Consider the following 57,671-nt stretch of genomic DNA (forward strand, 5'->3'; position numbering starts at 1 on the left):
AGGAATGACTGGATTATTTGCAAATGGAGTTAGCAATGTAAATACATTAGTAAATAAAATCAATAATACAGAAGATTCAAAAGCAAGAGGTGCCTTATTAAAAGAGCTTGATAAAGAACTTTCAAATATGGACAAAAAAGAACTTCCAGCAGCTCAAGAAATTGTTAACAATAAATTAAAATTTTCAAAAACACTTGAAAAATAATGCTGAATTATTTATATAAAAATTACCTAGCTATTAAAAATAGCTGGGTAATTTATATTTTTTAAAGATATTAATTAGATATCTTATTTTCCATAAACCAAATAAACGAAAACATCAATCCTGGTGTTTTCGCTTTACTTTCATCATAAATAAACTCTTTATACTCATTGATAGGAAGATACATAGTCTCTATTTGTTCATCATGGATTCCTCCGCCATTATGCACTTTCATGTTATCATTTATTTGGGCATAGTATAAGTTTTGTTTTCCTCCACTTATTCCAACATTTGTATAAAAAGAAGTGATTTTTTCTATGTTTTCTAACGGAACATTATAACCACACTCCTCATCAATCTCTTCTTTTACAATCATTTCCAAAGATATATCTTTATCAATAATCCCAGCACAAAGTTCATAAGTACACAAGTTTGATTTATCATTTAAATAAACAGGAGCTCTAAATTGTTTTACTAATAGAAAAGCATTTTTATCTATGTTATAAAGTAAAACAGCAACAGAATCGAAGCTTTTAACTGCTTCCCAAGTTTTATCTATTCCATTTTGATTATATGTTAACTTTACAGGATGCACAAATTTTGTATCTTCTAAAATAGATGTTTTAAAATTTTTAATTATATTATTCATTTATTAGCCTTTAATCAATTATTTTATACAAAATTTATTTAAAAAAAGTAAATATATAGTAAAATAAATTGAATAATAATTTTTTAAGGCTAGAAATGCAACTAAAATACATAGGACCAAAACCAATAATTTCAGAACATGGAGTAAGTTTCAAAGATGGGAAAGAAGACAAATATGTGTATATTCAAACTGCGATAGAAATTTTAAATGCAATCAATCATGAATATGTACAAGGCGTAATTTATAAATATGATGCTCAAATTACAAAACCAAGTGATGAAGAAATAGAAAATATCATTATAGGATATAAGCCTGAGTTGAGAAAAACTATTGAAAAAGAGATTACTTCATATAAACAATACTTAAAAGAAGAGATTGAAAATAGCCCAATCTCTCACCCTTTATTAAATAAAGATGAATTAATGGCCTTGCAAAATAATTTAAAAATCATGCATGAATATAGAATACAAAGAAGTATAAATAAAATTTGTTATATGCATATCATAGAAATAATAGCAGACATAATAAAAGAGCACAAAATAAAAGATATAAGTTCACCTTTTAATGAAAAGTTTTGGCATGTAATGCAAACTATTCAAGGACAACTATCAAATAAAAGAAACTATGTTGATACCCAAATAAAAGAGAATAAAAATGGTACGATAGAATTAAGTATGAAGTTTTAGGATCCTTTTTATTTTGCAACAGATTTAAAATCAATAAAAAATGTAGAACCTTCATTTTTCCTTGATTTTAATGAAATTTTGAGATCATACTCTTTACAAACTCCATTTACAATATCTAATCCTATGCCAAATCCACCTTCAAAATTTTCACCTCTTTTGTATCTTTTGAAAATCTCTTCTTGATCTTTTTGTTCAATTCCTATCCCAAAATCTTGAACAGAAAAAATAGTACCTTTTAGTTTTACAGTTATTTGAGCATCTTTTTTTGAATATTTAATTGCATTTGAAATAAGATTATTTACTATTTTTTGAGTTTTTGTTTTGTCCATAAAAATATCACAAGGTTCAAGTTCTTCATTTATCCTAATACCTTTTGTAATAGCAATATCTTGAAAAAACTCAACACTTTCATTTACCAACTCAGCAAAATCAATATTAACATCTAAAAAAATATCTTGTTCATTAAAAGCACTATAATGCATGTCATTATATAATTGCGAAATTTGTTTAGCACTACTTATAATATACTTTAGCATCTTTTGGGCATTTCTTCCTTGTTTTAAAGCAGAAGTAGAAGTCATCAAAACTGCAATTGGAGTATTTAATTCATGGGCAGAATCTTTTATAAACTTGTCCATTTGTTCAACTTTTTCTCGAACAGGTTTTAAAAGTAATTTTGCAAGTAAATATCCTATACCTCCAATAAAACAAGTTGCCAATAGCAAAATAATACTTATATAGATTTTTAATTTTTGTGTATCACTAATTATTTGATTTGTTTCAATTACAATATATTTAATATCAATTTTTTCATCATGGTGCTCTTCAAGTTTTGCCACATGAAAAGAGTGACTTTCATTGTGAGAAGCCTCTTTATCAAAATCTATCTTACTATTTTCAAATTGAGAAAAGATTACTTTCCCATTTTTATCAAAAAGGCCATACTTTAGATTCTCATTTTTTAATGGAGTTGGAATAAAAGGTACCTTTTCCATATAAGCATTTAAGATATTTGCTTTTAGCATATTTGCAGCACTACTCATTTCAATTGAACATCGACGATCTACCATATCAATCTCTTTTTTATAATAAGAAAGTAATAAAATAAAAAGAATTAAAACCGTCGAGCCTATATATATAAATAAAAAACTAAATAAAGCTTTTTTTTCATTTTTGTTCAAATTTGTATCCTATTCCTCGTATAGTCTCTATTTTTTCTTTTCCTAAAATTTCCCTAAGATTTTTTATATAAACCCTAATAGTTGCATCGGTTGGTTGTTCATCATATTTCCAAATATTTTGTAATAATTCCTCTGAGGATATAACTCTATTAGAGTGAGTTATAAAATATTTTAAGATTTCTTTTTCTTTTTGAGCTACTCTTATTTTTTTGCCATTTGTTATAACTAAAGATTCAGAAGGTAAAAAAGAGATATTATCATCGATTTTCATTTCGTCAACTTTTCCAAGAGAAAAGTATCTACAAAGCTTATTTATTCTTTGTTCTAACTCTTCTAAATCAAAAGGTTTTTTTATATAATCATCACTCCCAAGTTCAAAAGCAGTTTTTAAATGCTTTGTATCTTGATATGCGGTAATGATTATAATAGGAGTTTGACTTTTGTAGTCATTTCTAATATATTTTAAAACATCAAGACCTGACATAGTTGGAGTATTTACATCTAGTATTGCAAAGTCATAAATACTATCAATCAATTTTTCTAAAGCATCTTCACCCTTATTGCATAAAGTTACATCATAACCTTTGTCCATTAAATAGTCATTTAAAATATCACTTAATGCTAAGTCATCCTCTAATAATAAAACCTTCATAATTTATCATTTTTTATTTGAAGTTATCAAATACAAGTGGTGATTTGAAATCCATTGATTTTAAATGCTTCATTATAGTTTGTAAATCATCAATATTTTTTCCTGTAACTCTTATCTCATCACCTTGATTTACAGCTTTTACTTTTAATTTTAAATTTTTTATTTCCACTTGGATTTGTTTTGCTTCATCTTGTTTGATTGAATCTACTATTGCATAAACATATTTTCTATTTCCACCTGAACTATCATCTTTTTTTGCTTCATCAAGTGAATTTATAGAGAGCCCTCTTTTATTCATCTTTGAAATTAAAATATCATACATAGCATCAACTTTATTATCACTTGAAGATATTAAAGTGATTGTTTTAGCACCTTGGTTAAAATCAATTTCTGCTTTTAAACCTTTGAAGTCATATCTATTTTCTATTTCTTTTTGCGATTGAATAACTGCATTTTTAAGTTCTTGCATATCAAGCTTTGCTGAAATATCAAATGCGTGTTCTTTTACTGCCATATTGTCTCCTATTTTAATAATTTATTTATATATTATATAAAAACTTTATGTAATGATTATTAAGAGATTATATTTATCTCTTCTATTCTTTTATTTTAAGTTCATTAAGTACTGTAAATCCAATAATTATCCATGAAATAATCATAATAGTTCCACCAAAAGGTGTAATTGCTCCAAGCCAAGAAAGTTTCAGTATAACTAACATATATAAAGAACAAGAAAAAATTAATGTTCCTAAAATAAGTAAATAACCTGAAATAACAATTTGTTTTGAATTTGGTAAAAAATAAGTGATAAGTGCAACACCAAAAAGTCCAAGTGTGTTATAAAATTGATATTGAACACCAGTATGGTAAACTGCCATTAAGTATTCATCTGTAGTAGCTTTTAAACCATGTGCTCCAAAAGCACCAATAGCAATGCCAAGTGCCATCATAAATGAAGCAATGATTAAAAAGTTTTTTGTGTGTTTTGTAATAAACATAATATACTCCCAAATTTTTATTGGGAAGTATATCTAAAAAAAATTAATTAACTTTTTGATTTATCTTTTGAAGCAGAGAAGCCAGCACCTTTTTTCTCTTTTTTCTTTAAGTCTAACTCTTCTATGATTTCTTTAAAATCAACGCCATCTTGGTTCATCTTAGCAAAACATGCAGCTACAACAGCTATAGCGTTTGGAACTTCTTTTTTCTTTTTATATGCTTGTATGTTTTTTTCACTTACTTTAATAAGCGCTGTAAACTTCGGAATCGTTAATTCTGCATCCAAAAGAAGTTTTTTAAAATCTATAAAGGTCATATATTCTCCTATTTTATTAATGACGAAATTATACTAAAAATATACTAAATATACATATATTATATACTTAATATATTATATAATATCAATTTCCCAAAAAAACTCTATCCACTTATCTGCAATTTTTACTGAATAATCAGCACTTATACATGCAGTTGGTTTATAAAATATTGTAGCTAATCTAAATTCTGTATGAGGAAATTTTTCTCTTAATCTTTTTAAAATTTCTCTCATAGTTTCGCCACTATCAACAATATCATCTATAACTAAAACTCTTTTTGCATGTGATACATCAGGAATATTAAAAATATTAAATGTGTCTAGTTTCAACTCCCCTTCATAATGAATAGAATTAAGAGAAAAGACATTTCTCATATTTAAAGCTTGTCCCATAAGATGAGATAATGTAAGCCCACCCCTTGCAACTGCCAACAAAATTTCAGGTTCATAATCCCTACACTTATTTACTAAAACTTGAGTATCTTCCTTGAACTCTTCATAACCATAATAATACTTTTCTTGCAATTTCTAACCTCTTAATATAAAAACTAATAAAGAAATAAATGTTAAAAGAATAATTCCAATATTTATATCTTTTGTCTCTTTTTTAACTAATTTTATAATTGTATAAACAATAAAACCTGCTGATATACCATTTGTAATTGAATAAGTCAATGGCATAAGTAAAACTATAAAAAAAGCTGCTGCTGAAGTTGCAAAATCCACTTTCTCAAAATTTATTTTTCCTAGTTCACTAAACATCAATACTCCAACAACTACCAAAATAGGATAAATTGCATTTGGTGGAATCGATTTAAAAAGTGGTAACATAAACAGAGTTGTTATAAATAAAAGAGCTGTAAAAACAGCTGTTAATCCTGTTCTTCCACCAGCTTCTACACCTGAAGCACTTTCAACAAATGCTGTAGTTGTCGAAACACCCAATAAACTCCCACCAACTGTTGCAATGGCATCTGCTTCAAGTGTTTTTTGTAAAGATTTATCTTCTTTATTATTCTCTTGAAAAAGATTAGCTCTTGATCCAACTCCTGTCAAAGTACCTAGAGTATCAAACATATCAGTAACTAAAAATGTAATAATAACAGGTAAAAGTGACAAACTAATTGCACTCATAATATCTAATTGAAAATATATTGGAGAAATTGATGCAGGAGATGAAAACAATGATGTGGGAGCTGCTCCAATACCAAAAATCCATCCAACTATTGAAGTTACAAGAATAGATAAAATAAAGGCACCTTTTAAATTATATGCAAATAAAATAAAAGTCAAAATCAAACCAAAAGTACCTAATAAAACAGTATCTTTTGTAAAATCACCTAAAGTAACCAATGTTGCAGGACTAGCAACTATCATACCCATTTGTTTTAAACCAATAAAAGCAATAAAGGTACCAATACCTGCACTAATTGCTCTTCTTAAATTAAGTGGAATAGAAGTCATAATCCAAACTCTAAAGTTTGTAAAAGATAAAATAACAAATAAAATACCAGAAAGGAAAACTATACCTAAACCTGTTTGCCAAGGTATTTTCATACCTAAAACTAAACCGTATGAGAAGTAAGCATTTAGTCCCATACCAACACTCATTGCAATTGGAGTATTTGACCAAAGACCTGAAAAAATTGTAGCTAAAATAGTAATTAAAGCAGTGGCAGTAATAACTGCATCCATTGGAAGACCTGCATCTGCAAGTATAAATCCATTTACTGGGACGATATACATCATCGTCAAAAATGTCGTTAACCCAGCAGTAAACTCTGTCTTGACATTTGTATTGTATTTTTTTAATTTAAAAAAACCCACATCTGTTCCTATGTAATAATTTTAAAAAGAGAGAAAAGAAGAAATATTTTCTTGCTTTTTTACCCTCGAATAATATCCAAAAATGAATTATTATTTATTAAAGCAATAAAATATTACCTTATATAAAGAAAGATTTTCTATAATAAGAAAAAACAAAAGTAAAAATATGAATATAACAAATGATTGTGTTGAGTGTATAGTTGGACAAATAAATAAAGCTACGAAACTACTTAATCTAGATGAATCTCTTGCAAAAGAGATAAATACTGAGGTGGAAAAAAAAGCATTAAATTTTGATTTTAAAAAATCGCCTCCTTTTGTAGCTAAAGAAGTTTATGAATATCTTGGTTTCAAAACAAATTTAAAAGATCCATTAGAAACTTTAAAACAAGAATCTATCAAAAAAGCCACTACATACTTACCTCTAATAGAAGATAAAATCTCGTCAAGTGAGGATAAACTTTTTACAGCAATAAAAGCAGCAGTTGCTGGCAATGTAATTGATTTTGCAACAACAAAAGAGTTTAGTTTGGATGATGAGATAAACTCTATCTTTCAAACAAACTTTTCAATAAATGATTATGAGATATTTAAAGAGAAGTTAGAGGAAACTGGCTCATTGATAATATTAGCAGACAATGCAGGTGAGAATGTATTTGATAAAGTATTGGTTAAAATAATAGTAAGTTTATATCCAAATATTAAAATACACTATGCCACAAGAGGAAAAGCCATAATAAATGATATCACCACAAAAGAAGCTTTACAAAGTGGTATCGATAAATATTGCCAAGTTATTAGTTCAGGTGTAGACACTCCAGGATTAGATAAAAGTAGAGCCTCAAAAGAGTTCATGGAACTATTTGATAAAACACCGCTAATACTATCAAAAGGTATGGGTAATTTTGAGTGTTTAGAATCATACAAAGATAATAAAATCTTTTTTTTATTTAAAGTAAAATGTAATGTTGTAGCAAATACTATATCTAGAAACTTAGGAGAGATAATTTTGAAAAGAGGATGATTAAATATCCTCTTCGTTTATCTCTTCACTTGTTTCTGATTCTTCAGAAGTAGTTTCGTCTAAAGATTGAACTCTTTGTTTTTCTTTTCTAAATTCTGCTCTTGCAATAATCTCTAAATAAAAAGTCTCGCAATTATCCGCTGCTGCTAAATCAATAGATTTTATAACATGAGAAAGTGGGATTTCAACTGGTGTTTCATCAGCTTTTGCGAATTTACAATCAAAAAACCAATAGTTTTTATCTGCTGGTAAAGCTTTTCTTTGTTCTCTTTTTATATATTTTCTAATCTCATTTTTTATTGATTCTACTACTCGTTCAGTTTTTTTATTTTCTATTTGTAGTTTAAAAGTTTTTTTCAATTTTTTCCTTTTTTTGCAATTATATCCAAATCTATTACATTTGATGATAATTTTTAGTGAAATTGAGATAACATTTTGCTTATGAAACTATTAGATGATAAAGAAAAAATTTACCTTCTCGATGATAATAACTTTGATTTTCCGACACTAAATATGATGAAAGATGACTTAGTAGCAATTGGTGGTGATTTTCATCCTCAAAGAATAGTCAATGCTTATCAAAATGGAATTTTCCCTTGGTTTATTGATGAATACAATTACATACATTGGTTTAGCCCCAAAAAAAGAATGGTTTTGTATCCTGAAGAGTTTAGACTAACAAAAAGTCTAAAAAGAGTGATAAAAAACAAAGGCTTTGTAATAAAATCAAACGAACGATTTGAAGATGTTATAAAATCATGTGCCAATATAAAAAGAAAACATGAAGATAGCACTTGGATAAGCCATGAATTTATCCAAGCTTATACAAATCTTTTTCATCTTGAATATGCCTTTTCCATAGAGTGTTATTTAGATGATAAACTTGTAGGTGGACTTTATGGATTACTTATAGGAGATGTCTTTTGTGGAGAGAGTATGTTTTCCCTAGAAAAAGATGCTTCAAAAGTAGCCTTTTATCACCTATGCAACCAAGCAAAACAAAATGGCATCAAAATAATAGATTGTCAAGTTTATAATGAGCATCTTGCTAGCTTGGGAGCAAAAGAGATACCTAGAGAAGAGTATTTTAAAATTTTAAAAAATAACTCATAAGATACACTCATACCAAATCTTAGAAAAAGCACTTACTGCTTCTTGTATCTCTTCTTCTTTAAATCCACCAAATCCCATCATTAAGGCTTGCCATTCTCCTCCTGCTCTCTCTTTTGCATAATGAAGTTTTATTTTATTTTTTATTGCTAATTTTTCTAATTTATCCCAATCAAAAGAAACTTTTGGACTAATATGTATAGCTAAACCTCCACCTTGATTTACTATTTTCACAGTTGTGCCTAATTTTTCTTCAAGTACTTTTTTCATGAGATAATGTTTCTTTTTATTGAGTGTTCTTATTTTCCGTAAATGACGTTCCCAATGACCTTCACTCATAAATTTTTCCAAAGTTTTTTGTGTAAATAGGCTTACTCTTGATTCAAAAGTATCATTAAACTCTTTTAATAAAAATCTTGGAATAACTAAATAACTAACTCTAATAGCAGGAGAAAGAGACTTAGAAAATGTTCCTACATAAACAACCCTATCAAAACTATCTAAACCTTGTAAAGCAGGTATGGGTCTAGTTTCATATGTTAATTCACTATCATAATCATCTTCAATAATTAATGCTTCATTTTTTTCTGCCCAATCTAAAAGCCTCAATCTATTTGATATGGGCATAGCAACTCCCGTAGGATATTGATGAGACGGAGTAATATAAACTAATTTTGCTTTTGACTTTTCTAGTTCTTTTAAATCAATCCCATTTTTATCAACTGGTATTTTTTTTATTTTATACTCACTTGATTCAAAAACTTTTCTAGCTATATGATAACCAGGGTGTTCTATTGCTAAAGTATCATATTTTTTATTTATAAGTCTAATTATTAATCCTAAGGAATCATCAAATCCATTACAAACAATAACCTGGCTAGCATTACACTTTACACCTCTAGATTCTATTAAATATTTAGCAATCTCATCTCTTAAGCCATATTCTCCTTGTCCATCAGAATATCCCCCAAAATCAAGTCTCTCATCTATGGCTTTATTGAAAATTCTTTTCCATAATTTAAGAGGGAAAGAGTCCTTTTCCAATCTTGCTGGATAAAAATTATAAATAAAATTATCAGCTTTTTGTTCATTTTCAATAGAAATAATACTATCATCATTAAAATTTTTATAATTTGTATCACTTACGAAGTATCCACTTTTTGGATAACTATCAATATAACCTTCTGCTACAAGTTGAGAATATGCACTTTCAACACTAGTTTTACTTAAGTTATATATTATGGCAACTTTTCTTATGGATTGAAGTTTATCGCCAACTTTTAGATTATGGATTACTTCTTTTTTTATCTCTTCATATAACTGAATATGTAAAGGTGTTTTACTATTTTTATCAATAAAATACAAAACTGTCCTCCTATTTTGTAAATATTTTGGCACTTGTCTCAAGTACAGATAAATGATATATTATCACAAATAAAATAAAAGGTTGAATATGAAATTAACAGCATGTCCAATGGATTGTTTTGATGCTTGTAAAGTTGTATATAAAGATGGTACCTGTAAACCAAGTGATGACTATATCACAAACAAAAAACTTTGTAAAAACTTTGCATATCTTATACAAGAAAAAAATATTATCGATAAAAATTTAAATGAAACACTAAAAAAAGTTGCAAATAAATTGAAAGAACCTAATCAAAAGATTTTATACTACAAAGGCACTGGGAATATGGGTGTTATGCAAAAAGTACCAATGAAGTTTTTTGAAAAAATTGGTGCTACCTTTGCAGTTGGTGATATTTGCTGTGCTGGAGGTGAAGCTGGTATAGAAATGGGTAGAAAATATAGTATAAACCCAAATATTGAAGATCTTCAAGCAAGTGAAGTGATTTTAGTTTGGGGAAGAAACTTTACACAAACATCAGCTCATATTTATAAACTTGTTAAAGACAAAATATTTATCACTATTGACCCAGTAAAAACACCAATAGCTAAAAAATCTGAAGTTTTTTTACAAATACCTCCCAAAGGAGATTATCTTTTGGCAAAATTATTACAAAAAGCTTTAGACAATGAAGATATTGATATAGATGATTTAAATAAACTCAATATCACACAAGAACAATTTAATAAAACAATAGAACTATTAACTAAAAACAAAGTATCAGCAATGATTGGAATTGGAGCTCAAAAATATAAAGAGGGTGCAATTATAATCCATGAGATGGATAAAGTTTTTAATAAACTAAATCTTTTTGATGGTAAAAACAGAGGGGTTTGGTATTTAGGAAGTGGTACATATCCTTTTGAAAATAAAATCTCTGTAAAACCTACTAAAACCTGTACTTATGCTGATATTAAATTTGATGATTATGATGTAGTATTTATACAAGCTGCAAACCCTGTAATATCTGCACCAAACACTCAATATCTTATAGAGTCTTTGAAAAATACCTTTGTAATATTTATGGGTACAACTGCAAACGAAACTTCAAAATACGCAGATATCATCATCCCTGCAAAGACTTTTTTACAAAAAAAAGATGTGAGAGCAAGTTATGGACATGATGAAGTTACATTCTGTGAAGTATGTGAAGAGAATGATTATGCTATAAGTGAATATGATCTTACTTCATATTTGTTCAAAGAGTTTGGTTTTGATGGACTTCTTAGTGAAGATGAATATCTTGATTGTTTTAAGACTAAAATTAACGACAAACCAGATATAAACTTTATCAACCATGATACAAAAAATGTAGAACTATTAGATTTAAAAGATGATGAATTTTATCTTATCACCTCTAAAAATACAGATAATTTGAACTCACAATTTAAATATGATGATTATGCTTATGTTCATCCAAGTAAGGGATTTGCTGATAATCAATTAGTAACAATATCATCTAAGATTGATTCTATACAAATCAAAGTGAAAAATGATGAAAGAATTTATTCAAATTCTATATTAATCTATGCAGGTAATAAGCAAGTAAATAGACTCACCTCAAATGAAATAAGTGATTGTGGCACTAATGCAACTTTTCAAGATATAAAATTGACTGTAGGATAAAGGAGATTAAAGTGAACATAGGTATTTATATTTATGATAATGCCGAAGTTTTAGATTTTTCTGGACCTTTTGAAGTATTTTCTGTGGCTTCTAGATTTTTAGATGAGAAGGAAAAATTTAATGTTTTTTTGATAAGTGAAAAAGAGCCTACTATTACAGCACGAGGTAATTATAAAATCAACTCACACTATAATTTTGAAAATGTACCTCAAACTGATGTCCTAATTGTAGTTGGTGGAGTGCATACAGAAGAGGTAAAAAAAACAACTGTAATAAAGTGGATAAAAGAGCAATCAAAAAATACAAAAATAGTAGCCTCTGTTTGTACAGGTGCTTTTTTATTAGCCGAGGCAAAAATTATTACAAATCACACAGTAACAACACATTGGGAAGATATTCCTGATTTAAGAAATGATTATCCAAATCTAAATGTAGTTGAAAATGTAAGATGGGTAGATGAAGAAAATATACTCACAAGTGCTGGAATTTCAGCAGGTATTGATATGAGTTTACACCTTGTTTCAAAAATAAAAAATCTAGACTTAGCTAATCAAACTGCAAAACAGATGCAATTTGATTGGATAAAAAGTTAAGGTAAAAAAATGCAAAAAATTGTAGAAATAACAGATAAAAAAATGATAAAAGAAGTTTTAGATAAGGCAGAGTATGGAACTCTTGCTTTATGTATAGATGATAAGCCCTACTCTCTTCCTATTAATTTCGTAGAATATAACAATGAAATATTTTTTCATGGGGCAAAAAAGGGTAAAAAAATAGATTATATAAATAAAAATGCAAATGCAAGTTTTTCAGTAGTAGAAGCTTATTCTCTACTTCCATCTTATTTTAGTACAGATACAGGAAATGCAGCACCAGCAACACACCTTTTTAAATCTATAATTATCGACGGTAAAATTGAGTTTGTAGAAGATTATAATGAAAAAGCCCAAGCCCTAGAAGCCTTGATGAAAAAATATCAAAAAGAGGGAAACTATACACCACTACATGATTCTATGTATGAAAAAATCATCACTGCAACTTGTATATATAAACTTATACCTGAGCAAACAAAGGCAAAATTTAAATTAGGACAAGCCTTTACAAAAGAGAGATATGAAAGAGTAACAAGCCATTTAAAAGAACGAGGAACACCAAAAGATTTGGAAACGTTGAAGTTAATTGAAGAGTTTAAAAGAGTATAATATTTTGTAAAAAATATTAAAAAGAGAAGAAATGGCACTAAATGACAAATTAAAATGGGATAAAAAATATCAAAATACGCCCTCACTACTTGAAAAAAGAGAGCCTAGTAAAAAACTAATACACTTACTTACAAAAGTAAAAGGCAAAAAAGCTCTTGATGTGGCTAGTGGAGCTGGTAGAAATTCTATTTATCTTGCATCAAAGGGTTTTGATGTTGAATCAATAGATATTTCTCAAGTTGCCCTAGATGAACTTGATAAAAAGGGCTTTAGTAATATTACTTGTAAACTAGTTGATTTAGATGAATATGAAGTATCTAAAAATGCCTATGACCTTATCATCATGACAAACTTTCTTGATAGAAAACTAATACCCAAATTAGCCTCTGCACTCAAAACTGATGGTATACTATTTATTGAGACTTATATGCATGATGAGATAAATGAAAAACCACCATCAAATCCTGATTTTTTATTACAAAAAGGTGAATTAAAAAGTTTTTTTAGTGATGAATTTGAGATTTTAGATTATGATGAATTTGAAAATGAAGCTTATGAATTATATAGAATGAAAAAACAATCAATAGAAGTAAAAAAACACTAAAAATCTATTCTAAGGACTTACATAGTAAGTCCTTAATTAGCCTCAGCCAAATATTTAAATAATGAAGTAGACCAATCTTGTTTCGACAAAATATCTCTGTACTCTAAAGCTTTTTCTTTGAGCTCTTCATCTGTTATTTTTAAAGCACGATGAACTGTAAATGTAGAGGTAAAAGTCAGATGAATAAACTTTGCAGTTATCTCAAAAGGTTTTAATATCTCATTAATACTTGCTTGTATATATGCTCCTGATTGATATGCATATTCTGGTGAGCCAATTGTAATTGCTATTTTAAACTCTTTGTTTGCAAGTTTATAACCATCACTTCCATATGCAAAACCATATTCCAAAACTTTATCTTGCCAATCTTTTAATAAGCCAGGAGAACTAAACCAATAAAGGGGAAACTGAAATACAATCCTATCATGTTCTAAAAGAAGTTTTTGTTCTTCTTTTACATCAATATCATCAAAGGATTTATACTTTGAATACAAATCATTAATAGTTACAAAAGGCTCATCTTTTATACTATTAATCATCTCTTTATTTAGTCTTGATTCTTTCATATTAGGATGAGCTAATATAACCAATGTTTTTTTCATTATACCTTCCTTATATTCTATTACATTACTTTAGGTAAGTAATAGAAGTATAGTATAATATAAGATTTTAAACAATACTTAAAAACTTAAAATAAAAACTTTTCTAAATATTACTTATTTTAACTCTCCACTTGTCTCATACTTATTTAAATAGCCTCTTGGAGTAAGAACTAAACCATTTTTTGTAAGTTTTGTATTTGAGTTGCAAATTATAATTATTGTGTTCATGCCTACTTTTTCATGATTAATATTTTCTTTTATTAACTCAGTTGTAGTAGTGATAGTTATGTTTTCCTTTTCATCTCTTCCTACATTTTGAGCAATGATTGCTATTCGCTCCTCGACCTCATCAAGTCTAGCAAGAAAGTTTTGATATGGTAGAATTCTTTTTTTCGATTTTGGATTGTATATTCCCATAACAAAATCACACTCTAAAGCAGACTTAACTCTCTTATCTATTAAATTTATATCTGTTAATCTATCAGATAAAGAAATTATCGCAAAATCTTGAGACACAGGAGCTCCAACCTTTGAAGCTGCTGCTAAAAATGAAGTCACGCCAGGAAGAGAAATAAGCTCGATACTATCCCATAGATTCTTTTCATCTATTAATTCAACTATTAATGTTGCCATACCAAATACATTGGCATCTCCATTTGAGATTATACAAGTAGTTTTACCTTGCTTTGCATATTCTATTGCTTGTGTACATCTTTCAATCTCATGGGTCATACCTGAAGTATAAACCTCTTTATCTTCTAGTATACTTTTAAGTTCCCTTGCATATTTAGTATAAGATACTACTACCTCACACTCAGCTATTGCTCTTCTAGCCTCTGGAGTTATATAATGAACTCCCCCTGCTCCACTACTTACTATATATAATCTATTCACTAAACTGCCCCTGCAATTGTTATTTTCTTTTCATATACCTCTTTAGGTATTATCAACTCTTTGTATTTGGATACCAACACACTTGATGGCTCTGCTACACCTTTTAGCCCAAAGAACTTTTTAGCTTGTGAAGGACTAAACTCACCCTCTAAAGCATTTATTTGTTTTTCATCAAAGAACTTAATATCAAAGTTATATTTCTTTGCAAAAGTTAAAAGCCCTACTTCATCATTTTTTGCTTCAAAGGAAGCTATATTTTCTATTTGTTCTAAATCTAAATTATATTTATCTAAAAAGTATAAAAAAGCTTTTTCTATATCTTCAAAACTTGTATTTCTATTACATCCCATACCTAAATATATTTTTGGTTTTAACTGTAACTTATCACTTGATTTTAAAGGATTTATGATTACTGTATTTTCATCAATTTCATCAACACTAATTAAGTGCAAATTATTTTTATCATCAATAGCTTCAAAAATATTTTTATAGGTAAATATCTTTACTTTTTGTTTGTTTATTAGTCTATTTGAGATATTTGCTAACTTATTTAAATTCTCTATTTTCATGCCATTTCTTTTGGCAAATATATCAAATGCAAATACCTTTACTTGGTCCGTTGCAGTTGATATAAAATTTATACAACCATCTATTTTCTTTGCAATTACATCACTTAACTCATTTGCTCCACCAATATGTCCACTAAGTAAAGGTATAACCTTTGACAAATCCATACTCATAACTAAAACTGCTGGATCTGTTGCTTTACTTTCAAGAAGTGGTGCAATCTTCCTTACAACTATTCCCATGGCAAGTATGCAAATAATAGCATCATATTTTTTCCAGCCATTTTCTAAAACAGAATCAATCTTTTCATAACAAATAAGTTTGTCAAAATCAGATTGTAAATCTTTTTTTCCATATATATCAACTTCGTAGTCATCTAAATAGCTATTTAATTTTATTGCACTATTTAGACTTGGTTGATTTATAGAGATTATTGCTATTTTTAACATTTATTTATCCCTAACTCTTTTATTAGAGGCTTTACATAAAGATGTGATTCTTCTGTCTCTTTTTGATTTAAATACTCTCCAAAAAGTATAAGAGCTACACCTTTTATATGTGATACTTTATTTTGAATATCTGAAATTGTTCCTTTGTATATCTTCTCTTCTTTCCATGTAGCTTTTTCCACAACCCAACAAGGTGTATCAGGACTATAATCTAACTCTAAAGCCTTCTTTTTTAACTTATTTAAAAGTAAGATTGATAAATAAAAAGCCAAAGATGAGTTTTTACAAGCTAGTATATTTTCTAGTTTCTCAGGATTTGGTGTTTTACCTTCTACTCTTGTTAATATAATTGTTTGAGAGACTCCGGGAATAGTATATTCTATGCCTAAACTAGCAGCTGCACCAAAAGCAGCTGTAATTCCTGGTATTACACTGTATTTTATATTTTGCTCATTTAAGTATTCGATTTGTTTTGCAATAGTTGAATAAATAGATGGATCACCTGTATGAACTCTTGCCACTATTTTATCTTTGTGTTTAGATAAAAACTCAAAGATTTCAGGATACTTCATACCTTGAGAATCAACTATTAAGGCATCATCTTTACACCAAGAGAGTACTTCTTTTGGAACAAGTGAGCCTGTATATAAAACTGCATCTGCTTTTTTTAAGATATTCATAGCCTTTACAGTTATAAGTTCAGGGTCACCAGGACCTGCACCTATGAAATATATCATTTGCTTTCCTCTTTTATAATCTTTATTTGGAAAAGTTGTCTTTCAGGTTCCACTAGGTCAAGTTTTCCCTTATATGTTGTAAGACTTATTGAGTGGATTTCATAATCTATATTTACTTCATTTAAAACTGTATTCATCAGAGAAAGGTGTTTTAATGTAATGGCATTTATTAGCATGATTCCAGCTTCTTCAAGTCTTTCATAAAGATAAGGAAGCCTTTTTATAACTTCTTCACCTCCACCACCTACAAATATTCTTTGTGGATTTTCTTCTAAACTCTCAAATTTATCTTGGGCTTCACCTACAAAAAGTTCACAAGCTATTACCTTATGATTTGTTAGATTTGTTTTGATATTCTCTATTCTCTCTTCATTTTTTTCAAAAAAGAGTGTTCTTGTTTTATATCTTGTATAAGCTTCTATGCCACAACTTCCGCTTCCAGCACCTATATCCCATAAAAGCAAGTTTGGTTTCAAGTCAAGATTTTGCAAGCTTAAGTGTCGTTTGTATTTTTTAGTTATCATTCCTCTTTGAGTATCAAATTCTGCATCTTCACTTACTTGATTTTTTAGTGCAAAGTTTCTTTTGATAATTAGTACATAAGGCTTTGATAAATCAAAAGATTCACACTCCTTTGAGAAAATATCTATTTGTTTTATAATCTCATCTTCATATCCAAGTTTATATCCTATACTTACAGTAATATCCTCTTTGTTTAAAAACTTAACAGCCTGAGTTATTTTTTCAATTGAATCTTTATCACAAAGTACAAAGGTGTAACTGTTTGTCAAAAATCTTGATAAATCAAAATGCTCTCTGCCATGTAAAGAAACAGTATCAATATTTGCCTCACTAATAAAGAGCTTTTCCATCATATAATCTTTACTTGAAGTATTATTTATGATTTTTACTTTTTCTTTTGGTAAAGCATTTGCTATGATTATTCCAGCACTAAAAAATAAAGGACTTCCTGTAACTACATAAAGGATGTTTTCTTTTTCATAGTTACTTACTATGTACTCTTTTATCTCTTTAAATTTTAGTTTTAAAATATTGTTTTGTTCTTCTTTAAAGTTTACATCGCATAGTATTTTGTCGTATTTTGTTATGTCAATATTGAGATTAGAAAAATCATATTTACCCATTCCATTACCAATAATTGTTACCATCCTAAGACATCCTTTTGTTCTAATATTATGGCTTTTACATTTGAATTTTTATGCCAAATCTTTATTTGCTCATTTGCTTTTTTTGTTATCATTTTATAAAACTCTTCTAACAGTCCATGTCTTTCAAGCTCTTGAGATATTCCTTTTACTGTCAAAGTTGCTTGAATATCCACTTTAAAACCTAGTTCTTCTTCTATATCTTTTTGAAGTAGTTCAAAATCTATCACTCCAAAACGATTGTGAGTATTTTTAAAACCTTGATAAACCTTTGCCATCTTTCCAATTCCACATAAAAAAATAACTTCTTTTGCACCTTCTTTTACTGCTATTTCAATAGAATCAAATACAAAATTACCTATTTCTATAATAGCTTCTTCATTTGAATATTTTTTTGCTACTTCTAAGGCTGAATTACCCAAGGTGAAATACAGAGTTTCATATCCATTTTTTACAGCAAACTCTATTTCTGTTTTTACCGAATCAATATAAGCAGAACTAGAAACTGGCTTTACAATCCCTCTTGTTCCTAAAATTGAAATACCACCTATGACTCCAACTTTTGAGTTAGCAGTTCTTTTTGATATCTCTTCACCATTTGTCACAGAAACTGTACACTTCAAATCTAAGTTCTGATATTGAAAACTTAGCTCTTCAAATGCCTTAAATATAGCATCCCTTGGAACTGGATTTATTGCTGGAAAAGAAGGAGAAATTTTTAAACCTTTTTTTGTAACAATTCCAACACCACTTCCTCCATAAATAGCTAATATATTTGTATTAGATTCATAAATAAAAGGATTGTGTGTGATATTATTTAGTTCTAAATCTTCTAAATTATCACTAATTGATACAACTATCTCACACCCTTTTGTCACATCAAGGTCATCATTATCCATCTTATTTATTTTACAAATAGATAGTCTTTTAGTTTCAAGAAAATCAGTTAAGGCAGAACAAAAAAGTAAAAATGCATGAGCACCAGTTGTTAAGCCTTTTCTTAATTCTTTTTCACCCATTACTCATCTATTTCACTCATAGGAACTTGAGCATATAAATCTTCACTAAGCTCTTTATTTGTACTTAAAGTTAAAAATAACTCTTTCCATTTAGATTCATCATATTTATGAATATTTTTTAACCAAATATTATTATTGACCAAATTTCCATTTACTTTAGTATTTTCAAAAGTAACTGCAACTTGTCTAAATCTACAAGCCCCAAAGCAATTGGTTCTAGATATTTTTATACGATTTTTACCTTTATGAAGATCTAACTCTTTTATAATATCTCTTAGCTTTCCAGCTAAGTCATTACCTTTTTGTGTTTTTGAACATCTTTCCCCATCACAGATAAAAAGCTGAGTTTTAAAATGCATTATGGGTTTATTTGGATCTAGTTTTTTAGGCTTACAAATAAAACCGACAGCAACTTCACTTCCCATATTATTATAGATTTTATTTTCCATTGTATTTGTCTTTTCCGTCAAAATCTTTGATTAGCTTATATGTGGCATGTAAAGTGGCAACTGTCATAGTTGAACTTCCAAATCTACCTTCCATAATAACTGCTGGCACATCAAAATATTCACAAAATCTTTTTCCATAATTTTTTGATTCTACAACATTTACAAAACCAACTGGAAAAAGTAAAAATGCTACATTTTTAAGGTCAATTTTTTCATCAAGAAGAGTATTTATCGCTGCATATATAAAAGTAGGAGCATTTCCGCATGCAAGAATCATAGGCTCATTTTTGTGTTTTTTTATTGCTTCTACTACTGCTGCATAACTTCTTGTTGTTTTATTTTTTTCTGCCATTGCATAGGTAAAAGGCTCTTTTATATAACAAATTACTTCGTTGGAGTATTGTTTTAAATAAAAATCACTAAGCCCTACTTTTATCATATTTACATCAACTATTATTTTTGCTTGTTTTTTAAGTAGTTCTTGTATTCTAACAATTGCATCTTTAGTAAAAAAGATATTTTCTAAAACCTCTTCAAAACAAGTAGTTGTATGAATAAGTCTAGTTATAACTTCCATTTGATTTGTATCAAACTCTTTTGCTTTTTCGTAGTCTTGAAGTTCTTTTGTTATCATCTCAAATGACTTTACAGAAATATCTGCTCCAATATTTACAGGGGGTTCTTCTTGTAAAAACTCCATTATTTTTTACCTTTTTTTGTTTTTAAAAAATCTATAAAAAGTGTCATGTATTTTTCTACTTTTTGAATTTTTCCTTTTTGAATATGTTCCCCTGCAAAATTTAGATTTTGAAAAGTATACATTGTCCCATCTTCTTGCATATGCTTTGTATTAAGTCCAACTTTTGGCCTCATATATACTTTTGTACTAGGAACATCTTTACCAACTAAGGGAATAATCTCAAATCTATTATCACCTAAACACAAGGGCTTTTTTACCCTTGAAGAGGCATAAGAAAAAGATGTGATTCCTGCAATTACTTCACTTCTTTTATATAGTTTTTTATTTTGTTTTTTAATCATATCAAGTAAATAATATACTGTACTATATACAGCTGCATCTCCTAGTGTCACAAAAGATACACTTCCTTGCTCTTTTATTGCATCTTCTAAGATATCAACTTGATATTGCCAATCTTTTTTCTTAAAATGCATAGGTGCATATACTGGAATAATAGGTTTTGAAAAACCATATTCATCCATCAAATCTTTTATGATTTTATATGTGATTGACCTTGTAAAGCTATGATCCTTACTTTTAGTAGGGATACAAATAGCACCGCATGTTTGAAGTGCCTTTAAGGCTTGTATGGTCACAAGTTCCCAATTTGCAGGACCTAGTGAAACCATATATAATTTTGTTTTAGTGTCCAAGTTTTATTATCTCTTCTTTTATATTATTAACAATAATCTCTTTTATTGTAGGCATTTGTAAAAGATTAAACTTTTCATCTTCACTTAGACTTTTTGCAATTTTTGTTTTAAAATGTTCACCTAACTCTTCACTTATTTCAGCCATATCTTTTATATAATGATTTCCACTTACTAAAAGCATAGGTACTATTTGAACTTTTTTAAAACCGTCTTTTTTTATTCTTTTTATAAGTTCATCTTTAATGGCAAAAAAAGGAAAGGCACCTTCTAGTGAGCAAGCATAGTTTCCTTTTCTTTTTTGTTCTAAGTATCTAGCAGTATAAGAAACTGATTCTAGTCCTCCTAGTTCTAACTTTGGAGTTCCATGTATCACATAAAGATTTGCTGTATTTTTTTTCGAAACTCTTTCATCAAGTTCTTTTAAAAAAAGTGTTGTATCTTTTGTTCTTGTAAAAATTGCATTTGATAATCTAATATTTGAAAATGAAAAATGTCTAAATCCCTCAACAGTTTTCTTTAAAAGCTCATGTTCACAAGCTGGAAAAAGGTTTATAGAAGCTACTATAATATTCTTATATCCCTGCATATCAACATCTGCTATTGTTTGAGCTAAATTTTTATACTCAAATCCATGTTTAATCAAACCTTTTAAAACCATTCTAGAGCTAATAGCTATAAAGACATCAATTCCTTCAAATTGTTCTTCAATACTCTTTTTTAGGTCTAAATATTTTTGCTGTTCAATTATAGAACCAAAGCATGATAAAATTATTGTTTTATCTTTTTTGTAGTGTCTATATCTCTTCATTTTTCAGTGCAACTGCTTTATAAAGTCTTTTTTCTACAAAAGAACTGTTTTCTAATTTTCCAAGTGTTTTTGCACCTGCAAGTACAGCTAAATCAATAAGTGGTTCTAAGATTACAACACTCATATATGAGATTCCAAAAGTAGCAACAGCGCTTAAATTTTCTATTCCAAAGCCTTGCCCGTAAAGTGCCCAAAAAGCAACCCAAGTTACAATTCCACCTTGGTAGGCAAGTGATAATTTTAAAGTATCTTTATAAGCAATATCTTTGTATGCAATATTTTGAGGAATAACTCTTTTTGCTAAATAACCCATTGCAAATAAAGGCATAAGAATAGTTGTTACATTCATACCGTATTGTGGTAAGTCAAATGGTGCGAAAAATACTCCTTGAATCAAAAGACCTAAAGCCAAACCAAAAGCAGCTGAACTAGCACCAAATATCAAAAATAGAGTTGAACCTAAGATTAGATGAACTTCTGAAACACCTACTGGATGATGGGGAAGTACCTCAAAGAACATAAAAACTAAAATTGTAGAAATTATAGTTTTAACAATAAATGGAATTATCCCACTATTTTTTATACTATTTAATGCCATTTTGATAGCAATTCCAAATGAAACAGCAGCTGTTCCATAACTCAATAAGATTTTTGCACCTTGCACTACACCTGATTCTATATGCATAATTTGTCCTTGTAATATAAATATTTGTAAATATATAGATTTAACTATATGAAATGATTGTTTTGATTAGTAATTTAAAGTTAGTAAGGGAGGTGAAGTTTTATATTCTTGAAATTTTATAGCTTTAAGATGGTATTGTCTATTATTATCTATAGTACATAACTTAAATAAAGTCGAATACATCGCAATAATTGCTAAGGAAAAGTATCGTTTTTTATAACCTCTTAAATGTTTCATAAAGAATTTTACCTAAATAATTATAAAAATAATATACTTTATTTTTATTTTAATATAAATTTAAGAATTAATTTCTTATTTCATCAAAATTTTTACTATGCCTTTATTATTATATTTAGGATATACTGAACTAATAAACTTACAGAAAGGAAATACAATGGCAAAAGGTAAAGATGTACAAAAGTCTGTTAAAACAGAACCTACAAAATCATTAAAAGAAAAAAGAGCAGATAAAAAAGCTAAAAAAGCTTCAAAATAATAATATTTAAACTTAAAATTGAACTTATCCAGTTAGTAACTTATTAACTGGATTTTCTTTATCTATATACCTAATTTTTATTTTTCTTCATTTATCTAATCTTTTTATTAAATTTAATTATAAGTTATTTAAAGTAAAATTCAGATTGTATTAATTTAACATTAATATAGAGAAGGATATAAATGTTTAGTAAAATAAGTATAAAAATGAAACTTATAATTTCTACTCTAATTAGTATAATTGGATTAGTTTTTTTTGTTGTATTTTTTTATTTTGCATCTATAAAAATAGAAAAACTAGATGAAAATAAAATCATGATTGAAGTATTAAAATCTGATATGCTCATGCTTAGAAGAGATGAAAAAGACTTTATTATTCGTAAAGAAATAAGTTATGTAGATAAATTTAATAAAAATATAACTACAATAAATTCACACATTATGACATTAGAGAATAATCTATTTGAAGATAATTTTGATATAAATTATGTGAAAGATTTTAAAAAAGTCATAATTGACTACCAAGAAAAGTTTTCAAGCTTTGTAAAAGCACAAGTTGAAATTGGACTGAATGAAAAGATAGGTTTATATGGAAGCTTGCGTACTAGTGTTCACAATGTACAAGAAAGTGCTAAAAAAGCTAATAATTATGAGCTTTTATCTATCATATATGATTTAAGAAAACAAGAAAAAGATTTTATGCTTAGACATAATTTAAAATATGTTAATAACTTTAAAGAAAAGATTGATAAATTACTTACTAAAGATTTTATTACTGAAAATATTTCTGCTGATTTAAAAAATTACAAAAATGATTTTTTAGCTCTAGTTAAAGCAGAAGAATTAATAGGATTAAATAGTAAAGAAGGAATCAAAGGTGAAATGAGAAAAACAATTCATCAAACAGATCTCATATTGGAGAAATTATCTACTTATGTAAGTACTGAAGTAAAATCAAAAATAAAAGCTTTAGAAAAACTCTTAATTATAATTGGTGTTGTTTTTTTAATCATAATTGCATTTTTATCTATGATAACTATAAAATCTATTATAAAAAACATTGAAACTTTCAAAGATGGGTTATTTAACTTTTTTAAATACTTAAGTAGAGAAGCAGATTCAGTTATTCCTTTAAAAGTTGATTCAAAAGATGAAATTGGTGAAATGGCAGAAGTTGTAAATAGTCAAATCAAACTAATTGAAGAAGAAATTGAGGAAGATAGGCAACTTATTAATAATTCGATAAATACATTAAAAAGTTATGAAGAAGGAGATTTTACTCCAAAAATTAATCAGAAATCATCAAACCCAGCATTAAATGAACTTACTTCAATAATGAATAATATGAGTATAAATTTGGAGAAAAATATTGATGATATTTTGGAAGTAATGTCTGATTATTCTAACTCTAACTATAAAACAAAAATTTCAATAGATAAGAAAAAGGCTCATCTAGAAAAACTTGCTAGGGGAGTAAATAGCTTAGGAGGTAGTATCTCTGAACTTCTTAAAAAATCTTTAGAAATTGGTTTAACATTAGGAGATTCTTCAAATACTTTAATATCTAATGTTCACACATTAAATAATTCATCTACATCAGCTGCTGCCTCTTTAGAAGAGACGGCTGCTGCTTTAGAAGAGATAACAAGCACAATTATAAGCAATGCTCAGAATATTGTAGAAATGAACAGTTTTGCTAATAATTTAACTGATTCTGCAAAATTAGGTCAATCTCAAGCCTCAAATACAGCCAAAGCAATGGAAGAAATTACAAATCAAGTTACATTGATAAATGAATCAATTACAATCATTGATCAAATAGCTTTCCAAACAAATATTTTATCACTAAATGCAGCAGTAGAAGCAGCAACAGCAGGAGAAGCTGGAAAAGGTTTCGCCGTTGTTGCACAAGAAGTTAGAAATTTGGCCTCAAGAAGTGCTGAAGCTGCAAAAGAGATAAAATCTTTAGTAGAAAATGCTACAGCTAAAACAAATGAAGGTAAAGGCATTAGTGCAAATATGATTGAAGGATATAATTCATTATTAGAAAATATTGAAAATGCTACAAAAAAAATCAATGATATTTCAATATCAAGTAAAGAACAAGAAATTGGTATCAAACAAATTAATGATGCTATAAATCAGCTTGACCAACAAACACAACAAAATGCTTCTATCGCAGCAAAAACAAATACTATTGCAATAGAAACTGATTCTTTAGCTAAAGAGATTATAAATGATGCACAAAATAAAGAATTCGAAGGAAAAGAAAATACCAAACTAAGAAAACATTTTACTAATAAAGATATAGAAGATTGAGCTTCATAAAGAGGTTTAACCTTCTAATTCTTCATAAACTAAGATAACTCTTTTTCTTTTTATTCCCCATCTATATCCAGCCATTGTTGCACTTTTTGAAATGACTCTATGGCAAGGTATTAAAAAGCCTATATGATTTGCTCCAATTGCACTTGCTACTGCTCTTACTGCTTTTGGTTTACCAAGTAAATTTGCTACATCTGAATAATTTAAAACTTTTCCTTTTGGAATATTTAATAGTGCTTTCCAAACATTTATTTGGAAATTTGTTCCTTTTATAAAAATATCTGTTTTTTCATTATTAATAAAAATTTTGTCTAATATCTCTTGTACTCTTTTATCATCTTGGATAAAATTTGCACTCTTCCAAGATGATTTGAGTCTATTTAAAACCTCATCATAACTATCATCATAAAATTCCAAAGAACATATACCTTTTTTAGTACTTGCAAGCATAGTTTTACCAAAAGTTGAGAATCCAAAACCATAAGTTATTTCAAGATTTTCTCCCATTTTTTTATATTCATTTGGTGTTATTCCTATAAAATTAACAAAAAGTTCATGTAGTCTGCTAGAACTTGATAATCCCAAATCAATAGAAGTATCAAGTATAGATTTAGAATGAATAAGTTTCTCTTTTGCATAAGAAAAAGTAGTTGCTTGTAAAAACTGCATAGGAGTTACACCCACATACTCTTTAAAAATTCTTGAAAAATGATGTTTACTCATTCCTATATATTTAGCAACATCATCTAAATTTGGTTGCTCAGAGTAATTTTCATCAAAGTATTCAATGGCTTTTTTAATGTCTTCGTAATATTTGCTTTTTTCTTCTAATTTATTCATAATAAAAGTATATTATTTAAAACAAAAATTTACAATCCGAATCTTGCTATTTTATTTACTCAATAACATTCTTGTATAAAGACCAACAGTACTTGTGTACCCTACTTCACTAAATCTTAGTTTTTTATCTTTGTCATATATAAATGTTGTAGGGAAACCTTTGATATTAAACTTTTGAGAATATAATCCTGCTTCATCATTTACAACTTTAAAAGTAAGATTATTCTGCTTTAAATACTTTTGTATCTCTTCTTTACTTCCAGATTGAACGGCTATGGTTATTACTTCATACTTTTTAGAGATTTTTTCAATATTTGCAGCTTCTATTTTACAAATAGGACACCATGAGGCCCAAAAATGAATAAGTAGGGGCTTATCTTTAGGTATATCATAAGTTTTGCCATCAAGAAGAGTGAAGGTATTTATATCTAGTCTATCTTTGTTTAAATCAAGCGATTTATAATAACTAATCCCATTCATAGCTATTATCAACATCAATACAATTATAATACCCTCTTTAAGATACTTTTTTATTTTGTCTTTCATCTTTTACCTTACTTGAAATTCTAAGAATAGTAATTATAGTTTTATATTGTTGGTAATGTGTTTAGGTGAAATTTATTTTTAGGTTAATTATAAATTTCATTTTAAGTTAAAAAGAGTTATTATTCTATAAACATATAATAATAATGATTATTATTGTTATTATTTAAATTTAAAGGTTATCTATGTCAATAATTTTACAAAGAAAAGAATATTTAGAAAAAGTTGAAAAAATATATCCTTTAGACACTCCACAAAAAAAGAGTGCCAACTTTAATAACAAAATTTTTAAAAAAACATCTTTTTATCATTATAGAATGGGATTAGGAATTTCATATTTATTCTTTAATTCTAGTTTTGAGAAAAACATTACTATGGAATCAAAACATGAAGCTAATGACATTTCATTTATAACATTTAATCAATCTATACACCCTATAAAACTGCAAGATTTTAGTAAAAAGAATGACTACATCTTCAAACCTAAACATTACACAATAGGAAAAATAAATGAAAACTTTCAATCTTATAATACCTATTCAAGTAATAAAGAATATTGTACACATTATATTTTTTTTGAAAATAAAATATTTCAAGATTTGTTAAAAGAAGATTTAACTCAAAAGTCATTGTATGAAGTAGATGGCTTTAAAATCATGGAAGAGATGATAACCAATGAAAAACAAAAATTAATTTTAAATGAATTGCCAACATTATTCTCCCTTGAAGGCAAACTCCAAGAGTTATATTTAGAATCAAAAATTATAGATTTAATTTATATAACATTAAATGATATAAAAAATTTATCTTTAAAAGAGAGTTTTGAACTCAATTCAAAAGATATTGAATGCTTGTATAAAGCAAAAGAAATTTTAACAAAAAATATTTCAAATCCTCCATCTTTAAAAATGTTAGCACATCAATCTGCAATCAATGAATTTAAACTTAAAAAAGGATTTAAGAAACTTTTTGGCAATACTGTTTTTGGATTTTTACAAGAATATAGACTAAATGAAGCTAAAAAGATACTTCTAAATAATGAAATAAATATTAATGAAGTTTCTTCATTGGTTGGATATAAAAATGTTAGTCATTTTAGTAAAATATTTAAAGAATATTTTGGTGTAAACCCCATTCAAATTAAAAAAAACCAGAAAAAAGTTTATATTTAATATTTACTTTTTCAAGTTCTTATTAATAAAATAATTAAGTTTCTTTTAATAGTTTAAAATATAATTATCGGCCTTAAACTTTGCAGTAAAATTCCAAATTAAATTAAACTATTTTAATTCATTTATAGTTGCACATTTAATTAAGTTTTCTTCTTTATAGTGATTATTAAAGCTTTATCTTTTATATCTTTCTTTTAGGGTAACTGTATGAATTTTTTCCTAAATATTTTCCTATTTTGTGGTAAAAAAGGATATCAAATATTTTGTTAATCCTTCCCATCCCTTATTTCTAGAAATTATGTATTTATGATTTGATGGGGGAAACCATTCTTTATTTGAATAATATATGAATTCATTTCAAATACAATAAATTAAAATCCTCTCAACATAAAAATAATATTGATAATCATTATAATATTTATATATAATATCAAAAGAAATAACAAAGAATAGTAAAAAAAAACAAAAATAATCTATTCTCAATAAAAGAAAAAATCTCAAAAAGTTACCAATTTATTTTAATTTTTTGGATTTAATAATTTTATTTCTAACAATAATATAATTTTGGGAGTAATAAAGATGAAAAACTTAGGACAAGTATTAGAATATTATGCTTTAAAATATCCAGAAAAAGTAGCTATACGTTTTTTAGCAAGAGGAGAAGATGAAACAGACTCTATAACTTATTTACAATTAAAACAACAATCTCATGCAATAGCAACTCAATTGTTAACCCAGTATAAAAGAGGAGATACCGCCCTACTTATTTTTGATGCAAGTATTGATGTTATTGTTGCATTTTGGGGATGTGTTTATGCTGGAATTATTGCAGTCCCAATTCCTATTCCAAATGGAAATAAAGGAATGGATAATGTAGCACATATAGTAGAAGATGCAGAAATTAGTTTAATTATTAGTCATACTTCGGTTGAAAGTCGTTTAAGTAAGAAATTTAAAGAAAATATCCAATTGAAAAGACTAAATTGGCTGATTGTTAATAAGAAAAATTTTAAAGAAAATATATTTTTAGATAAGGAAGTTTTTTCATCTAATCAATTATTACTATTACAATACACTTCAGGTTCTACAAATAAGCCAAAAGGAGTAAAAGTATCTCATCAAAATATGATAGCACACCAAGAAGGATTAAAAGAAGCATTTTATAGTGATGAAAAGTCTGTTGTGGTTAGTTGGTTACCATATTACCATGATATGGGATTAATTGGGAAAATAATACATGCAACTTTTTGTGGTGCAACCCTTATTTTAATGCCACCAATTGCATTTGTACAAAATCCATTTCGTTGGTTACAAGCAATTAGTAAATATCAGGGAACTAATAGTGCTGCTCCAAATTTTGCCTATGAGGATTGTTTACGAAATATAACAAATGAACAATTAAGCCAATTAAATCTAAGTTCTTGGAAAGTTGCATGGAATGCTGCTGAACCAATACATGCAAATACAGTTGTAAATTTTTGCAATAGGTTTTCACAATGTGGATTTAATCCTCAATCATTGACAACAGCTTATGGAATGGCTGAATCTACCTTAGCAATTTCAGTTGCGGATATAAAATCAAAACTAAAACTATTAGCAATAGATGAAAATGAATTTAAACAAGGAAATATCAAAGTTATTAAAGAACTCTTTATTGATAGCAACCTAGAAGAAATCTCCCAATATAAAAAAGTAGTAGTAGATTGTGGAAATTGTATTTCAAACCATCAAATAAAAATAGTAGATCCAAAAAACAGATTGTTATGCTCCGATTATAAAATTGGAGAAGTATGGTTTAGTGGCAAAAGTGTAGCAAATGGATATTGGAAAAAAGAAACATTAAGCCAAAGTACTTTTTTTGCAACTATTCAAAATAGTAATAATTCTGAAACTTATTTACGTACAGAAGATATGGGTTTTATGGACAAAAACAAAAATCTTTTTATAGTGGGACGGCATAAAGATATGATAATCATTCATGGAGAAAATTATGCACCTCAAGATTTAGAGTTTAGTATTTTTAACTCTCATGAAGCTTTTGTAGAAAGTGGTTGTTCTGCATTTTCAGTAATGTCTCAGGGGAAAGAGAAAGTAGTTATAGTCCAAGAAATTAAACGTACACAAAGAAAAAAAGTTGATTTTGAAAAATTATTATCACATGTTAAAAATATACTTTCACAAGAGTATCAATTACAGTTATTTGCTTTAGTTTTCATCCATCAAGCAAACCTTCCTAAAACCACAAGTGGAAAAGTCCAACGTAAATTATGTAAGCACTTATTTATTAATGAAGAGTTTTCTCCTTTATATTCTTGGGTTCCACAACAATTAGATGAACAGCAACTATTAAATGAAAAAGTATCTGAACAAAATCTTCACATTGAATCTTCATCAAATCAATTGTCTTATGAGAAACTAATACATTGGTTAGAAGAATGGATTCAAAAAACTATCCCTGCAATAGATAGTTTTGAGAAATCTAGTAACTTTTCTAGTTATGGTATGGATTCAAAAACTACTGCACTAATGGCTTATGATTTAGAAAGTTATATTGGATATGAGCTTGATCCAACATTATGTTGGAACTACCCAAATCCTGATACTTTAATAAATCATCTTATAGATGAAATAAAAACTAATCAACTTATCCCTTTAAAAGGTAATCTAAAATGAATAAAACATATGAACCTATTGCTATTATAGGAACCTCTTGTCGTTTACCAGGAGAAATTAATGATTTAAATGATCTTTGGCATAAATTAAGTGCTTCTTATGATGCAGTTGTTGATATTCCAAGTGAACGTTGTTTACAAGATAATATTTATAATAACACACCACAAGTTGGTAAAAGTTATGCAAAAAAAGCTGGATTACTTAATAATATAGCTAACTTTGATGCAAAATTTTTTGGTATTTCAGATGAAGAAGCTACTGCAATGGATCCACAACAGAGACTATTACTTGAAGCAGCTTGGCATGCATTAGAAGATTCAGGTCAATTTAAAAATGACGATTTATTAAAGGAAACAGGATTCTATGTAGGTATTGCTACAGACGATTATAGCCAAATAGGAATGCATAAGCACAAATTAGATGAAGTTAGTACATATACTACATTAGGATCATTAAGATCAATTAGTGCAGGTCGAGTAGCATATCATCTTAATCTAAATGGTCCTGTTAGTCAAATAGACACTGCTTGTTCTTCTTCACTCATGGCAATTCATCAAGCGTGCCAAAGTTTACGTTTAAATGAGGCAGATTGTATGTTGGCTGGTGGAATCAACTTATTAATATCCCCTCAAACTATGGTTGAACTAAGTCAAATAAAAGCATTATCCTTAAGTAACCGTTGTAGTGTTTTTGATAATAGTGCAGATGGCTATGTAAGAGGAGAAGGTTATGGATTAGTTGTATTAAAAAGATTAAGTGATGCAGAAGCAAACAACGACAATATTATTGCTGTAATCAAAGGCTCTTTAACTAACCATGATGGATCAAGTAATGGATTAACTGCACCAAATGGTTTAGCACAAGAAAAACTTCTTAAAAAAACTCTTAAAATTTCAAATATTAATTCACATGAAGTTAGCTATGTTGAAACTCATGGGACAGGAACACTATTTGGTGACCCCATAGAAGTAAACAGTATTATTAATGTATATGGGAAAAATAGAAATAAAGATAATCCACTATTTTTAGGTTCAATTAAAAGTAGTATTGGACATTTAGAAGCAGCCGCTGGTGTTGCAGGAATACTGAAAGTTTGCTCTTCAATAACAAATAAGCAATTAATTCCAAATTTAAATTTTTCAACACCTAATCCTTATATTAAGTGGGACAAGGCTCCTATTAAAGTTATTGATACTTTAAAACCTTGGTCTAACAAGGATAAAGAACTAAGAACTGCTACTATGAGTTCATTTGGCTTTAGTGGAACAAATGTACATATGATTATTCAAGAGTATCAAAATAATAAAGAAGATTTAACAGCAAATAAATTAACAAATGAACTTTATATAATACCAATATCAGCAAAAAGCTTAACTTCATTAAAAAATTTAGTAAAGGCATGGTTAGAGGCAGATTATTTAACAAAGGAATCTATTGCTAATATAGCATATAGTGCTACTGTTACTAGAAAACATTTTGAATATAAACTACTAGTTCTAGTAAAAAACTATGAAGATTTAAAACTTAAGTTAAAATCTTGGTTCCATAATAAAGAAACAGATTTATTATGGAGCAGTATTAATTTTAAACCACTTACTGATAAGTGCAATATTAATAAAAACTACATTGATATTATAAATAACTACTTTACAAATAATCATATTGATTGTGAAGATTTATATGGTAAGAATAAAATTTCCCATTGTAAGCTACCTAGTTATACCTTTGATAGTAAAATCTACTGGTGGGAAAAACCATATGATTTTACCATAAGAACTTCTGATAAATTAATAGAAAATAAAAATATATCATATAAATTACAATGGGAAGAATATAGCATAAATGAAAGCATATCAACTAATCATAATATACAAATAATTGCAGATAGTACAAATAACAATATAATTAAACTATTAGAAAAAAGTTCTGAAGAATCAAATTATATAAGTCAAAGTACAAATGAATTTTTAAATACACCTGTTAATAAAGATACAAATTATATTTATTTTATTCATATAAGTGAAGACATAGATATACTTGAAAATAACATAACTAAGATATGGTCTATAGTACAATATTTTAATAAAAATAATAGCTCATCTAAAATATGGATTATTACAGAGCAATCACAACATTTTGAAAAAGATGATATTACCAATATAAATGCCTCTTCAATTTGGGGATTATTTCGCTCATTAAGAATAGAGCTAGGAACTAGTTGGGGTGGAATAATTGATATGCCTCAAAATATAACAAAAGATATTATAAATAAGATGTTTATGTGCTTTTATCAGCAAAACGATGAAGATCAATATGTACTTCGGGATAAAAAAGTATATATACCTAGATTATTACCACATACATTAGATACACAAAATGTTTTCTCTTTTGATTTAAAAGCCTCATATCTTATTACGGGTGGGTTAGGCGCTTTAGGAATAGAATTAATAACTTACTTAATTTCTTTAGGAATTAATCATATTATTCTAGCTTCAAGAAGAGGAGAAGATACCTTAAAAAATAAGAAAGATTTTGCTAATAAAATTAAAGAATGGAGAAGACAAGGAAAACAAATTGATATTTATAAATTAGACCTTAGTAATGAACTTCAAGTATCAGATTTTTTTGAAAATCTGAAAAAAGAAAGTATTAATTTAAAAGGGATAGCCCACCTTTCTGGTGTTATTAGCAAACAAGATTTAAGTAAAAGTCCAAAAGAAAAAGATATTCATAATTTTATGGCTGCAAAAACTAAAGGGGCTTGGTATTTACATAAATATTCACAAGTATTTCATTTAGATTTCTTTTTATTATTCTCTTCAGTTACAGCCCTATTTGGGATGAAAGATTTAACTTTTTATAGTGCAAGTAATGCTTTTTTAGACGCTTTAGCTTTACATCGAAGTAAACAAGGATTAAAAGCACTATCAATAAACTGGGGAAGATTTGATATAGATGGTATGGTTGATAATCAAGATGCTAAAGTATTAGATACATTAGGTGTTGCTAAAATGAAAACAACAAATGCTTTTACAAAAATGACTCATTATATGGAATATACCAATAATATTTGTATAACAGATGTAAATTGGGACAAATTTATATCTTATTTTAAACAATTATCTAGCATTAATTTATTTACTCATTTATTACCTAAGTCAAATCATCTAATAAGTACTCAAAAAATTGAAACAAAAGAACACTTTAAGAAATATTTTATTGATATTATTAGGAAAGCACTAAAACTAGAAAAAAATAAAATATCAACAACACAAAACTTATTCTCAATAGGTCTTAACTCTATGCTTTCAATGTATATTAGACAAGCACTTGAAGAGAATTTGAAACTAACAACAGAAGCCACATTATTTTTTAAAAAACAAACTATAGAGCTATTGGTTGAATATTTATGGGAACAATACCAAAACAATAACAATAATAAAATGATTAATACTCAATTAAATAATGAAGATGGGAAAATTATATTTTTATTTAGTGGTCAAGGTACCCAATATCCAGGAATGGGAAAAACACTTTATACTAATAATGAAAAGTTTAAACAATCAATTGATTATTGTATGAATTTTTTACAAAAAGAATTTGACTTAGATTTTAAATATATTTTATTTGATGATAAATCTAAGTTATTAAAAGAAACAGAATATGCTCAATTATCCTTATTTATTATTGAATATTCATTATATAAATTATGGCAAGAAAAAAATATTCATGCTGATTATTTTATAGGGCATAGTGTAGGAGAATATGTTGCAGCTTGCCTTGCTGGAGTATTTAGCCTTGAAGATGCATTAAGATTGCTAAAAGTTCGGGGAAAACTTATGCAAAGCTTAGAAAACCATGGTGATATGATGGTAGTTTTTGATTCATTTGAAAACATACCTACTCTTCCGAATTCTTTAGATATAGCTGCTATAAATAGCCCTTGGCAAACTGTTATATCTGGGAATATAAATCATCTTAAAAATTATGAAAAAAAATTATCAGAAAAGAATATAAAAACACAATTATTAAATACACAAAAAGCCTTCCACTCAAGTTTAATGATGCCTATACTAAAAGAGTTCCAAAAATTTGCAAGTACAATTACTTATAAAAGTCCCAATATACCAATTATTACTAATATTAATGCTACTGTGGCTAAAGAAGATATTGCTTGTGCAAAATATTGGGTAGATCATATTATAAATACTGTCCAATTTGCGCCAAGTATTCAAAAAGCTTATGAAAAAGGTTGTAGATACTTCATTGAAGTTGGGCCTGGTAGTGTTCTTAAAAATTTAGCAGAAGAAAACATAATACAAAAAAATATCAAGTGTCATTATTTTAATTCATTGATTAATGAAGATAAGCCTAAAGAATATTTACTAAAACAACAAGAAAAATTAAAATTATCTCAAAAAAGTTTAATTAATCATAAAGATGATTCCATAAAAGAAAATTTATTAAGACCAATTATACATAATGAACAAGATAAATTTAAACCTTTTGCTTTAACTTCTATGCAACATGCTTATTGGTTAGGAAGAAATGAGGAAATTGCAGAAGGTGGTGTTGCTATCCACATGTATTTAGAACTTGATATAAAATATTTTAATAAAGAAAATTTTACAAATGCATGGAAAACACTTGTTGAAAGACATGATATGTTACATGCTATAGTTGATAGAAATGGAGAGCAACAAATATTAAAACAAATTCCTGAATTTTCTATTCTAGAGCACTCTTTAAAAAATAAAGATGAAAATGAAAAAGAAATATATTTACAAGATATACGACATGAGTTATCTCATCAAAATGTATCTCTTGAAAAATGGCCTCAATCTGAAATAAGAATAACTAAACTTGATGATAATAATTCAAGGGTACATATTAGTATTGATGGATGGACTATTGATGGGTGGAGTTATCAAGTTTTATTCCACGAATTACATGAACTATACCATAATCCAAAATTAACACTACCTACAATCAATATTAGCTTTAGAGATTATGTTTTGCAATTAAAAGAGATAGAAAATAGTGCCTTTTATCAAAAACACTTGACAAAATGGAGAGAACGATTAAAAGTATTACCCAAAGCTCCCCAATTACCTATGAATAAGAATAAAACTAATACTAATCGTTTTAAACGTTGGGAGTATTTTATAAATAAAGAACAATATGCATCATTAAAAAAATATGCTAGTGATAAGTCCTTAACAACAGTAACCACCCTACTTTCAGCTTATGCTTGGGTTCTTAGTCGCTATAGTAAAGAACAAGATATTACACTTAATATACCACGATTTAATCGTTTACCATTACACTCTGATATTAATCGTGTTATAGGAGAATTTGCTAGTTTTACTTTACTTGCTTGTACAAGAAAAGAAGATACAACATTTAATGAATATGCTAATAAAATACAAAAACAACTATGGGAAGATGTGGAAAACCCTTGGGTTCCCGGAGTTACTTTATTAAGGGAATTAGCAAAAATTTCTAATCAATCAAATACAATGATGCCTTTTGTTTTTACAAATATGCCAGAAGAGAGTCTTGATGGGAAAAAATTAGAATTTTTAAATGAATGGAGCAAAAGTGCAGATATTCCATACTTCTTAACTCAAACACCTCAAGTACAAGTTGATTGTCAATACCATGATAAAGATGATGGACTATTTGTATTTTGGGATGTTTTAATAGATAAATTCGAACCTGAAATAATTGATAATTTATTCTCTAGTTATATTGATTTAATACAAAACTTATCATCTTCTGACAAAGCGTGGAATCAAAACTCTTTACCTATGAAAAAAAGTTCATCTCTTATTGCAAATGAAGAACAAATACCAAAACAAGGCCTATATGAACAATTTACAAATACTGCACAAAAAAATAAAAAAAATATTGCTATTTATAGTGAAAATAAAACATTAACTTATGAAGACCTATATATTAAATCTCAAAAATTAGGAACTTATATTAAAAATAATATAAACTTCAAAAATGAAACTCCTACAATAGCAATTATTATGAACAAAGGATGGCAACAAATTGTAGCTGTCATGGGTACACTTGCAAATGGAGCTATATTTTTACCTTTAGATAGCAATCTACCAAAAGATAGAATGCAATATGCTTTACAAAATGCAAATACAAAAATGGTAATAAGTAAAGAAAATCAAATATCTCAAATCAAAGAAAAACTTGAAAATATAGATATACCTTTAATCTCTATTGACGATGAAAGCCTCTACAAAACAAGTGAAGCAATTTTACCTATAAAATATGAAGATTTAGTTTGCATTATTTATACATCTGGTTCAACAGGTTTACCAAAAGGTGTTATGGTCACTCAAAAAGCACTTATCAACAATATAAATTATACTAATAATAGGTTTAAGGTAGATACAAATGATGCTATTTTATCACTCACTCCTATATACCATGACTTAGTATTATTTGATATATTTGGGGCACTTACAGCAGGTGCTAGTATTGTAATACCAGAAGAGGAAAAAAGAAAAGATCCAGAACATTGGCTTGCTCTCATTAAACAATATAGAGTAAGCATATGGAATAGCGTACCAACTATGATGGAAATGTTAATTAAATTTAGTAGTACAAAGCAAATCCAAAATAAACAACTATTATCATCTCTTAGATTATGTATTCTGGGAGGTGATTGGATTCCACTTACTATTCCACCTGGATTAAAAGAGTTAAATACAAAAACTACACTTGTAAGTATTGGAGGGCCTACTGAAACTACTGTATGGAATATTATGTATGAAATTAAAGAGTTTGACACTAATTGGAAGAGTATTCCTTATGGAAAACCTATTACAAATACAACATATTATATTTTAAATGATTTATTAGAAGAATGTCCAATTGGCGTAACTGGTGAGTTATATGTAAGTGGTATTAGTTTAGCAGCTGGGTATATTAATGATTTAGAAAAAACTCAAGAAGTTTTTATTAATCATCCTAAAACAAAAGAACGTATGTACAAAACAGGAGATTTAGGAAGATTACTTTCTAATGGTCTGATTGAATTTATGGGAAGAAGTGATAATCAAGTTCAAATATCAGGTTATCGTATTGAACTTAGCGAAATAGAATCATTAGCACATAAACAAATAGAAATTAATAGAGCACAAGCCTTATTAATAAAAGATAATTATACTCCCCATATTGCTTTAGTTTATAGTTGTAATGATGGTGATATTTCAGAAAATAAATTAAAAGAACAACTTAAAGCCTCTCTTCCACAAGAAATGATTCCGAAAAAACTACTTAAAATAAAACAATTTCCATTAACTGTTAATGGGAAAATAGACAGAAAGGCTCTAATTCAATTATTAAATACTAAAAATGAACAACATGTCCATACTAAAAGAATAGTTGAAAATGAAATTCAAAAACACTTAATGAGTCTATGGCAAAAGCATTTACAAAGAGAAAATATTGGCTTATATGAAAATTTCTTTGAAGCAGGAGGTAACTCATTATTAGCAACAGAGTTATTTATCCAAATACGTCAAGAATTTCCAATAATTGACTCAGTTGTACTTCTTTATGAACATACAAGTATATACGAATTATCTCAATTTATTGAAAAACAAACAACAGTAAAAAATGTAGCAAAAAAGAATACAAGAGGGCTACAACGTCGTAAAAGATTATTAGCAAAAAATTGAATATATAAAGGAAAATAAATGGAAAATACAGATACGTCTATGGATGTGGCAATAATTGGTATGGCTGGAAAGTTTCCAGGAGCAGATAGTATACAAAAACTTTGGGATAATATATGTCAAAGTGTAGATGTTCGCCAAGAATTTAGTGATGAAGATTTAAAGCCTTTTGCAAAAGATATGAGCCAAATAAATAAAAGTGACTTTGTAAGAAAAGGATATATGATAAAAGATGTAGCTAAATTTGATGCTAAATTTTTTAATCTAACACCTAAACAAGCTAAAATAATGGACCCTCAACAACGATTATTTTTAGAAACTGCATGGCAAGGGCTAGAAAATGCAGGATATGCCTCAACAGATGAATCACAACACATTGGAGTATATGCAGGAGCAAACTTTAATAATTATATTTTTAATGTTGGGGAACACCTTGAAATGAGAGATATTGTTTCTTATTTTGATGCTATGATAGCAAATGATAAAGATTATCTTACATCAAGAGTTGCATATCATTTAAACTTAACAGGTCCTGCAATAAGTATACAAACCTCGTGTTCTAGTTCATTAGCTGCAATCTCAATAGCTTACCTAGCCCTATTAGATTATCAATGTGATATGGCAATTGCGGGAGGGGTTGGATTAAATATTCCTCAAGAAAGAGGTTATAGATATTATAAAGAAGGTGGCTTATCAAAAGATGCTGCGTGCCATTCTTTTGATAAAGATGCTTCTGGAGTAATGCATGGTAATGGCCTTGGTGTAGTTATATTAAAAAGATTAGAAGATGCTTTAGAAGATGAAGATAATATTATCTCCGTAATTAAAGGTGCGACTATAAATAATGATGGTAGTAAAAAAGTAGCTTATTTTACACCAAGTGTTGAAGGTCAAATGGATGCCATTAGTGAGACCCTTTCCGTTACAAACATTGACCCTCAAAATATACACTACATGGAAGCACATGGACCAGGAACACCAGTAGGAGATCCAATAGAGTTTAAAGCATTAAGTCAGGCATATGATGTTGATAGCTCAAAACATTATGAAAAAACATGCGCCTTAGGTTCTATTAAAAGTCACCTTGGACACCTAGGTGCTGCATCAGGAGTTGCAGGACTTATTAATGCATCTTTAATTCTTAAAAATAGAAAAATCCCAGCTACTATGCATTTTAAAGATATAAATCCAGAAATAAATATTGAAAATAGTCCATTTTATATTAATACTCAACTAAAAGATATGGATTCAACATATCCGGAAAGCCTTAATGCAGCTATCAGTTCATTTGGTATAGGAGGAACAAATGCACATATTATCATACAGTCAGCACCAAAAATAGATTATAAAAATAAATCTTGGGAAGATAGTTTTTATTTCTTTCCCCTTAGTGCAAAAAATGAAAAATCATTACAATATCAAACAAAACAATTAAATGAGTATATTTTAGAAAATAGAGATCTTTCATTAGCTGATATTTCATATACTTTACAACAAAGAAGGCAACATTTTAACCATAGACGATTTATTATTGCTAAAAACTATGAAGATTTGCATAAGCAATTAATGTTAGAACGTATACCAAGAAATCAGACACTTATTACAAATGACAAGAATAAAATACGTTCTATAGTGTTTATGTTTCCAGGAGTTGGTGATCAGTATATTAATATGGGCAGAGACTTATATTATCAACAAAAAGTATTTAAAGATACAATTGATGAGTGTGCACATCTAGCACAGGAATATTTAAATGGCATTGATATTCGAGAAGTTTTATATCCAAAAAATGAAAACATAACTCAGTCAAATAAACTTATCCAAAAAGCAGAAATAACATTAACTATTTTATTATCTGTTGAATATGCTTTGACTAAACAATTAGAGTACTATGGAATTGTGCCAAATCAAATGATTGGTCATAGTTTAGGTGAATATTGTGCAGCATTAGTTTCAGGTGTATTTACTTTAAAACAAGCATTATCCTTAGTTGCATTTCGAGGAAAACTTATACAAAGTTGTGAACCAGGATCTATGCTTGTAATAAATAAAGATACAGATAAATTAAAAGAAATTTTACCTCAATCACTATCTTTAGCTGTAATTAATGCAGAACAATTAAATATGATTTCAGGGCCAATTATAGAAATTGAAAAATTTGAAATAGAATTAAAAAATACTAATATTAGTTATACAAAACTGCCAGGAGATAGAGCTGGTCACTCAAGTACTCTTGATCCTATTCTTGAAGAGTTTGAGTCTTTCATCGAGAAGATGGATTTACAAACACCTTCTATTGATTTTATTTCAAATGTAACAGGTGATTGGATAAAAGATGAAGAAGCAATTTCTGCTAAATATTGGACAAAACATTTACGTCAAACAGTTGAATTTCATAAAGGCTTATCTGTATTAATAGAACAAGAGAATACAGCATTTATCGAAATAGGAGCAGGAAGAGGTTTAACAACCATAGCAAAAAGACATCCAAAAGCAAAACGTTCTTTATCTGCATATGCGAGTATGAAAAGTTCTAATAAAAAAGCAGATGATAACAATGTATTGTATGAATTATTAGGTTCACTATGGCTTGAACAATATAAAATAGAATGGGAGGCTTTAACTCCAAAACAACATTGTCGCCTTTTAGAATTACCGACTTATGCTTTTGATAGACAATCATATTGGTTAGAACGAACATTTAATGAAATTCAACCGGATAGTACAAATCCTAAAAAAAGAGAAGATTTCAATACTTGGTTTTATTCTCCTTCTTGGATTAAACTTTCAGAAAATAACCAAAATAATTTAGATAAAGAAAAGAAAAATTATATTGTATTTAACACTCATGATAAAGCTCTTAATAAAACTATTAATTATTTAGAAGAAAATGATAATAATGTTATTTGTATCAACTATGGGGAGTTATACAAAAAAATAGATAATCAGAGCTATATTATAAATGCAAATGAAATGAATGATTATAATAAATTATTTAATGATTTAATGGAATATTTTGATAACTCGTTTTGTATAATTCATGGATGGATGATTAGTGAAATGGATTCTACATTAGAAAATAATATAGATAAATTTTACACTTCAAATTCACAAGTCTTAGGTTACTACAGCATTACTTCATTAATGCGTGTTCTAACACAATATAACCTAATCTCAAAAACTAGACTAGTTATATTATCAAGTCAACTTTATAATATAATAGGTGAAGAAATATTATCACCTGATAAATCAACACTGATTGGTCCTTGTAAAGTTATTCCTTATGAATTTCCAGAATTAGACTTTATACATATGGATATTGATACAAAATCTCTTTTGGATGATAAAGCCTTCGATTCCTTTATTAGAGATATTACAAGCAATAAACCCCATGATAAATATTTATCCCTTGCTTATAGAAATGGTATTCGATGGAAACCATATTACCATCCACTTAGTTCTGAACTTATTAAAAATAAAAGCGAAGAAAACCTTAATATTAAAAATAATGGTATTTACTTAATTACGGGTGCATTTGGAGGAATAGGTACAGTAGCTTCAAATTGGTTAATGGAAGAGACTTCAAATATCACTTTAATTTTACTAAGTAGAACAAACTTACCAAAAAAAGAACAATTGGAAGAATACTTAGCAAAAGAAAAAGATATTGATATTTGTAAGAGAATCAAACATATACAATCATTAGAAAATAAAGGGGCAACTGTTCTCACTTATTCAATTGATGTTAGTGATGAAAATAAAATGCATGAATTGCAGAAAAAAATATATAAAGAAGTGGGACAAGTCAATGGAATCATCCATGCAGCAGGAGTTGTTGGAGGAGGATTAATAGAATTAGAAGAGAGTATTAATTTTCATGAAAACTTAAATACAAAAGTAATTGGAACAAAACTATTATATAAATTATTTGCAAATAATGACTTAGATTTTATTTTATTATGTTCATCACTTGGTTCACTTGTAGGTGCCTTAGGTCAAGTGGAAAACACTTCTGCCAACTCATTTTTAGATGCTTTTTCTCAAGCACTTTCAAAAAACCCTAGCTCAACAAAAGTTATGGCAATCAACTGGGATTATTGGTTAGAAGTGGGAATGATTTTAGAGTTAGCTGCTCGTCACAAACAAATAGCAGGAGATGAAATAAGTATTGGTATTTTGCCTAAAGAAGGTAAAAAGTGTTTCTCAATACTATTAAACCTTTTAAATATGCCAAATGTAGTCATTTCAACAGCAGATATTCACCAACTATTAAAACTACGTTCTGAAGTAACACATAAAACATTAAAAATGTTTCAAGATGCAAATATAACAAAGGAAAATAATGATGAAAGAAACAATCTATCAACTCAATATTTAGCACCAAGAAATTCAATTGAAAAAGTATTAGTTTCATTATGGGAAAATCGATTAGGAATAAAAATTGGAGTAAATGATAACTTTTTTGAGCTAGGGGGTGATTCAATGGTTGCACTTCCACTTATGGCTGATATGAGAGATACTTTACATTTTGATTTACCAATTCAATCATTATTTAATGAACAAGATGTAGCTTCAATTGCTACTTTTATCTTTGAGAATGAAACTTCTCCCGGTACAACAGAACAAATTGCAGAAGTATATTTACAAGTACAAAACTTATCAAATACAGAAGTTACACAAGCTTTAGAAAACTAAAATAGGAAAAGATATGACAGAATTATCAAAAGAACAACGTGAACTAATGGCAAAACTATTAAAAGAGAAAGGACTATCTGATAATCCAACACCTAAAGAAAATAGTATTACTATTAATCCAGATGAAATAAATCGCTATGAGCCCTACCCTTTAACTGATATTCAACAAAGCTATTTATTAGGTCGTAGTCAAAAATTTCTATTAGGTAATGTAGCAAGTCATGCTTATATTGAAATGGATATTGAAAATTTGGATATAAGCCAATATGAATATGCATGGCAAAAAATAATAGAAAGACATGATATGCTTCGTACAATTGTCAATCAAAATGGATCACAACAAACCCTTAAAGATGTTCCAAAGTTTAGAGTAACTACACATGACTTAACAAACTTACCAGACAAAAAAAGTAAAGAAAAGGCATTATTAGAATTAAGAGATTCTTTATCTCATCAAATTCTACCAACAGATCAATGGCCATTATTTAATATTCATGTGAGTAATATTGATAATACTCAATATAAAATACATTGGAGTTTTGATGCTATCATTTCAGATGTTTATAGTAATTTTATTTTTCAAGAAGAATTATATAACTATTATCACCAATCAAATAGCTCTTATGTCCCACTAAAACTTACCTTTAGAGATTATGTCCTTACATTAAAAAATCAAGAAGAAACTTCATTTTATGAAAATGCAAAAAACTATTGGTTGAAAAAAATCAAAACATTGCCTTCTGCTCCAATGCTACCATTAAAAAGAGATTTGTCAGAAATAGAAAAACCACATTTTAAGCGCTTAAAATTTACTATGGAGAATACTCAATGGAAAATAATTAAACAAAAATCAAAAACCTATGGTCTAACTACCACAAGCGTTTTATTAACAGTATTCTCTCATATACTTCATCGTTGGAGTAGAAATCCTGATTTTACTTTAAATATGACAGTTTTTAATCGCCCACCTTGGCATAAAGAGATGGATAAAATTGTAGGAGACTTTACAATTACCATGCTCTTAGGAATTGATGCTTTAAGTGGAGATAATAAAATCTTTAAAGATCTTGCAAAAAACATTCAATCAAAATTATTTACTGATTTAGAACACCGTTTATATAGTGGAGTAAATGTTATGCAACAATGGTCTAAGATTAGTGGTAATAAACAAATTGCTCCTATTGTTTTTACCAGCGCTTTAACAGTAGGAGATATTAGTTCTAAGCTAGATGCAGATAAAAATCAACTGGGTCAAATGACTTATTCTATTACCCAAACACCACAAGTTTTATTAGATCATCAAGTATATGAAGAAGATGGAAAACTTATTATACATTGGGATTATGTAGAAGAGGCATTTGAAAAAAATTTACTTTCTATAATGTTTGACTCTTATATAAATGCTTTAAATCTTTTAGGAAAAGATAATACAAGTTGGGAAGAAGAACTATCTATTCATATGCCATCACTACAAAAAGAGTTACGTATTTCATATAATAATACAAAAGATGAAGAGTTATTAAACCTTTCAAATAAACCCATTTATTATTCTTTTATTGAACAAGTTAAAAAACAAGCAACTGCAACAGCAATAGTATCTACTAATAAAACTTTAACATATGAAGAGTTAGCGTATAGAGCCTATGCTTTAAATATACAATTACAAAAAAGAGGTCTAGGTGTGGGAGATAATATTGCAATTATTTTACCTAAAGGGTGGCAACAAGTTGTAGCAGTATTAGGAGTACTTGCTAGTGGAGCAAGCTATATTCCAATAGATAATAACTCTCCCAAACAAAGACTTAATAAGATACTAAAAGATACTAATTGTAAATATGTTATTAGTATAGAACAATGCTACAAATCTTTATCATTAACTGACGAGATAATATGTTTATTTATAGAAGATGAGTTAGCTAAAAAAGATCCCCAAGCAGTAGATTTTTGGCCAATTAAACATACTAATGATGATATTGCATATATTATATATACTTCAGGTTCAACAGGGATGCCAAAAGGTGTGATGATGAGCCATAATTCAGTGATGAATACAGTATTAGACATCAATAAACGATTTAATATTAATAAAGAAGATAGTATTTTTGGTTTATCTGCACTTAACTTTGATTTATCAGTATACGATATATTTGGTACACTTGCAGCAGGAGCGACTTTAGTTTTACCTGATGCAAAACAAGAAAAAAATCCACAGCATTGGCAAGAATGTTTAAAGAATCATCCTTGTACAGTATGGAATAGTGTTCCTGCTTTACTTCAAATATTTTTAGAATATGCACCAAATAAAACTATTTTAGAATCCTTTAAAACCGTAATGGTTAGTGGAGATAAAATTCCTTTAAATCTAGTTAACATAGTCTATGAAAAGATGCCTAATACACATCTTTTTAGTTTAGGGGGTGCAACAGAAGCTGCAATTTGGTCTATATATTATCCAATCAAAAAACTCACTAATAATTTTAAAAATATTCCCTATGGAATACCTCTTAGTAATCAAAGCATACATATCTTAGATGAGAATTATCGACCTTGCCCTGATTATGCAGTAGGTAAATTATATATTGGAGGTATTGGTTTATCAAAAGGTTACTTTAATGATAAGATAAAAACACACAAGCACTTTATACAAAATCCTCATACAAAAGAATTTTTATATGACACAGGAGATTTAGGCTCATTTAATCCGTCAAATGGTGGTTATGTTGAATTTAAAGGAAGAGAAGATAATCAAATTAAACTTAGTGGATTTAGAATTGAATTAGGTGAAATAGAAAATAATTTAAATGAACATCCAAATATTAACAAAGCTATTGTTGTATTAGTTGAAGATAAAAGCTTAAAAAAATCTAAACAAGTTTTAGTTGCTTATATAGTAACAAATAAAATAATAGATGAAAATAAAATTAAACAATATCTTAATGATCATTTACCAGAGTATATGATTCCTAGATTTTATATTACTTTAGATGAAATACCATTAAGTATTAATGGAAAAATTGATTATAAACATTTACCAAAAATAGATATTCTAGAAAAATACCATGCAAATTATGTAGCACCTAAAAATAAATTAGAAACAACTATCCAAAATATTATTTCAGAACACTTATCTATTGAAAAAGTTAGTGTTGAAGAGAGTTTATTTGATTTAGGTGCTACTTCTTTAGATGTGGTAACTATACATAATCAATTAGAAACAAAATTAAATATAAACTTATCAATTTTAGATTTATTTGATAAACCAACAATAAGAACACTTTGTCTTCATATTGAACAAAAAGATAATCAAGTCAATAATATTTTAACTCAAGCAAGACAAAAAGCTAAAACTACTAGCCGAAGACAAAGATTAATACAAAGACAAAATAAAATAGGAGAAGAGAATGAACTATAAGAATATAAGTGATAATCCAGATGCAATTGCTGTTATTGGTATGTCTGGAATATTTCCCCAAGCAAAAGACATCAACAAATATTGGGATAATCTTATCAATGGTGTTGAGTCTATTATTCAATTTAGTAATGAAGAATCATCAACAAAAGGTCATTTTGTTCGTGCCGCGGCAACAGTAGATGATATAGATTGCTTTGATGCAAAATTTTTTAATTATAGTGCTTATGAAGCAGAGATATTAGATCCCCAACAAAGACTATTTTTAGAGTGTTGTTGGCATGCATTAGAAGAAGCTGGATATTCTCCAGATAAAGCTGGAAATGTAGGAGTATTTGCAGGAAGCAATATTAGCACCTATTTACTATTAGCGCAACAGTCCATCTTAGCTAAAGGAGATACTACACATTTACTACAACTACTTATGGGAAATGATAAAGACTATCTCGCCACAAGAGTATCTTATAAATTAAACTTGACAGGACCAAGTATCTGCGTTCAAAGTGCTTGTTCAACATCTTTATTATCAATCCATACAGCTGTACAAAGCTTATTAAATGGAGAGTGTAAAATGGCACTAGCAGGTGGAGTAAATATATCTATTCCCCAAGAGCTTGAGTATGAATATAAAGAAGGCATGATATTTTCTCCTGATGGACATTGTAGAGCTTTTGATGCTGATGCAAAGGGTACAGTTGCAGGAAATGGTGTAGGTGCAGTAGTACTTAAACCTCTTAGCGATGCAATTGAAGATGGGGATTCTATTCATGCTGTTATCTTAGGTTCAGCTGTAAATAATGATGGGGCAAGAAAAATAGGATATACAGCCCCTAGTATAGAAGGACAATCTAGTGTAATAGCACAAGCTATAGCATTAGCAGATATTCCAGTTAATACTATAGACTACATTGAAACTCATGGTACAGGAACCCCATTAGGTGACCCTATTGAAATTAGATCACTTAGTCAAGTATTCCAAAATGAAACCAAAGAGAAAGGCTTTTGTGCAATAGGTTCTGTTAAACCAAATATCGGTCATTTAAATTGTGCAGCAGGTATTGCAAGTTTTATAAAGACTGTATTATCATTAAAAAATGCACAAATTCCACCTAGTTTACATTATAAAAAAGCCAATCCCGAAATTGATTTTATTAATACTCCATTTTTTGTCAATGATAAAGCGTCATTATGGCCTAAAAGAAATCACCCTCGTAGAGCAGGTGTAAGTTCTTTTGGTTTTGGAGGAACTAACGTACATATGATTTTAGAACAAGCACCAGAAAAAATAGAAACAAATATAAAAAAAGATGATGAAATAAACCTTGTTGTTTTATCAGCACAAAGTCAAAAACAATTACATACTCTTGCTGAAGATTATAATAATTACTTACAAAACACAGAGGAATCTTTGCAAAATATAAGTTTTACTAGTATAGAAGGAAGAAATCATCACAATGAGAGATTAGCCATTGTTGCAAAAAATCATAATCATTTGAAACAACAAGTTCAAGAATTTTTAAATACAAAGGAAAATATACAAGGATATATAGGTACAAAAAATTATTCTACTAAAATTGCTTGTTTATTTACAGGACAAGGTTCAAGCTATCCAAATATGGCAAAAGAACTCTATACATCAAATAAACTCTTTTATGAAAATTTAAATTTATGTGCGAAGGAATTAGAAAACTTATTGGATATACCATTAATAGATCTTATATTTGGTAAAGAAGAGCATACTAATTTACTTACAGAAACTAAGTATGCTCAGCCAGCCATATTTGCAATAGAATACTCTTTATATAATATGTATAGAGGAATGGGTATAGAATTTAGTGTATTAGCTGGACATAGTGTAGGTGAAATAGTCGCTGCTTGTGTAGCTGATGTTTTTAATTTAAAGGATGCTCTTAAATTAATTACTTCAAGGGGTCAACTAGTTCAAAACTTAGAAACAAATAAAGGTGGAATGTTAGCAATATTTACAAATCAAGAAATCATAGATAAATATATAAACATCTACCCTCAATTATCAATAGCTGCACATAATGGACCTAATCATTTTGTCTTATCAGGTGAAAATATAATATTAGAAAAACTCATAGAACAGCTAGATAAAGACAATATTGAATATAGTAAACTAAAAGTATCTCACGCCTTCCATAGCTCTTTACTTGATCCAATATTGGATGATTTTGAGAAATTAGTAGCTTCATTTGATATGAAAATACCAAATACACAAATTGTATCTAACCTATATGGACGTATTGTTAAAAACGAAGAAATAACTACAGCAAAATATTGGCGTGAACACATGCGTAAGCCAGTTTTATTTATGGAAAGTATTAATACCTTAGAAAACATGGGTATAAATTGTTTCTTAGAGTGTGGACCTCATCCTGTTCTAACTAATATGGGTAAAAAATGTGTAAGTAATACAGATTATCAATGGATTCATTCTTTACAACGAAATCAAGAAGATAAAAAAATTATTTTATCAGCTGTTGCCCAATTATATTGCAAGGGTATTGATATACAATGGGAAGGATTAGCTCATAATAAAGATTATCAAAGAGTATCCTTACCAACTTATCCATTTGATAAGCAAAAATATTGGTTAAGTACTGTAGCTGATAGTTTACAAACACATAAGCAAGATGACCCCTTAACTATTTGGAATAACATATTAAGTTCAGGAAATAAACAAGCAAAAGAAGGAAGTAAAGCTTTAAATATTTCTCAACTAAAATATGATGAAAAAGTATTAATAACTCTAGCTCAAAGTTTTATTATAAAAGCACTAAGATCTTTAGATTTATTCACTGATGATAAAAAGTATAGTTTAGATTCTATACTTCAAAAAGTAATTCCACAATATCATCAATTAATACAAAGGTTTTTAGAAGAGTTAAATGTTGTTGGATTATTAAAATCAAAAGATAAGCAATTTTGGCAATTAAAAGATATAAATAATCAAATAATAAAAGAACAAAAAAATGATTGCAAAGATGTGTTTCTAGCAAACCCAGCTTTTGAATCAGTATTTATTAATTCAGGTGAGCAACTAGCAGACGTACTAAGTGGAAAGACAAAAGCTATAGATGCCATAATGATGGAAACATCCATAGATGAAGCAAAAGAAATCTATGCTGATCTACCAACTTCATATTATTTTAATGCTTTATTACGAGAAACAGTTAAAAGTTGGGTTTCAAATATGCCCAATAATATCCCCCTTAAAATTTTAGAAATTGGCGCAGGAACAGGTGCAACAAGTGAACAATTATTGCCATTATTACCAAAAGATAGAAGTACATATTATTATACAGATGTATCTCCTATATTTTTACAACGAGCTAATAAAAACTTTGAAGAATATAACTTTGTAAACTATACCCTGTTTGATATCAATAAAAATCCTAAGGAACAAGGACTAGATTATAATAGCTTTGATTTAATAATTGCTTCAAATGTTTTACATGCTGCTGATGATTTGCAACATACTATGAACAATGTATCAAAACTATTAAAACCAAATGCTATGTTATTTATGTATGAAATTATAAAAGAAACATTAATTGGAGAACTTACTACGGGCTTATTATTACCTATAGTTAAAGATACAGAACTACGAGGAATGCAACCTTTTATGACAAAAGATCAATGGGAATCTCTATTGATAAAATTAGGTTTTAAAAATTTCCATTCCATACCTGAAGAAAATACAGATACTTCTTTCATAGGAGAAAGAATTTTACTAGCACAACAAAAAGAAGTAATAATTGAAGAAAAAGAATATAATAATTATTTCCACCATATTCAGTGGGATAAAAATGAAGTTCCACTAGAAAAACTTGATTATTTATTAAAAGAAAGCTCAAACTGGCTCATTTGCAGTGATAAAGTAGGATATACACAAGAACTTACCTCATTACTTAAACAACATAATCAAAATGTATCTAATATTGAATTGGATATATCTTCAAAATTGCTTAATGAAAAAATAAAAAAAACATTTAATAATAATAAACCTGTTCAAATTTTATATTTATGGGGAGTTGAAAACATTTCATTAAATCAATTATCAGGTTCTCAATTACAAGAAAAACAAGCAGTTTCATCCTTAAAATTACTAGATATATTATCTGCATTATCACAAATAAATTTAAAAAATTTAAAAAATCTAAGTATTATAACAAATGGATCTCAACATACTAGTGCCATTCCTAATCAAAATATTGCATTATCCCAAGCTACACTTTGGGGTTTTTCTCAAGTTGTTGCATTAGGTCACCCTGAATTAAAAGTCAAACTAATTGATTTTGATACAGAAATGTCTATAAAAGATAATAGTATAGATTTATTAAAGAATCTTCTAAGTAAAAATAATTCAAATGAATACCAACTTATTTTACGTAAAAACAATTGCTATTTACCTCGTATACGATCTTTAGAAAATACTGATATAACTCCAACTATCCAAAAAGTAAATATTGATGCTAATGGATGGTATGTAATTGCAGGTGGATTAGGTGGATTAGGTTTAAAAACAGCTTCTTGGCTAATAGAAAATGGGGCAAAAAATATTTTACTTATTGGTCGTAGTAAGCCTAATATTCAGGCAAAAGAAGAAATAGACAACTTTACTAAATTAGGAATTAATATTAAAGTAGCACAGCTTGATATTACAGATTATGAGTCTCTAGAAAAATTAATTAATAATCTTGATTTACCCCTTAAAGGTGTAATACATAGTGCAGTTGTTCGTGATACTAAAACCCTAGGAGAAATGTCACAAAAGGAAAGAACCCTTGCTGTTATTTCACCAAAACTTGAAGGTGCTTGGAATTTACATAAAATTACTCAGAACCATAAAGAGTTAGATTTATTTATATTATACTCTTCGTCTGTATCTTTAATCCCAGCAAGAGGTTTACCAGAATATGTTGCAAGTAATGCCTTCTTGGACGCATTAGCACACTATAGAAAATCTAAAAATTTACCAGCCATAAGTATTAGTTGGGGAGCTTGGGCGGAAGTTGGAACAGTTGCTAACACAAGTCAAGAAGAACAATTAAGACAAAATGGCTTAAATAGTATTGGAGTAAAACAATCTTTTAATTGCTTAGAACAAATTATTACAGGAGATTTTAAAGATACCCACATGGGAATATTTGATGTAAATTGGAATAAACTACTACAAAATCATCCAAAAAATCAACTATCTAGCTATTTTAAAGATGTATTAACAGTATCATATATTGAACAAAAACAAGGAAGTGAAGAAAATTTAGCTCAACAACAACATAAATTGCTAGAAAATCTTAAATCATCTAAAAATTCTGGACAATCATTAGAGTTCATTAGTGATTATTTAAAACAAAAAATTTCTGTATTATTACGCATAAATGTAGATGATGTACCTTCAGAAAAAGATTTATTGCACTTGGGAATTGACTCTTTAATGTTTTTAGATTTACTAAATAATCTTAATCAAGTATTACAAATCAAAGTAAAACCAAATGAAGTAATGGCAAATTTAAATATAAATGCCATAAGTGAACATTTATTAAAAGCTATGCAAAGTACAAATCATTCTGACATAGCAGAGTTACTCCTAGTTGATAAAGATTCTTTAACAAAACCTTTTCCTCTAACAGATATTCAACAAGCCTATTGGATTGGTAGAGATCAGCATATGGATTTAGGAAATATTGCTTGCCATGGATATATGGAAATTGAGTGTAAAGATTTAGATATAGCGTTATTAGAAGATGCGTGGAACAAACTAATTCAAAGACATGAAATGTTACGTTGCATAATTCATCCTTATGGACAACAACAAATATTAGACAATGTAAAAGAATATCATTTTGAAGTAAGAGATTTTAGTAAAACTGCAAAAAAAGTTAGTGATAAAGCATTGGAAGAAATACGAACAGAATTATCACATAGAGTACCTCAAACTGATAAATGGCCACTATTTGATATACATGCCACTAAACTGCAAAACAATGTTACAAGACTACATATTAGTCTAGATAATATCATGACAGATGGTCGGAGTATTGGTATTATGCTAAGTGAATGGGTGCATATATATAATAATCCTCAAGATACTTTACCTAACTTATCTCTGACATTTCGAGATTATATTATGACTTTTGAAGCATACAAACAAACAGAGGATTATCATAAAGCTAAAAAGTATTGGGTAGATAGGTTAGATGAAATTTATCCTTCTCCACAATTACCCCTTGCTAAAGATCCATCTAAAGTTAGTACTCCTAAATTTATTCGTAGAGAATTTCATTTAAGTGAAGAAAAATGGCAAATATTAAAAAGCTTAGGAGCACAAAAGGCAGGACTTACTCCTTCTGGAATTTTACTTTCAGTATATGCACAAGTATTATCTCTTTTTAGTAATAGTGCAAAATTTACTTTAAATGTACCAACATTTAATCGTTTGGCTGTACATCCCCAAGTTAATGATATTATTGGAGAATTTACTTCTCTTATTTTACTAAGTGTTGATTTTAGCAAGCAATTATCTTTTAAAGAACAAGCAAATATCTTGCAAAAACAACTTTTGAAAGACCAATCTTATGATTCTTTTAGTGGTGTTTCTGTTATGAGAGAACTAGCAAAACATTCTAAACAAGCCAATATGCCAGTTGTATTTACTAGTACCTTTGGTTTAGCTGAAAATGTTAATACCACTTTTAGTGAACATGAAAGCCAAGCCAAAGAGCTTGGAAAACAGATTTATACAATAAGTCAAACACCTCAAGTTTATATTGATAATCATGTTCATGACTATGGTGGTTCTTTAAATGTATATTGGGATTGTGTAGATGAGTTATTTCCAGAAGGAATGCTTGATAGTATGTTTGAGGCATATGGTAATTTATTGGAACAATTAGCTAATAATGAACAAGTATGGGAATCAACCCAAGCAATTAAAATACCTATATCACAAGAACAAAAACGTATTCAGTACAATAATACTCAAAACTTTGATTATTTACCAAAGCAAGATGATTTATTAAGTGGTTTTTTACGTCAAGTGAAACAATCTCCTAATCACTCTGCATTAATTACAAATAATGAAAATCTAAGCTATAAGGAATTATTTGAAAGATCTTGCTTTTTTGCTTGGCAATTACAAGAATCAGATATAAAGCCCTTAGAAAAAGTAGCTATCATATTACCAAAAGGATGGCAACAAATATCTTCTATAATTGCTACACTTGGTGTCAATGGGACATATGTACCTTTTGATTATAAATTACCAGAAAAAAGGTTATTACAGTTATTAGAAGTAGCCAAAATCTCTTATGTAATTACTTCTAAAGAAATGAAAGATAATTTTACTTGGCCAAAAAATATAAAATTAATAACTACTCCATCAAATTGGGGAAAAGAAGAAGAGAAAATTGTACAAAATAACAATATTGAATTTATGCCATCAAACAATCAACAGTTGGCATATATTATATATACTTCTGGTTCTACGGGTATACCTAAGGGAGTGATGATAAGTCATCATAGTGCATTAAATACTATACTTGATATTAATGATAGATTTAAAATAACAAGTGATGATATAGTATTTGGTTTATCAGGAGTACATTTTGATTTATCAGTATATGATATATTTGGTACATTAAATGCAGGAGCTTGCCTAGTATTACCAAATGAAGAAGGGACAAAAGATCCAAATCATTGGATAGATCTCATTGAAAAACATAAAATTACTATTTGGAACAGTGTACCTGCATTATGCGAAATGCTACTTATTCAAACAAATGCAAATAAAGTAACTATGCAAGAGATGCGATTAGTCCTATTGAGTGGAGATTGGATACCACTATCACTCAAAGACAAGCTACAAAAAAGTACAAAAAATGCAAAACTTTATAGTCTTGGTGGTGCTACAGAAGCATCTATTTGGTCTATTTATTATCCTATTGAAGATATTGACCCTACTTGGAATAGTATTCCCTATGGAAGGCCTCTCGCAAATCAACAATTTTATGTTTTAAATGAAAAATATAATGATTGCCCACAATTAGTTATAGGTGATTTATATATTGGAGGAGAAGGCTTATTTATGGGCTACTGGCAAGATGAAGGAAAAACAAAAGAATCATTTATTATCCATCCAATAAGTGGAGAGAAACTATATAAAACTGGAGATAAAGGTCGTTTTCATCCTAATGGTTATATTGAATTTTTAGGACGAAATGACTTACAAGTAAAAATCAATGGACACCGTATTGAACTAGGAGAAATAGAATCTTCACTTCTTCAAAATGAGCTTATTCAAAATGTTGTAGTTACGGCTATTGACACCTATGGAAATAGTGAAATATCTACTAGTATAAAAGATAATAAACAAAAACTTATCGCCTATTGTGTGTGCAAAGAGAAAAACTTAAGTGAAATTGAAAGTAAATTAAAAATATGGACTAAAGAACGATTACCAAATTATATGGTGCCCAATCATTTCTTTATATTAAATAGTATACCTTTAACAAAGAATGGTAAGTTAGATAGAAAAGCATTACCTTTACCAAGTAATGAAAAAAAAGAAATCAAAAGTAGTACTCCTCAAACAGAAAATGAAAAATTATTATTATCTATATGTAGGGAAATTTTACAAGTAGATGATATTAATATACATAGTGACTTTTTTGATATTGGAGGAGATTCTCTTCAGGCAACAAGACTAAGTATATCATTACAAAAAGAAGGCTTTAATCTATCTGTAAATCAGATATTTATGAACCCCTTCTTAGAAGATATGGCACAGTTTATAAAAGCCCAAAATGATTCTTCTCTGGAAAATAAAAAACAAGAAATGATAAGCTTAGAGTTTAATAATTCGTCTAGTATTTTAACATCCTTTAATACTATTAGTGAAGAAAAACCAAATATATTTTGTATACATGGTAGTGATGGAGGAGTTTTTGTATTTAATGAATTAGCAGATCAATTAGAAAATGATTTTAATATTTATGGTATTGCTGCTCAATCGACTATTGAAAAAAACAACATTTCAGACATTGCAAGTAGCTATTTAGAACAAATAAATACAAGGGACACAGCCTATCCACCTATTATTTGCGGATTTAGTTCTGGAGGATTTGTTGCGTGGGAAATTGCTCGTCAATTAAAAGAAAGAGGAGAAGACTTAACTCAATTAATTTTAATTGATACTCAGTTTTTACCACAAGAATTAAAAGATAACTCTTTATTAATCCTAGTTCTATTTGCTTTATCTTTTAACATGAATATAGAGCTTCTTCCAATAAAAGAAGAACTAATAGTAAAATTGAAGAATAATACATATACAAATAGTGAGTTAAATGAAATACAAAAACTAAATGAAGAAGAATTTGAAGATTTATTTGAACAACTAATTGATTCAAATAGCTTATTAAATAATGATAGCACTAATTTACGTCGGAAGTTTAATATTTTTAAACAGTATGTAGAGTTTACAATAGAGTATGATATGCCACATCTATCAAGTGTTGATACATTACTTCTTCAAGCGAAACAAAGTGTAAAAAATCACCAAAGTTGGAATAGTTTCGGTGATAAAATACAACATATTGAAGTGGATGGAAACCATATGAGTTGCTTACAATACCCAAATGTAAGTTCAATAACTAATACAATACAAAATTTTAGTAAAAAGTAGATTTTAATGGATTCAATAACAAAAAACAAATGGATTCAATACGAAGAAAAAGAAAATGTTAAATTACGTCTATTTTGCTTGCCATATGCAGGAGGAGGATCATCTATTTATCGGCTTTGGCAAAAATCAATGCCAGAGCATATACAAGTATGCAAAATTCAACTACCAGGTAGAGAAAATCGTATAAATGAGCAAGCAATAGATTCTATGGAAGACTTAGTAAAAACCCTAGCAAAGCAACTCTTTAATTATTTAGATAAACCATTTGCTCTCTTTGGTCATAGTATGGGAGCAATGGCTACATATGAACTTGCTAAATATTTATCAAATAATACCCCTTATAGTCCTAAGCATGTATTTGTATCTGGATGCAGAACACCTAATACTCCTCACAACCATATAACATATCACCTAGAAGGTGAAGAGTTTATTGATTCGCTAAGACAAATGGGAGGAACAAATGAAGTGCTATTAAATAATAAAGACTATATGAAAATGGTCGAACCGACATTGCGTGCTGACTTAAAACTTATTGAAAGATGGCATCACAATGACATAGAAACCCTTTGTTGCCCATTAACAGTATTAGGGGGAGTAAATGACACCTTAGTTTTACCAACTAACTTAAAACAATGGCATCAGTATACAAACAAAATATTTGAATTAAAATTATTTGAAGGTGACCACTTTTTTATAAATGATGATTCACATAATATTGCTTCAATAGTGGCAAATACATTAAAACAATAAAATAAATTATAAAGAAAGGATAGAAGAATGTCAGAAACAAAAAAAATAATAGAAATGATTGAAAATGATAATACAACGCAAAAAGATTATGAAAATATAAAATTACCCAGTTCAATGAATGCTTTAGTAACCTTAAAAGAAGAAGAGAATATTTTTGGGGAAATGGAAACTGAAGATAAAGATATTTCAAAAACATTACATTACAAAGAAGTAACTATTCCTGAAGTTGGAGATGATGAAGTATTAATTGCTGTTATGGCTTCTGGAGTTAATCATAACACAGTATGGTCTGCAACTTTTGAGCCATTGCCAACTTTTAATTTTTTATCCCACTATGCTAAATCAAATCCAAAAAATAAAAAACATAACTTAACTTATCATATATTAGGAAGTGATGCAGCAGGAGTTATTGTAAAACTTGGAACTAAAGTTCATGATAATTGGAAATTAGGAGACAGAGTTGTTATTTGCCCAGCAGTTACTTCTAATACAAACCCTCAGTCTTATAAAGATTCGATGTCAGATCCAAACACAAAAGCTTGGGGATATGAAACAAATTTTGGTGGATTAGCAGAATTTTGTTTAGTTAAATCTACCCAGCTAATGAAAAAACCAGAACACTTAAGTTGGGAAGAAGCAGCATCATTATCTCTTGTTTCAAGTACGGCATATAGAATGTTAGTTTCGCAACATGGTGCAGAGATGAAACAAGGGGATAATGTCCTAGTTTGGGGAGGTGCAGGAGGAATGGGTGCAATGGGTATTCAATATGTACTAAATGGTGGAGGAAGACCTATTGCAGTTGTTTCTAGTGAAAAAAAAGCAGAATTAGTAAAAAAGCTAGGTTGTGAATATGTTGTAAATAGAGCAAAGAAAAATTTTAATTTCTTTAAAGAAGATGGAAGTATTAATAAAAGGCATCTTATTGCATTTAAAAGTACAGTTGAACGCTTAATAGATAAAGAATCTGCTGATATTGTTTTTGAACATACAGGTAGAGAGACTTTTGGAGCAAGCGTTTTTGTTGCTAAAAGTGGAGGAAAAATTGTCACGTGCGGTTCTACTACAGGATATGAGCACACATTTGATAATCGTTATTTATGGAT

40 protein-coding genes (1 of these 40 running past the window's edge) are annotated in these 57,671 nt (G+C 28.3%); 17 read left to right on the top strand and 23 right to left on the bottom strand.

The window, feature by feature from the left end; translation table 11 throughout:
* Window positions 1-205 (top strand): restriction endonuclease (locus CRU95_RS07900; protein WP_129100604.1); only part of this gene is annotated, 205 nt, incomplete at its 5' end.
* 70 nt (window positions 206-275) lie between these two features.
* Here CRU95_RS07900 and CRU95_RS07905 read toward each other — a convergent pair.
* A complete protein-coding gene (locus CRU95_RS07905; protein ID WP_129100605.1) occupies window positions 276-851 on the bottom strand; it encodes an NUDIX hydrolase in 576 nt (191 codons plus the stop codon).
* A gap of 95 nt (window positions 852-946) precedes the next feature.
* Between CRU95_RS07905 and CRU95_RS07910 the strand changes: the two genes are divergently transcribed.
* Complete coding sequence (locus CRU95_RS07910; RefSeq protein WP_129100606.1) at window positions 947-1,537, top strand: hypothetical protein; 591 nt, start codon at window positions 947-949, stop codon at window positions 1,535-1,537.
* An 8-nt stretch (window positions 1,538-1,545) separates the two neighbouring features.
* Here CRU95_RS07910 and CRU95_RS07915 read toward each other — a convergent pair whose 3' ends face one another.
* The 7 genes from CRU95_RS07915 to CRU95_RS07945 all read right to left on the bottom strand — a co-directional run bounded on the left by CRU95_RS07915 (window position 1,546) and on the right by CRU95_RS07945 (window position 6,512).
* The gene (locus CRU95_RS07915; RefSeq protein WP_129100607.1) at window positions 1,546-2,718 is read right to left on the bottom strand and encodes a HAMP domain-containing sensor histidine kinase; all 1,173 of its coding nucleotides are present in this window, start codon (window positions 2,716-2,718) and stop codon (window positions 1,546-1,548) included.
* The gene (locus tag CRU95_RS07920; RefSeq protein WP_129100608.1) at window positions 2,705-3,370 is read right to left on the bottom strand and encodes a response regulator transcription factor; all 666 of its coding nucleotides are present in this window, start codon (window positions 3,368-3,370) and stop codon (window positions 2,705-2,707) included. Before CRU95_RS07920 ends, CRU95_RS07915 begins: the two co-directional genes overlap by 14 nt.
* Before the next feature lie 13 nt (window positions 3,371-3,383).
* The gene (locus CRU95_RS07925; RefSeq protein ID WP_129100609.1) at window positions 3,384-3,884 is read right to left on the bottom strand and encodes a YajQ family cyclic di-GMP-binding protein; all 501 of its coding nucleotides are present in this window, start codon (window positions 3,882-3,884) and stop codon (window positions 3,384-3,386) included.
* Window positions 3,885-3,966: 82 nt separating this feature from the next.
* A complete protein-coding gene (locus CRU95_RS07930) occupies window positions 3,967-4,368 on the bottom strand; it encodes a DUF423 domain-containing protein (RefSeq protein ID WP_129100610.1) in 402 nt (133 codons plus the stop codon).
* 47 nt (window positions 4,369-4,415) lie between these two features.
* Complete coding sequence (locus CRU95_RS07935; RefSeq protein ID WP_129100611.1) at window positions 4,416-4,685, bottom strand: hypothetical protein; 270 nt, start codon at window positions 4,683-4,685, stop codon at window positions 4,416-4,418.
* 75 nt (window positions 4,686-4,760) lie between these two features.
* A complete protein-coding gene (locus CRU95_RS07940; RefSeq protein WP_129100612.1) occupies window positions 4,761-5,210 on the bottom strand; it encodes a phosphoribosyltransferase in 450 nt (149 codons plus the stop codon).
* Between the two features lie 3 nt (window positions 5,211-5,213).
* A complete protein-coding gene (locus CRU95_RS07945; RefSeq protein ID WP_129100613.1) occupies window positions 5,214-6,512 on the bottom strand; it encodes an NCS2 family permease in 1,299 nt (432 codons plus the stop codon).
* A gap of 166 nt (window positions 6,513-6,678) precedes the next feature.
* Here CRU95_RS07945 and CRU95_RS07950 point away from each other — a divergent pair, with 166 nt between their 5' ends.
* Window positions 6,679-7,536: a DUF89 domain-containing protein gene (locus tag CRU95_RS07950; protein WP_129100614.1), complete on the top strand. Its 858-nt coding sequence runs from the start codon at window positions 6,679-6,681 to the stop codon at window positions 7,534-7,536.
* On the opposite strand, the gene CRU95_RS07955 is transcribed toward CRU95_RS07950, so the two are convergent.
* Window positions 7,537-7,896, bottom strand: a complete 360-nt coding sequence (locus CRU95_RS07955) for a DUF6172 family protein (RefSeq protein ID WP_129100615.1) — start codon at window positions 7,894-7,896, stop codon at window positions 7,537-7,539. It abuts the gene before it with no gap.
* An 81-nt stretch (window positions 7,897-7,977) separates the two neighbouring features.
* Between CRU95_RS07955 and aat the strand changes: the two genes are divergently transcribed.
* Window positions 7,978-8,649 (top strand): leucyl/phenylalanyl-tRNA--protein transferase, encoded by a 672-nt coding sequence (gene aat, locus CRU95_RS07960; RefSeq protein ID WP_129100616.1) that lies wholly within the window; start codon window positions 7,978-7,980, stop codon window positions 8,647-8,649.
* Here aat and CRU95_RS07965 read toward each other — a convergent pair.
* Window positions 8,644-10,011: a PLP-dependent aminotransferase family protein gene (locus CRU95_RS07965; protein WP_129100617.1), complete on the bottom strand. Its 1,368-nt coding sequence runs from the start codon at window positions 10,009-10,011 to the stop codon at window positions 8,644-8,646. The genes aat and CRU95_RS07965 overlap by 6 nt on opposite strands.
* A gap of 88 nt (window positions 10,012-10,099) precedes the next feature.
* On the opposite strand from CRU95_RS07965, the gene CRU95_RS07970 reads away from it, so the two are divergent.
* Genes CRU95_RS07970 through CRU95_RS07985 form a run of 4 tightly spaced genes read left to right on the top strand, consistent with a single transcriptional unit; the run spans window position 10,100 to window position 13,483 of the window.
* Window positions 10,100-11,677 (top strand): molybdopterin-dependent oxidoreductase, encoded by a 1,578-nt coding sequence (locus tag CRU95_RS07970; RefSeq protein ID WP_129100618.1) that lies wholly within the window; start codon window positions 10,100-10,102, stop codon window positions 11,675-11,677.
* Window positions 11,678-11,688: 11 nt separating this feature from the next.
* Complete coding sequence (locus tag CRU95_RS07975; RefSeq protein ID WP_129100619.1) at window positions 11,689-12,270, top strand: DJ-1/PfpI family protein; 582 nt, start codon at window positions 11,689-11,691, stop codon at window positions 12,268-12,270.
* A gap of 9 nt (window positions 12,271-12,279) precedes the next feature.
* Complete coding sequence (locus CRU95_RS07980) at window positions 12,280-12,879, top strand: pyridoxamine 5'-phosphate oxidase family protein (RefSeq protein ID WP_129100620.1); 600 nt, start codon at window positions 12,280-12,282, stop codon at window positions 12,877-12,879.
* A 31-nt stretch (window positions 12,880-12,910) separates the two neighbouring features.
* Window positions 12,911-13,483 carry a bifunctional 2-polyprenyl-6-hydroxyphenol methylase/3-demethylubiquinol 3-O-methyltransferase UbiG gene (locus CRU95_RS07985; protein WP_129100621.1) on the top strand — a complete coding sequence of 191 codons (573 nt, stop codon included), beginning with the start codon at window positions 12,911-12,913 and terminating at the stop codon, window positions 13,481-13,483.
* 32 nt (window positions 13,484-13,515) lie between these two features.
* Here CRU95_RS07985 and CRU95_RS07990 read toward each other — a convergent pair whose 3' ends face one another.
* From CRU95_RS07990 to CRU95_RS08040, 11 genes are all read right to left on the bottom strand, one after another.
* Window positions 13,516-14,085: an NAD(P)H-dependent oxidoreductase gene (locus tag CRU95_RS07990; RefSeq protein WP_129100622.1), complete on the bottom strand. Its 570-nt coding sequence runs from the start codon at window positions 14,083-14,085 to the stop codon at window positions 13,516-13,518.
* Between the two features lie 114 nt (window positions 14,086-14,199).
* Entirely contained in the window at window positions 14,200-14,979 is a 780-nt protein-coding gene (locus CRU95_RS07995) for a precorrin-3B C(17)-methyltransferase (RefSeq protein ID WP_129100623.1), read from the bottom strand.
* The gene (locus tag CRU95_RS08000) at window positions 14,979-15,995 is read right to left on the bottom strand and encodes a cobalt-precorrin 5A hydrolase (RefSeq protein WP_129100624.1); all 1,017 of its coding nucleotides are present in this window, start codon (window positions 15,993-15,995) and stop codon (window positions 14,979-14,981) included. The genes CRU95_RS07995 and CRU95_RS08000 overlap by 1 nt, the downstream gene beginning before the upstream one ends.
* Window positions 15,989-16,732, bottom strand: coding sequence for a precorrin-4 C(11)-methyltransferase (cobM, locus tag CRU95_RS08005; protein WP_129100625.1), 744 nt, complete (start codon window positions 16,730-16,732; stop codon window positions 15,989-15,991). Before cobM ends, CRU95_RS08000 begins: the two co-directional genes overlap by 7 nt.
* Complete coding sequence (gene cbiT, locus CRU95_RS08010) at window positions 16,729-17,901, bottom strand: precorrin-6Y C5,15-methyltransferase (decarboxylating) subunit CbiT (RefSeq protein WP_129100626.1); 1,173 nt, start codon at window positions 17,899-17,901, stop codon at window positions 16,729-16,731. The genes cobM and cbiT overlap by 4 nt, the downstream gene beginning before the upstream one ends.
* Window positions 17,895-18,917 carry a cobalt-precorrin-5B (C(1))-methyltransferase CbiD gene (gene cbiD / locus CRU95_RS08015; RefSeq protein WP_129100627.1) on the bottom strand — a complete coding sequence of 341 codons (1,023 nt, stop codon included), beginning with the start codon at window positions 18,915-18,917 and terminating at the stop codon, window positions 17,895-17,897. The genes cbiT and cbiD overlap by 7 nt, the downstream gene beginning before the upstream one ends.
* Window positions 18,917-19,366 carry a (2Fe-2S) ferredoxin domain-containing protein gene (locus CRU95_RS08020; protein ID WP_129100628.1) on the bottom strand — a complete coding sequence of 150 codons (450 nt, stop codon included), beginning with the start codon at window positions 19,364-19,366 and terminating at the stop codon, window positions 18,917-18,919. The genes cbiD and CRU95_RS08020 overlap by 1 nt, the downstream gene beginning before the upstream one ends.
* Complete coding sequence (locus CRU95_RS08025; protein ID WP_129100629.1) at window positions 19,356-20,066, bottom strand: precorrin-8X methylmutase; 711 nt, start codon at window positions 20,064-20,066, stop codon at window positions 19,356-19,358. The genes CRU95_RS08020 and CRU95_RS08025 overlap by 11 nt, the downstream gene beginning before the upstream one ends.
* Window positions 20,066-20,758, bottom strand: a complete 693-nt coding sequence (locus CRU95_RS08030) for a precorrin-2 C(20)-methyltransferase (protein ID WP_129100630.1) — start codon at window positions 20,756-20,758, stop codon at window positions 20,066-20,068. Before CRU95_RS08030 ends, CRU95_RS08025 begins: the two co-directional genes overlap by 1 nt.
* Entirely contained in the window at window positions 20,748-21,566 is an 819-nt protein-coding gene (locus tag CRU95_RS08035) for a sirohydrochlorin cobaltochelatase (RefSeq protein ID WP_129100631.1), read from the bottom strand. Before CRU95_RS08035 ends, CRU95_RS08030 begins: the two co-directional genes overlap by 11 nt.
* Window positions 21,553-22,251: an energy-coupling factor ABC transporter permease gene (locus CRU95_RS08040; protein WP_129100632.1), complete on the bottom strand. Its 699-nt coding sequence runs from the start codon at window positions 22,249-22,251 to the stop codon at window positions 21,553-21,555. The genes CRU95_RS08035 and CRU95_RS08040 overlap by 14 nt, the downstream gene beginning before the upstream one ends.
* Window positions 22,252-22,929: 678 nt before the next feature.
* Between CRU95_RS08040 and CRU95_RS08045 the strand changes: the two genes are divergently transcribed.
* Window positions 22,930-25,065, top strand: a complete 2,136-nt coding sequence (locus tag CRU95_RS08045) for a methyl-accepting chemotaxis protein (protein WP_129100633.1) — start codon at window positions 22,930-22,932, stop codon at window positions 25,063-25,065.
* 15 nt (window positions 25,066-25,080) lie between these two features.
* Here the strand turns inward: CRU95_RS08045 and CRU95_RS08050 are convergent, their stop codons facing one another.
* On the bottom strand, window positions 25,081-25,911 hold the full coding sequence (locus CRU95_RS08050) for a methylated-DNA--[protein]-cysteine S-methyltransferase (RefSeq protein WP_129100634.1): 831 nt from the start codon (window positions 25,909-25,911) through the stop codon (window positions 25,081-25,083).
* A 51-nt stretch (window positions 25,912-25,962) separates the two neighbouring features.
* On the bottom strand, window positions 25,963-26,457 hold the full coding sequence (locus CRU95_RS08055) for a redoxin domain-containing protein (protein WP_129100635.1): 495 nt from the start codon (window positions 26,455-26,457) through the stop codon (window positions 25,963-25,965).
* Window positions 26,458-26,639: 182 nt separating this feature from the next.
* Here CRU95_RS08055 and CRU95_RS08060 point away from each other — a divergent pair, with 182 nt between their 5' ends.
* From CRU95_RS08060 to ccrA, 8 genes are all read left to right on the top strand, one after another.
* Window positions 26,640-27,626 (top strand): helix-turn-helix transcriptional regulator, encoded by a 987-nt coding sequence (locus CRU95_RS08060; protein ID WP_013136005.1) that lies wholly within the window; start codon window positions 26,640-26,642, stop codon window positions 27,624-27,626.
* Between the two features lie 579 nt (window positions 27,627-28,205).
* On the top strand, window positions 28,206-30,299 hold the full coding sequence (locus CRU95_RS08065; protein WP_129100636.1) for an AMP-binding protein: 2,094 nt from the start codon (window positions 28,206-28,208) through the stop codon (window positions 30,297-30,299).
* Window positions 30,296-38,005 (top strand): non-ribosomal peptide synthetase/type I polyketide synthase, encoded by a 7,710-nt coding sequence (locus tag CRU95_RS08070; RefSeq protein WP_129100637.1) that lies wholly within the window; start codon window positions 30,296-30,298, stop codon window positions 38,003-38,005. Before CRU95_RS08065 ends, CRU95_RS08070 begins: the two co-directional genes overlap by 4 nt.
* Window positions 38,006-38,023: 18 nt before the next feature.
* The gene (locus CRU95_RS08075) at window positions 38,024-42,697 is read left to right on the top strand and encodes a type I polyketide synthase (protein ID WP_129100638.1); all 4,674 of its coding nucleotides are present in this window, start codon (window positions 38,024-38,026) and stop codon (window positions 42,695-42,697) included.
* A 13-nt stretch (window positions 42,698-42,710) separates the two neighbouring features.
* Entirely contained in the window at window positions 42,711-46,109 is a 3,399-nt protein-coding gene (locus tag CRU95_RS08080; protein ID WP_129100639.1) for a non-ribosomal peptide synthetase, read from the top strand.
* Window positions 46,099-55,815: a non-ribosomal peptide synthetase/type I polyketide synthase gene (locus CRU95_RS08085; RefSeq protein ID WP_129100640.1), complete on the top strand. Its 9,717-nt coding sequence runs from the start codon at window positions 46,099-46,101 to the stop codon at window positions 55,813-55,815. Before CRU95_RS08080 ends, CRU95_RS08085 begins: the two co-directional genes overlap by 11 nt.
* Window positions 55,816-55,821: 6 nt before the next feature.
* A complete protein-coding gene (locus CRU95_RS08090; RefSeq protein ID WP_129100641.1) occupies window positions 55,822-56,565 on the top strand; it encodes a thioesterase II family protein in 744 nt (247 codons plus the stop codon).
* Between the two features lie 27 nt (window positions 56,566-56,592).
* A protein-coding gene (gene ccrA, locus CRU95_RS08095; RefSeq protein ID WP_129100642.1) for a crotonyl-CoA carboxylase/reductase crosses the window boundary here: on the top strand, window positions 56,593-57,671 show its 5' portion. Its footprint extends 283 nt past the window's final position; only the first 1,079 of its 1,362 coding nucleotides appear in the window; it begins with the start codon at window positions 56,593-56,595; its stop codon lies off the right edge, out of view.

Origin of the sequence: Arcobacter sp. F2176, assembly GCF_004116465.1 — a bacterium.
Taxonomy (GTDB): domain Bacteria; phylum Campylobacterota; class Campylobacteria; order Campylobacterales; family Arcobacteraceae; genus Arcobacter; species Arcobacter siniprincipis.

Coding starts and splice junctions, on each gene's coding strand:
- CRU95_RS07905 (WP_129100605.1), bottom strand. CDS start 851: ATGAATAATATAATTAAAAATTTTAAAACATCTATTTTAGAAGATACA.
- CRU95_RS08040 (WP_129100632.1), bottom strand. CDS start 22,251: ATGCATATAGAATCAGGTGTAGTGCAAGGTGCAAAAATCTTATTGAGT.
- CRU95_RS08000 (WP_129100624.1), bottom strand. CDS start 15,995: ATGTTAAAAATAGCAATAATCTCTATAAATCAACCAAGTCTAAATAGT.
- CRU95_RS08070 (WP_129100637.1), top strand. CDS start 30,296: ATGAATAAAACATATGAACCTATTGCTATTATAGGAACCTCTTGTCGT.
- CRU95_RS07925 (WP_129100609.1), bottom strand. CDS start 3,884: ATGGCAGTAAAAGAACACGCATTTGATATTTCAGCAAAGCTTGATATG.
- CRU95_RS08075 (WP_129100638.1), top strand. CDS start 38,024: ATGGAAAATACAGATACGTCTATGGATGTGGCAATAATTGGTATGGCT.
- CRU95_RS08045 (WP_129100633.1), top strand. CDS start 22,930: ATGTTTAGTAAAATAAGTATAAAAATGAAACTTATAATTTCTACTCTA.
- CRU95_RS08080 (WP_129100639.1), top strand. CDS start 42,711: ATGACAGAATTATCAAAAGAACAACGTGAACTAATGGCAAAACTATTA.
- CRU95_RS07980 (WP_129100620.1), top strand. CDS start 12,280: ATGCAAAAAATTGTAGAAATAACAGATAAAAAAATGATAAAAGAAGTT.
- CRU95_RS08050 (WP_129100634.1), bottom strand. CDS start 25,911: ATGAATAAATTAGAAGAAAAAAGCAAATATTACGAAGACATTAAAAAA.
- CRU95_RS07990 (WP_129100622.1), bottom strand. CDS start 14,085: ATGAAAAAAACATTGGTTATATTAGCTCATCCTAATATGAAAGAATCA.
- CRU95_RS07930 (WP_129100610.1), bottom strand. CDS start 4,368: ATGTTTATTACAAAACACACAAAAAACTTTTTAATCATTGCTTCATTT.
- CRU95_RS07920 (WP_129100608.1), bottom strand. CDS start 3,370: ATGAAGGTTTTATTATTAGAGGATGACTTAGCATTAAGTGATATTTTA.
- cbiD (WP_129100627.1), bottom strand. CDS start 18,917: ATGGGTGAAAAAGAATTAAGAAAAGGCTTAACAACTGGTGCTCATGCA.
- CRU95_RS08090 (WP_129100641.1), top strand. CDS start 55,822: ATGGATTCAATAACAAAAAACAAATGGATTCAATACGAAGAAAAAGAA.
- CRU95_RS08085 (WP_129100640.1), top strand. CDS start 46,099: ATGAACTATAAGAATATAAGTGATAATCCAGATGCAATTGCTGTTATT.
- CRU95_RS08035 (WP_129100631.1), bottom strand. CDS start 21,566: ATGAAGAGATATAGACACTACAAAAAAGATAAAACAATAATTTTATCA.
- CRU95_RS07970 (WP_129100618.1), top strand. CDS start 10,100: ATGAAATTAACAGCATGTCCAATGGATTGTTTTGATGCTTGTAAAGTT.
- CRU95_RS07985 (WP_129100621.1), top strand. CDS start 12,911: ATGGCACTAAATGACAAATTAAAATGGGATAAAAAATATCAAAATACG.
- CRU95_RS08020 (WP_129100628.1), bottom strand. CDS start 19,366: ATGGAAAATAAAATCTATAATAATATGGGAAGTGAAGTTGCTGTCGGT.
- CRU95_RS07935 (WP_129100611.1), bottom strand. CDS start 4,685: ATGACCTTTATAGATTTTAAAAAACTTCTTTTGGATGCAGAATTAACG.
- CRU95_RS08065 (WP_129100636.1), top strand. CDS start 28,206: ATGAAAAACTTAGGACAAGTATTAGAATATTATGCTTTAAAATATCCA.
- cobM (WP_129100625.1), bottom strand. CDS start 16,732: ATGATATATTTCATAGGTGCAGGTCCTGGTGACCCTGAACTTATAACT.
- CRU95_RS08060 (WP_013136005.1), top strand. CDS start 26,640: ATGTCAATAATTTTACAAAGAAAAGAATATTTAGAAAAAGTTGAAAAA.
- CRU95_RS08025 (WP_129100629.1), bottom strand. CDS start 20,066: ATGGAGTTTTTACAAGAAGAACCCCCTGTAAATATTGGAGCAGATATT.
- aat (WP_129100616.1), top strand. CDS start 7,978: ATGAAACTATTAGATGATAAAGAAAAAATTTACCTTCTCGATGATAAT.
- CRU95_RS07910 (WP_129100606.1), top strand. CDS start 947: ATGCAACTAAAATACATAGGACCAAAACCAATAATTTCAGAACATGGA.
- CRU95_RS08055 (WP_129100635.1), bottom strand. CDS start 26,457: ATGAAAGACAAAATAAAAAAGTATCTTAAAGAGGGTATTATAATTGTA.
- CRU95_RS07950 (WP_129100614.1), top strand. CDS start 6,679: ATGAATATAACAAATGATTGTGTTGAGTGTATAGTTGGACAAATAAAT.
- cbiT (WP_129100626.1), bottom strand. CDS start 17,901: ATGGTAACAATTATTGGTAATGGAATGGGTAAATATGATTTTTCTAAT.